The 44,521-nt window shown below is 45.8% G+C and carries 28 protein-coding genes; 22 read left to right on the top strand and 6 right to left on the bottom strand.

What is annotated here, in order from left to right; all coding sequences use genetic code 11:
* Positions 1–87: 87 nt before the first annotated feature.
* The 3 genes from MGMO_RS06810 to nagZ are packed head-to-tail and all read right to left on the bottom strand — an operon-like array spanning position 88 to position 2,388.
* The gene (locus MGMO_RS06810; protein WP_023494303.1) at positions 88–831 is read right to left on the bottom strand and encodes an S-methyl-5'-thioinosine phosphorylase; all 744 of its coding nucleotides are present in this window, start codon (positions 829–831) and stop codon (positions 88–90) included.
* Entirely contained in the window at positions 831–1,376 is a 546-nt protein-coding gene (locus MGMO_RS06805) for a hypoxanthine-guanine phosphoribosyltransferase (RefSeq protein WP_023494302.1), read from the bottom strand. The genes MGMO_RS06810 and MGMO_RS06805 overlap by 1 nt, the downstream gene beginning before the upstream one ends.
* The gene (nagZ, locus tag MGMO_RS06800; protein WP_023494301.1) at positions 1,369–2,388 is read right to left on the bottom strand and encodes a beta-N-acetylhexosaminidase; all 1,020 of its coding nucleotides are present in this window, start codon (positions 2,386–2,388) and stop codon (positions 1,369–1,371) included. Before nagZ ends, MGMO_RS06805 begins: the two co-directional genes overlap by 8 nt.
* Before the next feature lie 109 nt (positions 2,389–2,497).
* Here nagZ and MGMO_RS06795 point away from each other — a divergent pair, with 109 nt between their 5' ends.
* The 7 genes from MGMO_RS06795 to MGMO_RS06765 all read left to right on the top strand — a co-directional run bounded on the left by MGMO_RS06795 (position 2,498) and on the right by MGMO_RS06765 (position 11,166).
* Positions 2,498–3,379, top strand: a complete 882-nt coding sequence (locus MGMO_RS06795; protein WP_023494300.1) for a fructosamine kinase family protein — start codon at positions 2,498–2,500, stop codon at positions 3,377–3,379.
* A gap of 398 nt (positions 3,380–3,777) precedes the next feature.
* Complete coding sequence (locus MGMO_RS06790) at positions 3,778–4,116, top strand: c-type cytochrome (protein WP_023494299.1); 339 nt, start codon at positions 3,778–3,780, stop codon at positions 4,114–4,116.
* A 233-nt stretch (positions 4,117–4,349) separates the two neighbouring features.
* Positions 4,350–5,804, top strand: coding sequence for a pyruvate kinase (pyk, locus tag MGMO_RS06785; protein ID WP_023494297.1), 1,455 nt, complete (start codon positions 4,350–4,352; stop codon positions 5,802–5,804).
* Between the two features lie 440 nt (positions 5,805–6,244).
* Entirely contained in the window at positions 6,245–6,469 is a 225-nt protein-coding gene (locus MGMO_RS06780; RefSeq protein WP_023494296.1) for a hypothetical protein, read from the top strand.
* 11 nt (positions 6,470–6,480) lie between these two features.
* Positions 6,481–7,539: a radical SAM protein gene (locus tag MGMO_RS06775; RefSeq protein ID WP_023494295.1), complete on the top strand. Its 1,059-nt coding sequence runs from the start codon at positions 6,481–6,483 to the stop codon at positions 7,537–7,539.
* An 82-nt stretch (positions 7,540–7,621) separates the two neighbouring features.
* Positions 7,622–9,823 (top strand): peptidase domain-containing ABC transporter, encoded by a 2,202-nt coding sequence (locus MGMO_RS06770; RefSeq protein ID WP_023494294.1) that lies wholly within the window; start codon positions 7,622–7,624, stop codon positions 9,821–9,823.
* Positions 9,824–9,825: 2 nt separating this feature from the next.
* Positions 9,826–11,166, top strand: a complete 1,341-nt coding sequence (locus tag MGMO_RS06765; RefSeq protein ID WP_023494293.1) for an HlyD family secretion protein — start codon at positions 9,826–9,828, stop codon at positions 11,164–11,166.
* A gap of 532 nt (positions 11,167–11,698) precedes the next feature.
* Here MGMO_RS06765 and MGMO_RS06760 read toward each other — a convergent pair.
* The 3 genes from MGMO_RS06760 to MGMO_RS06750 all read right to left on the bottom strand — a co-directional run bounded on the left by MGMO_RS06760 (position 11,699) and on the right by MGMO_RS06750 (position 19,066).
* On the bottom strand, positions 11,699–13,744 hold the full coding sequence (locus MGMO_RS06760) for a metallophosphoesterase family protein (RefSeq protein WP_023494291.1): 2,046 nt from the start codon (positions 13,742–13,744) through the stop codon (positions 11,699–11,701).
* Positions 13,745–14,136: 392 nt separating this feature from the next.
* On the bottom strand, positions 14,137–17,664 hold the full coding sequence (locus MGMO_RS06755) for a WD40 repeat domain-containing protein (RefSeq protein ID WP_023494290.1): 3,528 nt from the start codon (positions 17,662–17,664) through the stop codon (positions 14,137–14,139).
* Positions 17,657–19,066, bottom strand: coding sequence for a toll/interleukin-1 receptor domain-containing protein (locus tag MGMO_RS06750; protein WP_036307182.1), 1,410 nt, complete (start codon positions 19,064–19,066; stop codon positions 17,657–17,659). The genes MGMO_RS06755 and MGMO_RS06750 overlap by 8 nt, the downstream gene beginning before the upstream one ends.
* 441 nt (positions 19,067–19,507) lie before the next feature.
* Between MGMO_RS06750 and MGMO_RS20870 the strand changes: the two genes are divergently transcribed.
* The 15 genes from MGMO_RS20870 to MGMO_RS06665 form a co-directional block, all read left to right on the top strand.
* Entirely contained in the window at positions 19,508–19,639 is a 132-nt protein-coding gene (locus MGMO_RS20870; protein WP_268768296.1) for a hypothetical protein, read from the top strand.
* Between the two features lie 554 nt (positions 19,640–20,193).
* The gene (locus MGMO_RS06740; RefSeq protein WP_023494287.1) at positions 20,194–22,722 is read left to right on the top strand and encodes a hypothetical protein; all 2,529 of its coding nucleotides are present in this window, start codon (positions 20,194–20,196) and stop codon (positions 22,720–22,722) included.
* Positions 22,723–23,496: 774 nt separating this feature from the next.
* The gene (locus MGMO_RS06735; protein ID WP_023494286.1) at positions 23,497–26,103 is read left to right on the top strand and encodes a patatin-like phospholipase family protein; all 2,607 of its coding nucleotides are present in this window, start codon (positions 23,497–23,499) and stop codon (positions 26,101–26,103) included.
* Between the two features lie 155 nt (positions 26,104–26,258).
* Entirely contained in the window at positions 26,259–26,924 is a 666-nt protein-coding gene (locus MGMO_RS06730) for a hypothetical protein (RefSeq protein ID WP_023494285.1), read from the top strand.
* A 114-nt stretch (positions 26,925–27,038) separates the two neighbouring features.
* Positions 27,039–27,641: a hypothetical protein gene (locus tag MGMO_RS06725; RefSeq protein WP_023494284.1), complete on the top strand. Its 603-nt coding sequence runs from the start codon at positions 27,039–27,041 to the stop codon at positions 27,639–27,641.
* Between the two features lie 203 nt (positions 27,642–27,844).
* Positions 27,845–28,411 (top strand): DUF4231 domain-containing protein, encoded by a 567-nt coding sequence (locus MGMO_RS06720; protein ID WP_023494283.1) that lies wholly within the window; start codon positions 27,845–27,847, stop codon positions 28,409–28,411.
* 313 nt (positions 28,412–28,724) lie between these two features.
* The gene (locus MGMO_RS06710; protein ID WP_023494282.1) at positions 28,725–29,339 is read left to right on the top strand and encodes a hypothetical protein; all 615 of its coding nucleotides are present in this window, start codon (positions 28,725–28,727) and stop codon (positions 29,337–29,339) included.
* Positions 29,340–29,749: 410 nt separating this feature from the next.
* Positions 29,750–30,913 carry a patatin-like phospholipase family protein gene (locus MGMO_RS06700; protein ID WP_023494281.1) on the top strand — a complete coding sequence of 388 codons (1,164 nt, stop codon included), beginning with the start codon at positions 29,750–29,752 and terminating at the stop codon, positions 30,911–30,913.
* 18 nt (positions 30,914–30,931) lie between these two features.
* A complete protein-coding gene (locus MGMO_RS06695; protein WP_023494280.1) occupies positions 30,932–32,284 on the top strand; it encodes a TRAFs-binding domain-containing protein in 1,353 nt (450 codons plus the stop codon).
* Between the two features lie 223 nt (positions 32,285–32,507).
* The gene (locus tag MGMO_RS06690) at positions 32,508–33,386 is read left to right on the top strand and encodes an HDOD domain-containing protein (RefSeq protein ID WP_023494279.1); all 879 of its coding nucleotides are present in this window, start codon (positions 32,508–32,510) and stop codon (positions 33,384–33,386) included.
* Positions 33,387–33,389: 3 nt separating this feature from the next.
* The gene (locus MGMO_RS06685) at positions 33,390–35,147 is read left to right on the top strand and encodes an HlyD family efflux transporter periplasmic adaptor subunit (protein ID WP_023494278.1); all 1,758 of its coding nucleotides are present in this window, start codon (positions 33,390–33,392) and stop codon (positions 35,145–35,147) included.
* A gap of 15 nt (positions 35,148–35,162) precedes the next feature.
* Positions 35,163–37,310, top strand: a complete 2,148-nt coding sequence (locus MGMO_RS06680) for an efflux RND transporter periplasmic adaptor subunit (protein ID WP_023494277.1) — start codon at positions 35,163–35,165, stop codon at positions 37,308–37,310.
* On the top strand, positions 37,303–39,300 hold the full coding sequence (locus tag MGMO_RS06675; protein ID WP_023494276.1) for a preprotein translocase subunit SecA: 1,998 nt from the start codon (positions 37,303–37,305) through the stop codon (positions 39,298–39,300). Before MGMO_RS06680 ends, MGMO_RS06675 begins: the two co-directional genes overlap by 8 nt.
* A gap of 81 nt (positions 39,301–39,381) precedes the next feature.
* Positions 39,382–40,425, top strand: a complete 1,044-nt coding sequence (locus tag MGMO_RS06670) for an efflux RND transporter periplasmic adaptor subunit (RefSeq protein WP_152976307.1) — start codon at positions 39,382–39,384, stop codon at positions 40,423–40,425.
* A 279-nt stretch (positions 40,426–40,704) separates the two neighbouring features.
* Positions 40,705–44,521: DUF4347 domain-containing protein (locus MGMO_RS06665; protein ID WP_036307174.1), on the top strand; the 3,817-nt coding region annotated here is incomplete at its 3' end.

Here is a 44,521-nt window from a genome sequence, read left to right as displayed (position 1 = left end):
CATGATTCGTTGTTGAGGGCCCCATTGTGATTTAGGGCTTTAGGTTACATTTTATCGATTAATCAGGCGGCGGCGCTTTTCTCCGCGTTAGCGGCTTCGTCCAACAAAAGCCTTTAACAATTCAGCGGCATTCGCCATGCCTTTATGCAGGTTTTGTTCGATTTCCGACAGGGTAATTTCACCTTCGGTTTTGCCGGCTGCCCAGTTGGCGACTACGCTGACTGTTGCGTAATTGATAGCCAACTCTTTCGCCAACGCCGCTTCAGGCATTCCGGTCATCCCGACCAAGTCGCAGCCGTCCTGTTCCATCCGCTTGATTTCCGCCGCTGTTTCCAGTCTGGGGCCTTGGGTGCAACCGTAAGTGCCGATGGGGCTAATCGAAACACCCGCTTGCTTAGCTGCATGGATCAAGCGAGCGCGCAAAGTCTGGCTATAGGGATAACTAAAATCGATATGCGTTACAGGATCACCTTGACCCTCAAAAAAAGTGTGTTTCCGCCCATAGCTGTAGTCGATAATTTGATCGGGGATGACGATGTGGGCGGGTATCATTTCAGGCGTAATACCGCCGACTGCGGCAACGGCAATGATGTTATCCACACCCAGTTGTTTTAGCCCCCAGATATTGGCGCAGTAATTGATTTTATGCGGGGCAATAGAATGCGGATTGCCGTGTCGGGCAAGAAAAATGACTTCTTTGCCGCTCAGTTCTCCGGTGATAAAGTCTGCCGACGGTGCGCCATAAGGCGTGGAAAGCGAATCGCTTTTGATGATTTTTAAATCCGCAAGCTGCGACAACCCCGTGCCGCCAATGATTGCCAAACGGCTCATTACGCATCCCCCTTACAGGCGTAAATGCCTGCCGCATTACGCAAATAGCCTTTGTAGTCCATGCCATAACCGAACAAATAGCGGTTTTCTACCTGCAAGCCTACAAAATCAGCGCGAATGGGCTTGTCGTGGTCGAGCAATTTATCGACCAGGACAGCGCAATAGACCGCAGTTGCACCTTGTTCCAGGCAATACGCCTTGATTGCTGCCAAGGTAATGCCTTCGTCTAAAACGTCATCGATGATGAGTAATGTCCGGTCCCTAAGCGGCATTCCTGGTTTTAGTACCCATTCAATTGTGCCGCCGGAGGTCTGGTTTTGATAGCGGGAAGCGTTGATGGAATCGATGTTGAGCGGTATTTTTAGGCGAGTCAGCAACTTGCCTGCCACTACAATGCCGCCATTAAGGACACAGAGCACCAATGGATTGCTTCCTGCCAATTCGTTATTAATTGCCAATGCCATTCTGTCAAGTGCGGCTTCCACTTGCGCTTCGCTGTAGATTAAGTCGGCTGTTGCCTGGACTGTTTGAATTTCTTTAAGCATACGTCGCCATAAATTCATTGATTAGTCGTGCCGATTCTTGCCATTTTGGGCTGTCTTGCAATTGTCCCCAATTCATCGCCGGTTTTCCTTTCATTTTTATAAGCCGTTCTTCTCTTTTTGGGTTTCTCAATAGGGGTAATTCGTCCAGGATTTTTTCAGCCGCACTCGGATTATTGCAGATTAACAGCATATCGCAGCCTGCGTCTTGCGCTTGCCTTGCCCGTTCAGGATAATCCCCGGCAAATCCGGCGCCTTCCATATTCAAGTCATCACTAAATACCACGCCTTTAAAGCCCAATTCCTGCCGCAAAATGTGCTGAATCCAAAAGGGGGAAAATCCGGCAGGATTGGGGTCGATATTGTTGTATACGACATGGGCAGGCATCACGGCTTCCAAGCCTTCGTCGATTAATGCCTTAAAAGGTAACAAATCATTCGCGCGTAGGGTTTCCAAATCCCGTGCGTCGAAAGGTGTTTCGTGATGCGAATCCACCGATACGGCGCCGTGTCCAGGGTAGTGCTTACCCGTTGCCGCCATGCCGGCTTTGTTCATGCCTTTTCTGAAGGCACTGGCTAACGCCGTTGCAACCCTGTGGTCGATTGAAAACGAACGGCTTCCGATAGCTGGACTGTTATCGCAATCCAAATCCAACACAGGCGCAAAACTAAAATCAACATCGACAGCCAACAGCTCCGCTGCCATTAACCAACCGGATATTTCGGCCAATTCGGGTGCATCAGCATAGCAGCAGGCAGGCGGCAAGCGGGTAAAGCCATTTTGAAAGCGCTGTACCCGTCCCCCTTCCTGGTCTACGGCAATCAAAATCTGCCCATTGCGTGCTTTCCGGATTTCCTTGATGAGTCGGGTGACTTGGTCGGGATCGCGATAATTACGGGCAAAGAGGATGACTGCTCCCGTGTTAGGATGGTTTATCACTTCCTGTTCATGTGCGGTCAGTGCCAAACCAGCCACATCTAACATGACGGGGCCAATGGGATACTCAGTTATCATAGTTGCCGCGCTTTAATCCTGATATTAATTGCCAAATGCAGTGCGCTTATACTAATGTATCTGTTGTTTGATTGCAGCTAAAAGATAATTGTTGGCATGGTTTTGACGGATGAATTGGCAACCTATAGTAGAACAAATCGAAAATGCGACAGGTTCAGCATTTAAACTGTTGAATGTACGCCCACTGGCGGGCGGCGACATCAATTCAGCGTATTGCTTACAAGGTGCAGGCAAATCGTATTTCGTGAAAATAAACCGAGCGGAGACAATCGCTATGTTTGCCGCCGAAGCGGCGGGGTTGACTGAACTGGCGGCTACGCGCACGGTACGCATACCTGCACTTGTCGCTTACGGTCAGTCAGCGGAACACGCTTTTTTGGTACTGGAATACATCGAATTTGGAACAGCCAACAAAAATTCAGATCGCTTGTTCGGCCAGCAATTGGCCTTACTTCATCGACAACCTCAGTCTTTTTTCGGATGGCATCGGAACAATACCATTGGCAGCACGCCCCAGCCTAACGATAAGAATGATGATTGGATAACATTTTGGCGTACCCAACGAGTCCAACATCAATTGCGTCTTGCGGCAGCAAAAGGGTATCGAGGGCGATTGGAAACCTTAGGCCCGAAGCTTTGTGAAATGCTGGGGCATTTTTTTGAGGGATACCGTCCACACCCCGCTTTATTGCATGGTGATTTATGGGGCGGAAATGTTTCGACAGATGGTCAGGGCAATCCTGTTATTTTTGATCCGGCCTGTTACTACGGTGACCGAGAAGCCGATCTTGCCATGACTGAATTATTTGGTGGTTTTAGTCCAGATTTTTATACGGCCTATCGCGACACTTATTCCCTTGACCCAGGTTATACGACACGAAAAAAACTTTATAACCTATATCACATCCTTAACCATCTCAATTTGTTTGGCAGCGGTTATTTACGACAAGCTGAGATGATGATGGACAGTTTGTTGGCTGAGGTCAGGTAGTTGTTGGCAATTTTTCGGTAAGAAATACTTGGTCATTTTTTGGCTCTATGGCTATGCATTTAGGGAATCCCCCATGAAGCTGATGTCGGCTATACGGGGTAATAAAGTAAAAAATCAACATATTACAATTGGTGCTTAGCTTGTTGAAAGACTTAATACGAGATTCATAAACTACCTGAGCAAGAAAACAACGTAACTTGGCTAAGTTAACGGTGTTCAGTTTGGGTTCACGCTACGTTGTGCATAATGCGCCTAAAGTAAATAAAAAGCGGAATTTGTAATAAAATATTTGAATTATGGGCTTTTATTTCTTATCCTTAGTCGCTTAGATAATAACAAATAATCGAGTCATTGGATTTTACGTCCAGATTCTTTTTTAACCACCTAGAGAGGTCAACATGAAAACAACTATAGTAACATTGGCAGGTGCAGCGTTAATTTCACTGAGCGGTGCGGTATTCGCTGACGAACAGACTGATATTGGCAAAAAGATTTATGACCGTGCATTTGGTCGTGGCTGCGGGACTTGCCATGATATATCTTCAAATCCACAGCTAACGGCTAACATTAAAGCGGGTTCTTTGGACAGGGCCAAATTCGGCGAAGTCATTAAAAATGGCAGAAACGCCATGCCTAAGGCAGTTGATGAAATCATGAAAAATGCGGCTGTGACTAAAGCCGGTTACACCGAAGAAATGGCAATTGATGCGCTGTACAAGTACATCGAAACCAAATAAGAAGAACTTTTTAACTCGAAAAACTGCCTGAGTCTTGGATGATGGCGGTTTTTTTATGTCAACTGTATGCCATTCGATTAAAAAACCTAGTCGTTGATGGCAGTGGCTACTTTTTTCGCATAGCCTTTTCGGGGTTGCTCAGGGTTGTCGTTTCGGTACGGGTTGTCGCCCAATGTGTCATTGGAACGGTCGTTTAAACCGGAATAATTCGGGTCAAGAAGAAGGAAGCGCACATGTCAATTACCGTCAATCTGCCTCCGCTATCGAGTCGTAAAACTAAAATAATCGCTACGTTAGGGCCGTCATCAAATACGGCTGAAGTCATCCATGACCTTATTGATGCCGGTGTCAATGTCTTCAGGTTGAATATGTCGCACGGCGAGCATGAGGGTCACCGCAAAATTTATCACCTGATTAGAGAGTCAGCAAACGCATTAAACCAGCATATCACTATATTGGCTGACCTTTGCGGGCCCAAAATCAGAACCGGAAGATTTAATAACGGCAGTATTACACTTAAACCCGGCAACCGAGTGGTGGTAACCACGCGCGATGTCCTGGGCGAGGACAACCTGATTCCCTGCCAGTATGCCGATCTCGCCAATGACGTAAAATCCGGTGACCGGATACTGCTGGACGATGGCAAATTGGAACTCAAGGTTATCGACAAAAATACCACCGATGTTACTTGCGAAGTCATCTACGGCGGCGAGCTTAAAAACAATAAGGGCATCAATCTTCCCGGTGTCCATGTATCTTGTCCGTCATTGACCGAAAAGGACAGGGCGGATGCCTTGTTTGCCTTGGCATTAGGGGTGGATTATCTGGCGCTTTCCTTCGTAAGAAAGGCCGAAGACATTGCCGATCTTCGCCAATTAATTGCTTCAAATGGCTACGAAACCCACATCATCGCCAAACTTGAAAAACCTGAAGCATTAACCAACGGAGAGGAAATCATCAATGCCGCAGATGCCATTATGATTGCTCGCGGTGATTTAGGGGTCGAACTAAACCCGGAGGATGTGCCGATTGTCCAACATCAGCTAATCAAAAGGGCAAGGGCATTGAATAAACCGGTCATCGTCGCTACGCAGATGCTAGAGTCCATGATTGAAAGTTCAAGGCCTACGCGTGCCGAAGCGACGGATGTTTCCAATGCGGTTTATTGGGCGGCAGATGCGGTGATGCTGTCCGCCGAAACGGCAGCAGGGAAATTTCCCGTTGAAACTGTGGCGATGATGGTAAGGATCATCAATCAAACGGAAGCGTTTATGCGGGGGCAAGCGATTTTTGGCAAAACAGTGTCGCGTGAAAGTGAGTTAAAGATGTTGCCGTTCGGCCATGCCGTCGCCGATGCAACAGCCCAGCTTTGCTTTGACCTGAAGGCAAAAGCTATCGTCAGCATTACCAAAGCCGGAATGACCGTTATTACCTTGTGTTCGGCAAGGCCGGAAGCCCCGCTGATAGCGATCAGTGCCGATAAAAGGGTTTGCCAACGAATGAATCTTTACTGGGGAGTTATACCTGTCTATTGTGAAGATGCAGGCCTGACCCATCCGAATAAATTGGCACGCCACCATGCCCTGAAGACTGGATTGGCTGTCGAAGGGGATAATATTATTTTGGTGCGGGGATTTGACCAGGACATTAAGTTGAATACACCCACTATCACTATTCTAACGGTCTAATTAGTAGGCAGTCGTTAGCCAATAAATCGGTAGCGGATTTATCCCGGCCTCCAGCGATTTTTATACGCCACTTTGCTTATATGTTGTTAAGCGATAAGCCAAAAATCGGGCAACAATAGCGTCCGCCTCCAAAGAGGCCTTTCCCCGAATATGTATCCATAGTCTCTAATTGGGATACTGATCTACATGACGACCTTAGCATCCATCCGGCTTTGGCGTTTTGACCAGAAACGCCAAAATTCATGGCATCATGGCAATACCTCAACAAAACCTGGTGTAGACGGTATTTTTGCACTAGTCGGCTAGATATTTTTTCACAGAGATCATTCAATTCAGGCGGTATTATTTTCCACGAGTGCAAAGGATTTGATTTCTTTCATTCGTGGACGGTAGGCAATCACGCATGCCGTTGTGTATTCAATCTTTATGGAGAAATGACCATGAACCAAAAACAAAGAGGATCTGAAAAACTGCAATTCACCTGTGGCAAAACGGGTGTTCGTTCAATAGAAGACTTCCAACAGGTGGAAGAGCTGCTGGAAGCCAGTGGCGGTGCTGGTGGAGTCCTTCAATCGTGGTGGATACGCGGGATACCGGCAGTCTTAAATTACGGTGCAATAAATCCTGCCACAACCATACCAAGCATAAACGTCAAAACGTTTTAAGGGGTAACGCCATGAAGAAGAAGCAACAGTTAAGGTCGACTGGGAACACCAGGGTCATACAGATACATCCAAGCCGCTTGTGTAACTTGAGTTGCCTTCATTGTTATTCTTCGTCATCACCCAGGGAGCGCAGCGCGTTAAGCGTTGCGCTGCTTTGCGGGACTCTGACTGAAATGGCGGCAGAAGGCTATGATTATGTCAGTGTTTCCGGTGGAGAACCCTTATTGTACAAACCGTTGCCAACGCTGTTGGCACATGCAAAAGGGCTTGGGCTTAGGACGGCCATAGCCAGCAATGGGATGTTGCTGAATGAACAGTGGCTAAGCCAGCTAAAAGACGTGGTGGACACGATTGCGATTAGCCTTGACGGCGTACCCGAAGCGCACGACAGGATGCGTAATTCCGACAAGGCCTTTGCAAAAATGGCGGCCAACCTGGATTTGCTCAGGCAATCCGGGATTAATTTCGGCTTTATCTTTACCCTCACGCAATACAACCTGAATGAACTGGATTGGGTGGTCAATTTTGCGCTGGAGCAAGGTGCCAAATTATTACAAATCCATCCCTTGGAAGAAGGCGGTTTTGCCAACGGCAATTTAGCCGAAGATATGCCCGACCGTGTTGAATCCGCTTATGCTTATTTGATAGCCGGGACGTTGCAGGAGCAACTCAAAGATGAGTTGACCATTCAAGTCGATTTTGCCAACCGGCATAGTTTGGAAGCTAATCCAGATTTGGTTTATGCCAGCAATTCGATGCCGGACAATGATGCTTTATTGGCGGATTGCGTTGGCGGGCTTGTCATCGAACCCGATGGCTTTGTATCGCCATTGCAATACGGCTTTTCACGGTATTACGGATTCGGAAACCTACATTCGGCTTCCTTCAAGCACTTGGCCTATGATTGGCGGCGGGGGCGGATGGCGGAGTTTTATGGTTTGTGCAATAAGGCTTATATGGAAGCAATCGACTCCGGCAATCCCGTTATTTTCAATTGGGACGAAAAGCTGAGGGTAGCTTCCCATCATAAGCCGACGCAAAAGCAAGCGGTTGCCGTGGGTTGGCAATAGGCGGAAAAGCAGGGCTGCTCGTCGCAGGTTAGCCACAACAATTTAAAACACATCCCTTCATCTATATCAAGCATAGCAAACGATGCCTAAATTCGCCTTTCAGAAACAAATGGATGCTATGGATTGCGGCCCAACCTGCCTGCACATGGTGGCGCGCCATTATGGGCGTATTCTGCCCATGGATGAACTTCGGGAAAAATGCAGTATTACCCGATTGGGCGTGACACTGGGTGGGATTTCTGATGCCGCCGAAAATTTCAACCTGAAAACGGTTGCCATCAGGGCATCGATGCAAACACTGCAAGAAGAAGTCTTGTTGCCCTGCATCGCGCACTGGCAACAGAAGCATTTTGTCGTTGTGTATGCCATCAAAAAAAATACGGTGTACGTTGCCGATCCGGCCTTTGGCCTGATCAAATATACGAGACAGGAATTCATGGCGGGTTGGTTGAATAGGGTCAATCCTGATACAACCGACGAAGGCATCTTGCTGTTATTGGATACCACCCCGGAATTCTATGTCGACCAGGATTTTAAGAAAGAAAGGTCAAAAGGGCTTGGTTTTTTATGGCCGTATTTTCGTCCATACGGCTCACTGTTCGTCCAGCTATTTTTAGGTTTGTTGGTGGGTAGCCTGATTCTGCTGGCATTCCCCTTTCTCACGCAGTCGTTGGTGGATTATGGTATCAATTACCAAAATCTCAACTTCGTTTATGTGCTGTTGGCTGCACAGCTCACCTTGTTTTTGTCACAAACCTCGGTCGAACTGTTGCGCAGTTGGATTTTGCTGCATATCGGGGCAAGGATCAATATTGCCATCATATCCGATTTTTTAATCAAGCTGATAAAACTGCCCGTCTCGTTCTTCGATACCAAAATGATTGGTGACCTGCTGCAGCGTATCCAGGATCATCATCGCGTTGAAGAATTTCTTTCGTCATCTACGCTGACGACCTTGTTTTCCCTGGTCAACCTGCTGGTTTTTGGTATGGCCCTGGCATGGTACAACTTGACTATATTGATGATTTTTGTCACTAGCATCAGCCTATATGCTACCTGGGTTTTATTGTTTATGAAAAAACGGGCGGCCTTGGATTATCAACGCTTCGACCAAGCATCAAAGACCCAAAGCAACATGGTCCAGTTGATTAACGGGATGCAAGAAATCAAGCTGAACAATTCTGAACGAAGGAGAAGATGGGAATGGGAGCGTATCCAAGTCCGGTTGTTTAAGGTGTCGGTGAAAAGCCTGGCGCTTTATCAATATCAAATGACGGGTGCAAACTTTATCAATGAGCTGAAAAATATCCTGATTACCTTTTATTGTGCCAAGTCGGTGATAGATGGCGGGATGACATTGGGGATGATGCTGTCTGTCCAATACATTATCGGCCAACTGAACGCACCGATTTCAAATTTTGTCAGCTTTTTGCAATCCATGCAGGATGCCCGAATGAGCTTGGGAAGATTGGCTGAAATTCATGACCAAAATAACGAGTCTGATAATCAGCCCATGACCTATTTGCTGAGCCATGACCAAACCATTGTTATGGAAAATGACTTGTCTTTTCAATACGGCAGGAAAAAATCACCGATGGTCCTTGAGAACCTTAACATGACGATTCCGCAGGGCAAGGTGACCGCTATTGTGGGTGCCAGCGGCAGCGGCAAGACCACGTTATTGAAGCTGTTGCTCCGGTTTTATCCGCCGACCCAAGGCAAAATTCGTGTTGGCAATATCCATCTTGAAGATATAGACATGGCCTTGTGGCGGCAAAAATGCGGCGTGGTCATGCAAAATGGTTTTATTTTTCATGATACGGTGCTGCGGAATATAACCGAATCTGAATCGGAAGGGTTGATTGACAGGATGAGGCTGAACCAGGCCATTGAAATTGCCAATCTGGGGGAACTGATCGATGTCTTGCCGAATGGCATCAATACCGAAATCGGGGCTAATGGCATATCGTTAAGCGGCGGTCAAAATCAACGGATCCTGATCGCAAGGGCGGTATACAAGAATCCTGATTACCTGTTCTTTGATGAAGCGACCAGCGCGTTGGATGCCAGGAACGAGCGCGTCATTATGGAAAATTTACAATCGTTTTATCAGGGCCGAACGGTTGTTGTCATAGCCCATCGTTTGAGTACCGTAAAAAATGCCGACCAAATTATTGTGCTGGATAAAGGTAGGGTGGTTGAAAACGGCAATCATGAAGAACTGACTGCATTGAAAGGCGCTTATTATCATTTGGTCAAAAATCAACTGGAATTGGGGCAATAGCGATGCCTGGGCTAACGACATATTCAAATCATGGCCTAGTTGAACGGTCTAAAGAACGCTCGCTTGAATCCTGCGAATACAGTATCTATACCCAGGAATTGCTGGGTAAACCGCCCGCATGGATATTACGATGGGGCGGTGTTGTCATGCTGTCTATTATGGTCGCCATCATCGCGCTGTCTTGGATGGTGAAATACCCCGATATAGTTTCCGCCAAGGTGACAATCACCACGCCCATTCCGCCAGCCAGTTTGGTGGCTCGCCAAAGCGGGAAACTGCATTGGCTTAAAAATTCGGAAGACCGGCAAGTAACAAAAAACGAGTTGATTGCCGTGCTCGATAGCCCAACATCTTACACGGATGTCAGTGCGTTAAAAGACTGGCTTAGACACTACAATAGCCACCGTGACGATTTACGGTTTTTATCGAGTTTACCCCAGAATTTAAGGCTGGGCGATAGCCAAAATCAATTCGCGCTGTTCCAAAAACAAGTCAATGAACTCCTGTTTTTTTTGGAATTGAATCCACTGCCCAAAAAGATTGCGATCAACCAACAAAAACAGCTTCAGCTTGAGGCCATGCTGGAAAAATTTCAGCGGCAAGGAGTCATCCTACAGAATGAAAATACGTTGCTTGACAAAAACCTGCTTAGGTTTCAGGCCTTGTTGCAAAAAAATCTGGTCTCAGCCAATAGTGTTGATGAGAAACAGTTGACTTCCTTGAATAACCGTCGCCAACAAGAACAAATGAGCCTGGAAGCCACCCGAATACGGGTAGAGTTGACCAACCTGAGTGCCGAACTCAATGACCTGCGGGTAGCGGATACCAATAAACGGGAAGCTTTCAAGCTTAACCTTGAAGAGGCCTACCAAGCCTTGCAAACCAGCTTAAGCCAATGGGAAAAGAATTTTCTATTGGTTTCCCCGATTGACGGAAGGTTGGTCTTTTCAAAATATTGGGGTGAACACCAATTTGTCAATTCGGGCGAGGAAGTCGTCAGTATTGTCCCATTTGAAAAACAAACCATACTGGCGAAAATGAAAATGCCTTTGGAAAATTCCGGCAAGGTCAAAAAAGGCCAAAAAATCCTGATCAAACTGGCGGCTTACCCCTACCAGGAATATGGGCAAATTGTCAGTCAAATCAATTCGATTTCTTTGATCCCCAGGGAAAATCTTTATACAGTCGAAGCCATTCTGCCCAGTCCGCTGGTGACTAGTTATAAAAAGACCCTCGGCTTCCATCAAGAAATGCAGGGGCAAGCGGAAATTGTCACCGAAGATATGAGGTTGTTGGAACGGTTGTTTTATCAAATAAGAAAGGTGATAAAGAAAACGGAATAGACGGCCTCGATACCGTATGGGTGTCCATTTGCACAATTATCGACAAATAATTGACACAAAATCGACATAATTGTGCAAGTGGCGTGCTGAATCCAATGTTAAGAGCCCAAGAAATCAGGCTTTAATAATTGGTATAAAAAATGCTTGTTATTAAATATGGGAACGCCGCCTTCGGTTTATTGGGTTGCACTCATGGAATTTAAGTATTGGATCAACCGTTAACTAAGAGGATGCAATCATGCAGGCATTTGGCTTTTTAACCCTGATAATTCTTATGTTTATGTCACTTGAAATTGAACTGGTTTCATCAAATCCTTGCTCACAGTTCAGTGACCCCAATCGGCAATCGCTATGCACATCAGATAACTACCCATCGGCGGATTCTACGGATGAGGAGTAAAAGAGGGATATTTGTCAGCCAACTCAAATGTCTTTAGATTGTGTGTGGCTTTAGCTGGGATTAAAACTGTAAGCAGAACGAAGGCTATGGTTTCAAGAGGCAACTATATCCGCTTTGCCCTTGTTTTGTCCATTATATGCTGTTCTTGTTTGGGGAAATTTTATACTCAACGAAACTGTCTTTCGAGTGCCACAATTTGTGGTTGATCGGCAAGCCATCTTTGAAAACAACCTCTCCTAGATTGCATTGAGAGTATATCTTTTGGCCTTGATTTTCAAGTTTTAGCAATTCGTAGTCGGATTTCCAAGTCCGATAAAAGAAAAGATTCGTGGTAAACCATTTTCGAATTTTGCTCCAATTAATAAATCCCTCATCTGTTCTCTCTATCGTACTCAGCGCTTTTTTCTGTAAAGTGCCGGGTTCGTTCCTTAGTGAGGAACTGGTCAACTGATAAGAGTCCAAGGTCTTTTTGGCGTTCGAAGACATATTGGTGCTTGTATACGTACCTATCGCAGTAAATGAATAGTGGATGTCGCCGGATAAAAAGACACAATGATTAATATTCATTTTGTGTAGCAAGGTATCTAAAAAATCAGTATAGCCATCTAAATTTGCCGTCCATGTCTCAGCATCTTTTTCATAAACAAACTTTTTTGTTAAGAACCCTTTTTTTCCAAAATAATTTTCATTAATTTTAATCAATAATAAATTTTCAATGTGACTCACAAACCATAATAGTAGCCGCAGTATGTGTTCCAACGGGGCAAAGCCAAAAACTGGTGTGGTAGCAATAAAGATGGGACAGGTCGTTTCGTCAATAAGAGGATTTTCATCTTTATTCGACTTTAATTTTAGCCATTCCAAACGTAATCCGTCCAATCCATACTTATCCAATAAACGTGGTGGATAATATGGGTTATCTGATTGTCTCTGCGTTCGCGAATCTATCGCGATAATGGGCGGATATGTATTAATAGAAAATCCCCACCCCCTATGCTTCCAAGTGAGAAAATCATACAATTCGTCATTAGCAAAATCGGGTTCAGTCTTATTTACATATTTTTTGATAGCATCGATCATGTCAGTATCAATATTATCCGAATTATTGCCCCAGTCTTGGAACGCCCAGTAAGCCGCTAAAGCATTCGAAACAATACGTCTGCCAAACGGGGATGTACGAACCGTGTCGTACCAGTTCCCTGTAATGTTCCAGTCATCGGTTACATCATGATCGTCAAAGATCATATACGTCGGGATATTGGCCAGCAATCGACGAACTTTGCCTAAGTCCTGAGCAAAATCAGAAACAGGATCCGAAGAAACATTTATACTTGCTTGCTGTTTATTATTGACCTTCACACGGTCAGCCTCGTTTTCCGACCGAGTTGGTATTTTCCATCCCTGGGCATTACCAAATACATAAATGTACATGGCAGCAAATTCCCCGAACCCCATGAGATGGTTGCCAGCTTCTTGGGAACTGAATCCAGATTGGCATTCTTTTAGGACATCCATTCGCCCACCTAATTCAATGGTACTAGGGATGACAGGGGGCTTGTCATCTTTCCCGTATTCGGACTGTGGTAAAGATTCTTGATGGCCTAATATTTTTCCAGCTTGATCCGTTATCATCTTTAATAGGGAGGCATCGACGTCGTCCGCATAGATTTGGTCGCCAGTTAATAGTAGCAAGTCTGGACGACCAGCGATATTGCTATAGGTATCTTTAAGTAGGCTATCGCCAACTACCAAACAATCTTGACCTTTAGCGCCATGCGGTTTACGGCAACTACCATGCAATAAGGATTTTAACGAGCCAGGAATGTGAAAAATCGGGTAGGGTTGATTATCATAAGTTACCCCTTCTGCATTCAGGTCCAATGGTTTTCCTTGCTGTTCGTCCAACAACGAATAACAATACAATTTGCCCGTAGAAAAGTTTTTTATATCCTTGTCTTCAATAGGGTAGGCTTTTAGTAAGTAAACAAACAAGCCAGCCCCAAGCTGGACCCTGCTGGATTCTAACTCTATGGGTTTGCTGCAACCAATCACATTGCCTGTCCCCCTATCTATAATTTCTAAGGTCAAATCCCGTTTTTTGTCTGTTGCCAGCCACACGCAAATACATTTCTGGGTGGTGCTTCGTAATATAGGGCCAGCTAGAAGATCGGATGTCATAATTACCCCTTTAAATTTGACTTTCTTTCATAAGCACGGATTAGAGATGTTTTTCCTCGCTCGCTTACCTGTTTTTGCTCGTTTCGTTTCTTGATGAATTATAGCTTCGGCATGATTAAGTTTCCGCTCTTTAACCCAAAGTTTAAGCTTCTCCCTACTTGTTGTCCTGTCATTAATGCTTCAAGCTTTAAGAAACCAATCAATAATGATTGCTGAAATAAACTAACTTGTTGCAACATAATAACTACATTTAACATAACAGCATAATGACCTTAATGGAGTTAAGGTATTCCAATGGCGTTCTGTGTGAGTTTTTTATTTTCTAGATAGTTATCGCGGTTCATCTAATATTGTTATGGTTATTTAAGCGCGCCTTACGGGTTGTAAAATAATTAGTCAGCAATCATTTCAGGTGATTTTAATATTGAATCAACTGCAACGCTTGTATCCTGTTCATCCGGTGGAATTGCCAAGCCCGGACATTGCTTAATGTAATTGGTATCCTTAGATACCAGTTCACGCCATTCCTGGCGGCTCATGTTACGTCCGAGTTTTTTGCAAATTTCTGCAGCCATGCCGTTAGACCCTTTCCACAACCGAAGGGTGTCATCGCCGCTACCCGAGACAATAAGCGTACCATCAGGGCTGTAAGCAACACTCATTACCGCATCTTTATGTCCCCTTAGCGGCAGACCAACAGGCAATCCAGTATTGACATCCCAAAGCCGCAAGTTTTTATCACCGCCCCCAGAAATGATAGAAGAGCCATCAGGACTAAAGGCAACACTAAAAACCGATCCTCTATGGCCTTTTAATGGCTGCCCGATTGGCTGGTTGGTTTTAGTATCCCACAGTCGCAAAGTTCCGTCTTCAAAGGCAGAGACAATTCGAGTGCCATCCGGACTAAAAGCAGCGCTCAATACGGTGCCGCCGTGACCGATAATGGGTTGGCCAATGGATTCCCCAGTACTTGAGTCCCACTGACGCAGGGTATTATCCCCGCTACTGGAAACAATCCGTTTTCCATCAGGGCTGAAGGCAACATGCGTAATAGAACCTTCATGGCCTTTTATCGGTTGGCCAACAGGTTTTCTTGTAGTTGCATCCCAGAGCCGCAATGTCTTGTCGGCACCGCCAGAAACAATTAAAGTGTCATCCGGACTAAACGCAACACTCGAAACCGCGTCTTCATGACCCGTCAGTGGTTCACCGACGGGTTGGCCAGTGCTAGTGTTCCAAAGCCGTAGTGTTTTATCGTCGCTACCCGATACGATAAGGGTACCATTCGGGTTAAAGGCAGCACTTGTAACCGATTTCTCATGTCCCTTGAGAGGTTCACCGATGGGTTGGCGAGTTTTAATGCTCCAAAGCCGTAATGTATTATCGTCACTTCCAGAAACTATCTGGGTGCCATTGGGGCTGAAAGCAACTGTAGTAACCCTGTCCTCGTGGCTTAGGATCGGTTGACCAGTCGAGTGGTCAACGTCGGGGTCCCACATCCGTAAGGTGGTGTCGGAACTGCCCGAAATGATATGTGTGTTATCAAGGCTGAAGGCAACGCCGGTAACTGCATCCTCATTACCCAATAAGGGCTGCCCTATCGCTTGCCTGGTATTAGCGTTCCACAACCGCAACGTGTTATCCTCGCTTCCCGAGACAATTAATTTGCCATCGTGACTGAAAGCCACGCTGGTTACTGAATCCGTATGCCCACTGAGCGGCTGGCCCAGTGTTTTGCCGGAACTGGTATCCCACATCCTGAGAGTATTATCTCTACTCCCGGAGATGATTCGGGCACCATCTGGGCTGAACGCTACACTTATAATTGCCCCGTCATGACCTCTGAGGGGCTGGCCGATAGGCTGGCGGGTGTTAACGTCCCACAGGCGCAGGGTCTTGTCGTCACTTCCTGATACGATACGGGTGCTGTCTGGACTAAAGGCGACACTTCGAACATAGGAAACATGGCCAATGAGAGGAGGGCCTAGAGGCTGCCTATTCTTGGCGTTCCACAACATCAAAGTGTCGTCCCGACTGCCAGAGACGATACGAGTCCCATCCGGACTAAAAGCGACACTGGTAACCGAGTCGTTATGCCCCCGGAGTGGTTGGCCAATGGGCTGGCCAGTTTTCGAATCCCAGATCCTTAACGTGTTATCACGACTTCCGGAGACAATGCGTGTGCCATCTGGGCTGAAAGCAACACTTAGGGCCGAACTGCTATGACCGTAAAAGGGAGGGGCTAAGGAACGGCCAGTTTTTGAGTCCCATAAGCGTAATGTATTGTCCATATTTCCCGTGACAATTCGGGTGCCGTCCGGACTGTAAGCGATACTGGAAATAATGGAATGGGTTTCACGTACAAAAATTATTGATTTATAGATCAGGTATACAGTTTGTAAGGCTTCGTCCGTAATGCTCGAGTGCTCAATTCGATGCCCTGCAAGCACCTTGAGCGGGCCTTGTATCTTTCCTCCCGTCCTCAAGCCTGTTGCAATGGCGCTACCGTCTAGCGCGAGCCGTATGCTTAACTCTTTTTGTTCATTCGTTCTCTTGACATTGAACATATAAGCAGAAAAAAATAAAAGCAGAAGCATGAATATCCCAATTCCAGTCCACAATCGTAGACGCTGTTGCCTTGAAGCTTTCAGGCGTTGTTGGCTATGCAATTGGTGTTGCAAGGCCACCAGGGCAAGGCGGTCATGGACTAACTCGATTTGATCGCCATCTTCAAGATTTTCTCTGCGAATCAACCTTCTGTCGACCAAGGTTTTAATCTGCTCCTCTGTGGCCAGCTTTCTGGACTCGATAGAGCGCACCGGATAAGATAACCGCACGCCATCCGTGGTGATTAAATGCTTTTCGACAAAATCTCGTACCGATCCTGGTAACCCGGCAAAAGCGGAATCATAAAAACGTTCGACAATTAGGCCGCCTTCCATGGCTAGATTTCCGGTTTCCAATGTATTTTGCTTTTTCTTAATTCGTTCATCATTAAGGCCTGAACAAATAAGGCTTAGCAGGGCCGGTTCTACAGTATATGCTGAACGCCTTCGTTGGACGTCAATAGCCATCGAGGTTTGGGTTTGGGACAGATAAGTAACGATATTTTTTGCATCTGCAGAGGTAACCAATGATCCGCCGGTTTTTTCAATGGCTGCTATGGCTTGCGGCTCTGACATAGGTAATAGACGAAAGCGGTTCGGCCCAAGTCGGGGAATCAGGTCAGCCCATTCCTCAAGATCGGGTAAGTAATCCTCACGAAGCGATACCAGGAAACGATAAGGCTGGAGATCCAAGTTTAGTCGGTCAAACAGGTCGTCATCGTTGTATAACGACTCAGCCAAGGTTTTAGGTATCCGGTTTTCCATAAGGTCGCCGAGTTCATAAAATACTTGCTTTTGCAGGGATGAATCTAAAGCGCCGAGCGTGAAAATTTCCTCAAATTGATCGAGCACGAATATGGGATACCAACGGTTTCCCTCCAAATCCCGCAGTTCAATATCCTTTAGATGCAGTTGCAGCCAAAGGGAGCCCTCAAGTTGAAATTTCAAGTTTTCTTCATTGTCTAAAACTGCTTGGGATTTATTGTTCGTAAGCTGCAATCGACCCTGTATTTCTTCCTGTAAACGCTTGGCAATTTGTTCTGAAGCGCTAGCGGAGTTTTTTTCGTGCGAGAGGCGCACATAAACGGGCAAGAATCTTTCTGATCGAAGACGAGGAAACAGGCCTGCTTGAAGAAGTGAGGATTTACCTATCCCCGATTTGCTGAACAATACCGAAACCGGGGCGGCCAGGACGCAACGCAGCAAAGCTTCCGTATCATCGTCTCGACCATTGAAAAAATCCGAGGCTTGTTCAGGAAAAGCTTCTAACCAGGGCCAAGGGTGCTCCTGGTCGATAACCAGCAAGTCAGCCATGTGAATCCTCCAAGAAACGGCGGCAGCGTTCGCTCAATGCATCGCGATCTTCCGGTCGCAGTTCTCCGTTAGGGGCATGAATAAGGTGCTTGTCGAAAAATACGGCGGTATCCCCATCGGAAATACGACGATAGCGGCTTTTTGAGGGAGGCTCCTTGTCGATGCACACGGGCAGCAAATAGGCATCCTTAATGCGTCTTGCGCGCTCTAACGCCGTTTTCCATTCATCCCAAAACACGCCCTCACGACGGGAGTCGGCTTGTTGAGACAGGATGGGTATGAAAAAATCGCTCTTGATGATGGCTTCATCGATACGGTCAGACCAATCATCGCCCCCAATCAACTTCTTTTTATCCAGCCATACATCCCTAAAACCGAGATTAAGCAAAATGTCCGCAATTTGGCGAGCCGGTTCCGCATTTTCACTTGCATAGCTGACGAATGCAGTAGGGGCGAGTTGATTGTTGGACTGCAGTTTTTGCGGTTGGGGCAACGGGGCACGATTAAATCGGTTTGCCAATTTCAAAATTAGCGCTTCAGGCTGCCCTTCGAAGCCAAGGGTATTTGGGCTATATTGGGTCAGGAAGGAGCTCAATCCGGCATCGCTCACGGAAGGGCAAAGAAACTCCTGGGTATCTTTTGCATAAAAGCGGTTATCGTTAACCAGCCTTAGCATGGTGCGACCCAACCAGTCCGGAAAATTACAACCGATAAATAAAAGGTCGCGACGGCGTAGTTCGGACAAAATGTTCCCAAAGCGGCGTGCCGAATCTGAATGAAGTCGATAAAGATATTCTACCGCATCTTCTTCATGCATGGCGAATCCACTACCGACATTGGTACAGGCCCCTAATATCTGAAATATTCCGCGTTCGCCTTGGCGTAGGATTGATAAATCAGCAACTGACTCAGACGCATCGCGGGGTGAAAAGGCACTGATGCAAACTTCCGTAGCGCCTTCCGATGTTGTCATCGCCCGCTGCAGTAAATTGTCAGGAGTCAGGCTGACGAATAAGCTAAACGTAGGGATTCCAGCCAGCAATCGCAGGCTTTCAGCTGGCCTGGACGCTTCGCTGTAGTAGGTGATGAGGCGGGAAACTTCACGCCGGACACGTTGCTCGATGCCTGGGCCGCTTTTGTTCGTTAATATGGCGGTAACGGCCTTATGAAGTGACCAAGTATGGTCGAGAAGTTCAGGTTGGTGGTCGAGTTGAAAAGCCTTAAGCAGATCCAATGTAACCAGTCGATAAAATGATTCCGTGCTAATGTCCCCATTTTTGTCTTTTATTTCGACCATTAATGCATCTGGGCCAACGACTGGAATAACATTTCCTGCTTCAATCGATTGTTCTAAGGAAAACCAATTTGCGTCACTCAAACCGTTCAATTCTGAAATCTCCACACGTTAGCCATATAACCCTATCGCCTTGATCAAGTTAATTTATGTGACATTTGTCCAGTAAGCGTATTTACACGAAAACTGAGCCTAAGAATTTAACATCACCCTTGTTTCGTCGAATCCAGCGAAAGCATGTGCCCGCTATGTTTTTTAACCTCATCGACAATATGCTGTATGCCGCTAGCGCCGTAATCTCTATCGCCATTCCAAAGAAACAAGCTGAATCTCCAGCCCGTTACCAAGTGTAGTATAGAGCAGCCAGAGATTGCAATGCGAAAGGAGCGTAATCCGCAGGGTCGAGATCATCAGGCAAAGAAGATGTTTTGGGGCATTCGTTCGTTGCGTTAGAAATAACGGATTCCCTAGTTGCCCATATCCGGAGCAACCGAACTTTCGCTAAATGATAGGTCCCCTAAAGAGCGTCGATAATCTTAAGTTTGCACCATGAGCTTGGCTGCTTGGGCAAAAATCAAGTCGTCGGAACAGGTTATTACGCAAACTTTGCCGCTTTCAGCCGGACAAACGCCACAATTTCGTCCATCGAGTTCCGAATGGACAACAGGCATCCAGGCCTAATGAAAAATTCCGAATACGAAGTCATATTTTTCACCTACGAGAAAATCGAGCGGACATGGAATGACGGTGGATTTACGGCCATGGGAACCTGATTAGCAGAGGGGTAACACGTCGCACCTTTGGGTTCTAAATACCCAATGCCGAGCTCTGTCGCTAGTCTTTACACGGCTATTGTCCTTCACAGGGGCTGTTTTTTTCAGGGTATGGCGAACCCTAAATTACTCTAATAGCTTATTTACAAAAACGTAAAAAAAATAATGGACTTCTAGGCTTTGATGGCTATAATCGATTTCGAAGTTTTCTATGAAACATTGATTAATAACTAAATCAGTTTCTTCCTTATGCATACAATCATGTGACTCGTTAAAAGTTGGGGGTAAGCAATCATCCAATCAGAAATTTTGCGTTGCGCTAAACAACGCCTGTTAGAGTACTATTTTATAACTGCACCTTTTTAAAAGCGTTAGATGCCACCGGGTTAACTAAGCTTGGTCGGTAGTTTTTTGTAGCAATAAAAACAACCTGTATCATCAATACCAATTAGGAGAAGCAAAATGGCCGAAGCAGATGGAAAAAAAATATCACAAAACTTTATCGACACCATCTATAAAAAAATAAGTGATCTCTTTGGGGGAGATCAATTATTTTGCATGGAATGGCCTGCGAGGCCTTTGAATCAACGTCAATATACCTATAACACCGAAGAAAATACCAGCATGTTGACCCGGCCAATGGTCATTGAGGAGAGCGAGTTCCGGCTTAGCGACGAGCTTTTCAATGTTGCCCCGATTACCGGTGGCCCCAATGGCCAAAAGTTGTCCATTGTCTACAATACACTGATCAATAACTTTGTCCCTGATCTTAGGCATTTGGGACCTTACATTCGGGATCGGGCAGCGTTGATGGGGTTCTTGCTTGCCGAAAGCACTGAAGTGGATGAAAAAGGAAAACCGAAAACACGCATACAAGTCTGCAAGGAGCTATATAACACATACCTGACTGCAAAAAACCTATGGCTGGAGGATAAGGACAAAAAATACAAAGAAATTGACGACCCAAAGAAACTCGACGATTTCGCAAAATGGGTGAGCCGAGAAGGGTTGGTGCGTGACGAAATGCTTAACAACCTGTTCAATGATGCGGTCGTGCGTGGCATGTTGCACGAAGTCCTGACCACTCTGGGTTATCTCAACGTGTCGACCACAGCCGAAGAGCTCGAACGGACCAAGCAGCGGATGCGGGCTTCCCAACGCCAATCGGTCGATGCTTCTATGTTGATTTATCCGGTAAATTTCCAGCCGAGCAACTGGTACAAGGCATTGAAGCCGAACTTGTCGCCCAAGGATCTGTTGATGTCCAGGGAAGTCCTGATGGGAACCTTCAAAACCAAGCAAGATCAGTTGCGTAAACTTCAAGGTGATTTGGCTCAAGTCGATATCGCCAATATATCCCCGGAAGAGCTAGCACAACGGGAAAAACAACTCGATGCCGGCAAAAAACAACTGCAGGAGGCTGAAAACAAGTTAATTGAGGAACATGGAAATGGCGCCCTGATGGCCTTTAAGGTTGCCTTGGATGCTTACACCGGAGGTATAATGTCCAAGATCAACACGATGACCGAGAAAGATTTTGACGCCAAGCAGCTTGATTTGCTAGGCCTGCCGAAAGAAGTCGCCGCCCAAATGTTGTCGACTTACAAGGCCAATAGCCAACATCTTGATGCCGCAGAACAGCTCGCCAGGCTGAGGACGCGCGTCGAAGAGGCCAAGGTCAGGGACTTCCGGGCCGAGAAGCTACGGATCCAGGACCGCATCAATCAGCTCAATGCCGATTTACAGTTCTTGCAGCCCCTGTTAGGCGGTGTCGAGAATATGGTGATGACCGCCCAAAGCAAAATGACGGATGCACAGAAAACAGAGAAGGATTCAAAAGAAAAGGCAGTAAAAGATGCCCAAGCCGACCTTGATACGGCAAATAAGGAATTGGTGAAAGCTAATAGTGATTTAAAAAAAGCTCCTGACGACACCAACCTCAAAACCGTTCAAACCCAAAAGGATGGGAACGCCAAAGCTAAACAAACCGCCCTAAACAACGCACAAAAAGCTCTGGATGACTATGTCGCAACGCTACCAAACTTGTTCGAGGGGGACGGCAAGACCGTCAAGGATTCAGGGCCAGGTGCGCCTTCTCTTTTTTCTCCCAACATTGACGATGTCGAAGGTGAAAACATGTTCATGGATGTCGTGATCACAAGCGAACAAGCAGAAGATACGGCGAGAAAAATTGAAGAGAGTGCATCCCAGAACAGCAGCGTGAAAGTCAGCGGCTGGTTTTTCTCCGCAGGTTCGCAGTCGAGCACCGCTTCAGCGAGTTTTGAAAACGAATCGAACACATTTAAGGGTAAGGTTGAGCTCGGCTTTCGCGTGGCTAAGGTAACCTTTGACCGAGGGGGCTGGTTTAACCCCCAAATCTTTAAGATGTCCCAGGCATTTTTCCGGCTTGCAGATATCAGGGCCGGTGCAGGCGCGACCAAAGACTTGTTAACGAAAGCCCTTAATAGTGCTAATCCTGCCCAGGAAATGGAAAAATTATTGAAGTACCCCAATGACAATAGCGATATGGTGCCTTATCAACTTCCTGCCTTTCCTGTTGCTATGGTGATCGCCAAGGACATCACAATAAAGATTGAAGTCGATGAGACTAAGAAAGAATTTCAGAAAGATTCTCTCGAAAAAGCATCTACATCGGGCGGCGGTTTTCTCGGCTTTTCGGTTTCAAATGCCAGCGCAAGCAGCAATCTGGCAGAAACTTCCTTTTACGGGGCGACATCGAACCATCTTTACATGCGCATTCCAGGGCCGCAAATCTTGGGTTGGTTTCTTGAGCTTGTCGAGAAGGATCGCTCCAAACCGTATGAAGCGTTGTTCGATCTCAAAGGCGAGGGTGAGGCCGCCAAGATCTTGCAATCATACGATAAGGCAGTTCATGCAATGTCGAAACCCGAAACTTTGCCAAAACCTAATATTGTTGAGCCGGCGCTCTCTGTCAAGCCACCGGAAGCTTCTGACACTCCAAAAGTATAGGCGTAGCCAAATCGAAAAGAGAAATAGGTGGTCGTAAGTCAGCAATGAAATGGTCAATACATCGGCCATTTCATTGCTTGATGTCAGACTGGTTAGGCTTGCTTTAATGAGTCCAGGTTTTCTCGCTTGTTTTGCCACGTAAAATTCTAAAAAATCCCAACGAAACCTTTTAAAACATTGCTGATGGCGATGATTGGAAAACCGTACCTATGTTTAAATCACGATAACAGCGCGTCTTTAACAATTATTTTCGCACCGAAACCCACTTTACTAAATCATCTTTGTAAGAAATCCTAGGGTTGTTTGCAAAGAGGTTGGTTAAAATATTGATAGAGCATTTCATATGGGGTTGAGTTATTCAAAGCCTTATGGGGTTTAACAGTATTGTAAAAGTTAATAAAGCGTCCTAATTGAATGTGCCTGTCTTGATTGATCCCATTATTTTAATAAAACTCATCCATACTCCAAGGTCGCACGGCTCTTTTGCGATTGTTAAATGCTGACGAAAAGGAAAAAGATATGGTAATTCCATGACTGAGTAATAAACGTTCCTTTAACTCCTCTTTTTTCCAGGATTTTTTCTATGATTCAATATACACTGCGTAGCTGAAATGAAATTGAAGTAAACATACATTACTTTGATAGTTAGCGCTTTTAATACACCTCAAAAGGTATTTTTACTGACAATTTTAAGAAGCTTGAAAAAACTGAAATTCATAATCCACACTAGAAAAATTGATTTAATTTTATCAAATACGGAGAAATGAGAACATTATGACCAATGAGGCCGAAACGACAGACACGATTTTGTCAGGTAGAAAAATACCGAAATTACAAAAAATAAAAGCCGAGGTTAATGAGCTTAAAGGCGAATTGAATTTTGGAAAAGCCCGTAAATTGCTGGAAAAAGTGCGTGATGATTATTCTCAAGATATTTGGATAGTCCAACAATTGGCGTTGTGTACTTATAAAGATGAAGCGCTTTATCCGAAACATCGTTATGAAACGGCACTCGCGTTGCTTGAATCGATCAATTTGCGAAAGGCGGACAACAAGGATGCCGAAACGCTGGCGTTAGGAGGCGCGATTTATAAAAGGCTGTGGGAATTTAATGGACAATTGAGCAATCTTTTTGAAAGCCTGGCCTTTTACCGGGCAGCTTGGGAACGAAATCAACAGCAGGATATGGGTTATGGAGGCTTAAGTGCAGCCTACTTAATGGACTTATTGGCGGCGCGTGCTGAAAGGTTAGATAGGAAAAGTGGCTTAAAGCCCAAAGAGGCGCCCGAATTACGAAAGGAAGCTAAAGAAATACGTCTAAATATCCACGATTTTTTATTAAGTCAGCAGAATAATCCTGATCTTGCGAAGCAGTACTGGTTTTTGGTCACTATTGGCGAGGCTTGCTATGGGTTGGGAAAGTACTCCGAAGCCGCAACATGGCTCGACAAGGCACGACAAGTTGAAGCTAAAGAATGGGAGCTTCAAACTACTTTCCGACAATGGGTCGGGATAGCACGACAGCAAGGTATTGAAGCGCCCACGGAAAGTCAAAATCCGGACCAGTGGCATGAGGCATGGAAAGCGTTGCAACATTTATTGGGGGATAACACTGCCGAAGCGTTAGGTTGCTATCGCGGTAAAGTGGGGCTCGCTTTATCTGGCGGTGGTTTCCGGGCATCTTTTTTCCACTTGGGCGTAATGGCACGACTCGCAGAAGTGGACGCTTTGCGTAGTGTAGAGGTAATATCGACAGTTTCGGGCGGCAGCATTTTGGGTGCCCAGTATTATTTGGAAGCCCAAAATTTGCTCCAGGATTCAACCAAAAATTTAAGTAAAGACGATTACCTGGACTTAATTCAAAAGCTGCAAAACGATTTTTTGCAAGGTGTGCAAGCTAATATTCGGATGCGTGCGTTCAACAATTTTTTTGACAACATCAGGATGTTATTTTCCAGTAGCTATACACGCAGCCATAAGTTGGGTGAGTTGTACGAAGAGGAATTATACTCAAGGGTTGCCGACAACAAAGGCCACCAACCTCGTCACATGCCTGAGTTGTTAGTGAGGCCGGCGCATGGCAAATTTCAGGGGACAGACTTTAAGCCTAGTTTCCACAATTGGCGTCGTCGTAGCAAAGTTCCAGTGCTGTTATTGAATACCAGCTCGCTGAATTCCGGCCATAACTGGTGCTTTACAGCCAGTTGGATGGGCGAGCCTCCTGGCCTGATTGATATTGATAGCAATCAACGTTATCGACGCCTTTATTATGCCCAGGCACCCGACCATCTTAAAAAATATCGAGTGGGTTATGCGGCGGCGGCTTCTTCTTGTGTACCCGGTTTGTTTGAACCTCTTGTTATAGACCAGCTTTATGAAAGCCGTTCCGTCAAATTGGTCGACGGTGGTGTTCACGATAATCAGGGGGTGCAAGGCCTATTGAATGAAGCTTGTACCCTGGTATTATGCAGCGATGCCAGCGGTCAAATGGGTGATGAGAAAAACCCGGCGGATGATCCGGGCGGCGTGTTGCTGCGGACAGTTTCAGTGTTGCAAGATAGGGTCCGCGAAGCGGAATATTTGGATTTGCGTAATCGCCTCGATAGCTTCGCGCTGGAAGGTGTTTTTTTTATTCATATGCAAAAAGATTTGGTCGGCAGGTCGTTGGATTGGATCGATTGCCAAGACCTAAAACCAGCCATTGCCGACACTGAGCTGACGTCCTACGGCATTGCAAAGGATTTACAAGCAAAAATTGCCTCACTTCGCACTGATCTCGATTCTTTTACAGAGGTGGAGGCTTACGCTCTGATGGCAAGCGGTTATATGATGACCGAGCAGCAATTGAAAGTTTTGGATAGGCAACATAAAAAAGACGGTAAATCCGACAACTGGGGCGGCTTTGAAATCAATGCCCTACAACAGCGAAGCTGGGAGTTTCTAAAATTGAAGGATTTGTTGGCCGAAAAGCCAGGCGATCAAGCGTCAGACAAGCGCAAAGACTTAGCTCTACAATTGCAGGTCGGCAGCAACTTATTCTTCAAGGCCTGGTATTTGGCTCCATGGCTCAAATATACGGGGTATGCGGTAGCTGGATTGATATTGTTGGTGCTGTCCAAACTAATTATGTTGCAATGGCAAAATACTTTTATCTCAATCTCGGTAGGCGGTGCGGTGTTTGTATTGCTGGGCGTAATTGCGGGGCTTTTTTTACCGGCTTTGAAATGGCTAAATCCGAAAAAGGAAACGCGCAGTTTGGCGATTAAATTTTCGATTGCCTTGACTGGTTTCTGCTTGGCCAAACTGCATCTCTATGTTTTCGATCCGTTGTTCTTGGCACGGGGCAAATTGGCTCGTTTGCTTAATTTGGGAAGCCAATAGGACACTTCTGTTGGCATTCTTTAATGCAATGGATTATGAGGTTATGGGTAGGGACTGTGTCTTGGGTTATTTAGGAAGTTTTTAATGAATGGTTGGCTGAATGAGGTTTGTTGGTTGGCTTGTATAAAATTCAGGCGCTAATTTGGATTAGAGAAATGCCCAAACAATTCGTTATATCATTAATTAAATATCGATTGGCAGATTGGGGGAAGTTGAGCCTGTACTTCTTTATGGCGGTATCGAATACCGTATGCCGGGCTGATGCACCGGATATTGTGACAACAAATAACCCAGTTTTTAAGCAACAACTGAAACCTAGCACTCGAGACGAGTGGAAAAAATTACTCGGTTGGAATGACGATTGTGAGCAATCTTTCCAAAGTACCCAAGCTGGCGCTTATTCGGGTATTGAGACCTATCCGATCGGCAATGCTGACGAGTTGGTGATTGTGATGTGTGCTGTAGGCGGCTATCAACCGTCTTTTTTGCTATTTCGCCAGAAAGGGCAAATTCCTAGGGCAATCGCTTTAGTCGCTTATGGAACATCAAACGGCAAAACTCTGCATCGGACGCAAGAGGTTGAGCTTTGGGGCGAGCCTGTTTTCCTTGAGAAAACCAGTGAGTTGGTGATTTTGAATGTTGCACGTCAAACAAAAGATTGCGGCACTTGGGCTAAATATGGCTTTAAAACCGATTCAGTTAAATTACAAGAGTTATTTTTTAAGTTGCCATGTCCCAAAAAAGTGTCAGAAAAAGATGTCCCAGATTCCAGTAGCACCCCCCCTAAAGGTTGGAAGCGGCTGCGACTTTTCAAAAACTGAATACTAATCTAAACTCTAAGTTTTATAGAAAGTTATTGTTTCCGAGCAATATGTCTAGCGAAGGGATAAGGCAATTAAATATAGAAACATATATTCAGCAACAAGGAGAATTCCATGATCATAAACCATACGGCATTTTTTAACGGATATCGCAGCGCCTTCGGGAATATAAAACAAGATATGGTCACCGGGATTGAGTTGCTCGGTAGACAAATGGAAGCAGACCCGGAAATAACCGATTTGCGTTGGGCAGCGTATATGTTAGCAACTGTAAAGCATGAATGCGCCAATACCTGGCAGCCGATTACCGAACGCGGGAATAAAGCTTATTGCAGTAAATATGAGGCTGGAACGGCAATTGGTAAACGGTTAGGGAATACGGTAATGGGTGATGGATGGAAATACCGAGGCCGCGGTTACGTGCAAATTACTGGCCGCGCCAATTATGACAAGTTGAGCAAGGCCCTGCAATTGCCAGCAGACCAAAATTTGGTTGACTATCCCGATAACGCATTGATTCCTGCTGTTGCCTACGGCATCATGTCTTACGGAATGCGCAACGGAACGTTTACGGGTAAAAAACTACATGATTATATTTCAGGCACTACGTGTGATTATAAAAACGCGCGCAGGATCATTAACGGACTTGACCAATGTGACCTTATTAAAGGTTATGCCGAAAAATTTGAAAGCATTTTGAAAGCAAGTATTTCTTAGGGAAGGGTTGCACGTGCAAACATTAAAATCTCTTACAGAATAAAAGTTTCAGAGTAATTCGCTTAGCAACCAATCATTTTATTGTGCCGTTCGTTGCCCGATGTTACGAGACAAATTTATTAATTGACAAGCTCTAACATGCCCGATGCTATACTTCAATAAAAATGCCGCAATTCATAATCATTTGAAAAGAGGGACTAAAAATGTCAAATGAATCCATTTTAACGTACGATAAACCCGATTGGATTGTGCCTATCGAGAGCCGTATGGGGAGGGCTGACTACTTCTTCCAGACTGTCCTGAAGAACCAGAATGAGTGGTATTCGACAAAGGCGGGTAAGCAAAAGAAATGGCATTTGTTCCTTGCTATTTCCATCATTGTTCTTGGTGCTACCATTTCATGCTTGCAAGTGGTCGAGGCAGCTGCTTGGGTCAGGTATATTACCGCTGCTTTAGGCGCTTCTGTTTCGGTGTTGCGCGCGCTTGATACGTTGTTACAGCCCGGTGAAACTTGGCAAGGCTATCGAAAAGCCTCCGAAAACATGCAGCGCGAGTATCGGCTGTTTATCAATAATGCTGATATCTACGCAAACGCACCCGATGAAGATGTTGCCTACCGTCAGTTGGTGGAACGAGTGGAAACCATCCTTGCCGAAGAGCAGCAATTATTTTGGCAGTTTCAAACCAAAACCCAAGAACCGCAATCATTAGCCCAAAACAGCCCAGTGGAAAGCGATGACGTTGCTGAATTGCCAAGCAATCGTAGCTAAAAATTGATCTTGTCCGGATTTCACAAACACCCAGTTGAGCGATTTTTTAGATTCAGAAGCCCCGTTGTCCTATCTGACGGCGTTTTGCCCTGCCCAGGCATACAGAGCTGCCCCTGCTGCCTGTTTAATGAATGAACCGGAAGATATTCGCAGTCCACTCAATAGGCAAATCCAAAGAAGAGGCGGAAGCAGAACCACGCCCTTTCTATTTTTCCATCGATATCACATACGGACTTACGGTGGCATGGATACGTAGCTCCAACGGAACAGTAATTATTAAGCTTGGCAAAAAGCGAAAGGCGATTTTTTTGATATGGTAAAAGGGGCCCAACAATTAAAGACACAAAGGGAGGATGCCTTGGAGCCCTCGCAGCCTCGGCAGGTCTTGCTGTTCTCCGGTCACATGGTGGATGCGCCCGATCGCCCCATACCACGATTCCCCTTGGAAAAAGTTCCCATTGCGGAAGTTGAAATCGCCAAGGTTTTGGATCAACTCAGTACCGGCCATGAAGACTTAGCGCTGACCCAAGGCGCTAGCGGCGGCGACCTCATTTTTGCCGAAGCTTGCCAGATGCGTGGTGTCAAACTGCAGCTGTTGCAACCTTTTCCTGAACCGGAATTTATCGAACGTTCCATAGCGTCTGCTGAAGGCGACTGGTACAGCCGCTACCTTGCGGTCAAAGCCAAATTGACCCAACCCGTCTTATGTATGCCAAATGAACTGAATACTGTCATTACCGATCCATTCGAACGCTGTAACCTTTGGCTACTCCAGACCGCGCTGGCCTATGGATCGGAAAAATTGCGTTTTATCTGCCTATGGAATGGTGGCGGCAGCGACGGCCCAGGCGGTACCGCACACTTGGCGGCTGAAGTTAAGAAAAGCACCGGACAAGTCATTTGGCTGGATACGAGAAGGTTATGGTAAGTGCCGATATAGCTAAATCAAGTCACCATCTACCGATAAAACACATAACCTCAATTGTCCATACATTTTCGGCTACGATTTTTTTTATTTCGTTCAAGGCCGGATCACTTCCCAAAGGGGCACAGGGCTACGTTTCAGATTTGGCTCGCGCTTGTCTGGACAGGATTTCGAGATTTTCTTTAGCGAAGAAGAATGGGCTTCAGGTCGAGGTTAGGGTACATATTTTGCTATCCTTGGCTTTCGGGTTACGGCGACCTCCACGGGCAGTGAGGTGAGGTAGAGGGCAAGGGATCCTAGCCGCCAATCCCTGCCGGAATGACGTAGTTTATGGCTTAACCATTTTTTAAAATCAATTACTTGTTGTTACCATCTCAGTATATGTTTTCAATCCCCCATAACAGGAGCATCGCATGAACCAATACCTTGAAAACCGTATGAAAGCCCCCGGCCCCAAGAAAATCCTCGCTTGCGACGGCGGTGGTATCCTGGGTTTGATGAGCGTGGAAATCCTGGCGAAAATCGAAACCGATTTGCGCGCTAAATTGGGCAAAGACCAGAACTTCGTACTCGCCGATTATTTCGATTTCGTTTGTGGCACCAGCACCGGTGCAATTATTGCCACTTGTATTGCCAGCGGCATGTCGATGGCTAAGGTCCGGCAATTCTATGTCAACAGTGGCAAACAGATGTTTGACAAGGCTTCGTTATTGAATCGGTTGAAATTCAACTATAACGACGAACCCTTGGCCAAGCAACTGCGTGCAGCTTTTAATGAGCAACTTAACGAAACCGATGCTAAGTTAGGTAGTGAGCACTTAAAAACCTTGTTGATGATGGTGATGCGTAACCACAACACCGATTCGCCTTGGCCGGTTTCCAACAACCCTTATGCCAAATACAATGACCGTCAACGTAAAGATTGCAATCTCAACTTGCCGTTATGGCGATTAGTGCGTGCCAGCACTGCCGCACCGACCTATTTCCCACCGGAAATCATCACTTTCGCCGAAGGTACACCCGAAGAGTACAACTTCATTTTCGTCGACGGCGGCGTGACTACCTATAACAATCCCGCCTATCTCGCTTTCCAGATGGCAACGACTAAACCGTATGCCGTTAATTGGCCAACGGGTAGCGATAACTTGTTGATTGTTTCGATAGGTACTGGAAATGCCTCCAAAGCGAGTCCTAACCTCGGATTGGATGATATGAATTTAATCCACTTTGCCCAGAACATTCCTTCCGCCCTCATGAACGCCGCCACCGCCGGTTGGGACATGACTTGCCGAGTATTAGGCGAATGCCGCCATGGCGGCGTTATAGACCATGAGTTTGGCGATATGGTCATGCCATCCCAAAGCGATCATAATTTTACCGGACCTAAACTCTTTACTTATATGCGTTACGATCCCGATGTTACTCTTGAAGGCTTAAAGGCTATCGGCATATCAGATATCGACCCGGCCAAAATGCAGCAAATGGATTCCGTTGAGAATATCTCACAAATTCAACGGGTAGGTATCGAATACGCCAAACACCATATCAATACAACTCATTTTCAAGGGTTTATCTAATCAAACGGAGAAAATACTATGGAAAACAAGAAACCAAGTTGTTTTGTCGTGCAAGGCTTTGGCACGAAAAGGGATTATATCGAAGGTCGAGAGCTCGACCTGAATGCTTCTTATAAAGTTATAAAACGGGCTGTTGAAGCGGCGGGTGTTGAATGTGTGCGGGCCGATGAAATTATCCATTCCGGAATCATCGATGTGCCTATGTATGAGCGTTTGTTGAATGCTGACTTGGTCATTGCCGACTTATCGACATACAACGTGAATGCCGCTTTCGAATTGGGTGTACGCTATGCCTTAAAGCCTTACACAACTATCGTCATAGCAGATGATAAGTTCAAGTCCCCTTTTGATGTAAATCATGTAGTTATCCGCCAATATAAGCACTTAGGCGAAGATATCGGCAGCAGCGAAGCGGAACGCTTTACAGAAGTGTTGAAAACGGCAATTCAGGCTATATTGAATGCTAAAGACAAGGATAATGACAGCCCTGTGTATATCTATTTACCTCAATTACGACCGCCTCAGGTCAATCATGTGGTATCAAACTCTTCTCAGCAGCCAACAATATCCGTCGCCCCTACTTCAGCCGAAGTGACAAAAACTACCGGTGAAAATAATCCAAGCGCAAAGGTCTTGCTGGATGTTGCCATTGATAAAATCAATGCCGGTGATTTTTTGACGGCACGGCCGCTCCTTGAAGAGGTCAGGAAACTTCACCCAAATGATTCTTTTGTCTTACAGAAATTGGCATTGGCAACTTACAAAAGCGAGCAACCTTCAGTGCTTGAAGCTTTGAAAAGCGCCCATGAGATACTGCAAGAACTGGCGCCGAAAACTTCCAATAACCCAGAAACATTAGGACTGTGGGGGGCGGTGCATAAACGCTTGTGGGAAGAAACGGGCAAACCGGAATATCTGGACGAAAGTATCAAAGCTTACGAGCGGGGGTTTTACATAAAACAGGATCACTATAATGGCATTAATTTGTCTTATCTGCTGAATGTACGCGCCGTGGAAAAACTAAAAAACGGCAATAAAGACGAGGCGACTGCAGATGCCATTATCGCAAAAAGAGTGTACCAGGACGTCATTCGTTATACCGCGCCGTTACTCGATGGCATGGAAGCCGAAGAGGAAACAATGCCGCCCGATGAAAAAAAGAAAAAAGACATGGAAAAAAAACGCTACTGGTTAATTGCCACCCTGTGGGAAGCGGCTATCGGGGCGGGCGACGAAGAGGCCGCCTCAAAATGGGAACGGGAGGCCAAAGCGATGCACGTTGCCCATTGGATGCAAGACACCCGAGAGAGCCAAGGGGCAAAACTGCGGGCCTCGCTGGCAATATATGCAGAGCTAGTCAATGGCAAGTAAGCTCGGCGTGACAAAAATATAATAAATTGCAGGCATCGAGAAGCCTGTTAGTAATGAAGTTCACAAATTAAAATAGTTGGGATTGTTTTCTTTGGTTGCATGGAACCAGTGCCCTGAGTATTATCCAATTCGGGTGTTGATGTCGACTTTTCCAACAGCTCCTCAAAATTAAGTTTAGTGATTGCCTGAATTTTTTATTTGCCTTAATCCTCAATAAAATGCCATGAAAGTCGAACATGAATTTATCTGCGATCTTGCTGAGAAAATCTCAATGCCGGACGTTTATCTGGAAATTAGGAGTTTGATGGAAAATCCAGGCGCTAAAATTGGTGATTATGTCGATCTTGTGCAGGCAGACTCCATCTTGGCGATCCGTATAATACGGATCGCGAACAGTAAATTTTTCGGTTTTAATAGAAAAGCCGACGATTTGTATGATGCGATAAGTTTAATCGGAGTAATTCAGCTTCATGACCTGATACTGTGCAGCTTGTGCATGCGAACTTTTTACAATATCCCCGAACAAGTGTTGAATTATAAAAGTTTTTGGCTTCATGGCGTTAAGTGTGGCATTGTCTCACGCAGCATTGCCACAATTTGTCGACTACCTGCGTGCAATCGATATTTCGCATTGGGGCTTTTGCTGGAAATCGGTCATGCAGCCATGTTTGTTAAAACACCTGAATTAGCACTAACAGCCTTGTTGGAGAGTCAGGAGCAGAAGCGCCCGATTGACAAAGTGGAGCGTGAATATTTTGGCTTTGATTACTGTCAACTAGGCTCAGCATTGTTGCATCAATGGCATTTACCTGAAGTTTATACGCATTCAATAGAACACCATTTGTATCCTGAACAAGCCAAAAAGCTTTTTCAAGGCGGTACAATTATTTTAAATCTAGTTCATCAATTTTGTGAAGACCCTGATTATTTCAATAGGCATGCGAGTCATATGCTGGTTAGCCATCAACAACGCGCGGCTATCCCTGACAACTTTGAAAAAGTGATTGTTGCGGAAGTCGCCAATAACGTTGACCACGTTTTTGAAATGCTGTGTCCACCCAACTTTTATAGCATGTCGCCTATGGATAGCATGGAAGCATAGGCCATGGAATGCAATTTTGCCCAATTGTGGCTGAATATTCTTCAAAAAACCTTGCCTGAAACACATTCTGCGATTTTTGTGACGCAGAATAGTAACAATCAAACCATCCAGCCTATTGCAAAATGGCCTGAAAATCTGACTGAGTTTGATGACTTTGCCCAAATCATTAAATATGCGCTGGTTAAAAATGAACCAGTTAGCGTCCTTAACGTACAACAGGTTGATAAAAACCAATACGATTATTTCGCATTGCCTGTGCTTATCGAAGCAGTATTCTCGGGAATTATCATACTTAAAATCAAACATTCCCCGACAGGACTGCAAGAAGAAGCTATTTTCAAAACCTTACAGCAAGGTACGCAATGGCTAGCCCTGGCAAATCCCAGTCAGTATCAACAGAAAGGCTTTTATGCGTCAGTCATTAATTTACTGACAACCTGCTTTGAGCAAAAAAGTTACCGTGAAATGCTGATAGCACTGGTATCGGAAATGACACAGTCACTGCATTGTGAACGGGTGGCACTGGGTGAATATGAAAACAGGCATTGTAAGGTTGTCGCTATATCGAACAGTGCACAGTTCGATGTGCGCTCTAATTTCATGCAGAAAACAGCCGACGTGATGGATGAGGCCATTGAACAAGATAATCTTATTGTATTCCCCAATACGCAGACTGTTGCCATTACAAGAGCCCATCAGGAACTTGCCCGCAAGTTTGGTTCTGGCTCCCTACTAACGATACCCATGATAAATAAAAGTGACATCTTTGGTGCACTGATGTTATCGCGCAATGAAGATCAACCATTTGATTTAGGAGAAATAAACTTACTTAAACAAACAATATTATTGATCACCCCTTTTTTATACCTAAAAAAACAGGATGAACTGGCGCTCACAACAAAAATCTTTAAAACGCTCCATAGACGACTGATAGGATTATTGGGCTTTAAGCACCTAAAAACAAAATTGGCGGCCCTGTGCCTGACAACTTTATTGTTGGCAATGGGGCTGTTAAAAGGTAATTTCCAGGTGACTGCCGACGCTGTTTTGGAAGGTAGAATGCAACGTGTAATCCCAGCACCGATAGATGGCTTCCTGATATCCGCCTCGGTGAGGGCAGGCGACACCGTCCGTAAAGGCGATTTAATGGCAAGCCTTGATGATGCCGAATTGCAGTTGGAACTGGGTAAGCTTAATGGGCAACTTCAAAAGTTCCGTCGTGAATACCGTGAAGCCCTTTCGACAAGCGACCTTGTCAAGGTTCGAGTCATCAGCGCAGAAATTGACCAAGCGGCCGCTGAAATGGAGTTGACTCAACAACAATTACAGAAAATATCGCTGACAGCACCCTTTGACAGTGTCGTTATTGAGGGCGACCTAAGCCAAATGCTGGGCTCTCCGGTTGAACGTGGTGATACGCTGTTCAAAATCGCACCGCTAGAAGGTTATCGCATCATCCTAAAGGTTGACGAACGCTTGATTTCCTTCGTGCAAGTCGGTCAAAAAGGTTTGTTGGCATTATCGAGCATGCCAGAACGTAAATTCATGTTAACGGTACAAAAAATCACGGCGGTAGCTAAAGTCGACAATAAAGAAAATATTTTCAGGGTCGAAGCCAGCCTCGACAACGCCCCTGATTTGCTCAGGCCCGGTATGGAAGGTATCGGTAAAATCAATGTTGGACGCCAGAATTTACTATGGATTTGGACGCACGAGCTGATGGATTGGCTGCGTCTTTGGTTCTGGTCTTGGTCATTTTGACGGGCTGCTAGCGTCATGAGTGAAGATTTATACAGCACCCACTGGTATCGCGTCGCCAATTTAAAACCTAAGCTCCACAGCCATATTGAAATTCACCGCCATGACTATCGGGGACTCATCTGGTATATCATCGAGGATAAAGGCACGGGCCGTAATCACCGATTCAATCCTGCTGCGTATCAGTTCATCGGCCTTCTTGATGGCAAACAAACTGTGCAGGAAATTTCTGACTATCTAAGTAAGCAACTCGGCGATTTTGCGCCTGGGCAAGAGGAGATTATTCAGTTAATGGGGCAGTTGTACAATGCAGACTTAATGCAAACGGATGTCCTAGCTAACATTGAAGAACTTTTTGAACGCCAAGCCGTTACAAAAAATATAAAGCTCAAGCAACAGCTTATTAATCCGATTTCCCAGAAGCTCCCGCTATGGGATCCAGAAGAGTTCCTGGCTAAACATTTGAACAAAGTGAGGTACCTGTTTAGCTACCCTATGGGAATAATCTGGTTACTTGTCGTTATTTTTGCATCGCTTCAGGCTGTGACGAATTGGGGAAAAATAACCAACCATTTAGATGTCAACACAGGATCGCCCTATAATTTTTTGACCTTGTTTTTACTGTACCCGCTGATAAAAATGGTTCATGAGTTAGGTCATGCTTTTGCTACAAAGCTTAATGGCGGAGAAGTCCACGAAATGGGCATTAACTTCATGATGTTTATGCCTGTTCCCTATGTCAATGTATCCAGTTCGAGTAATTTTCGCAATAAATATGACCGTATGCTGGTCAGCGCCGCTGGAATATTGGTCGAGACGTTTTTGGCTGCGCTGGGCTTATTGCTATTTATAAGTGCAGAACCGGGTTTTATTCAAGACATCGGCTTCAATGCGCTGCTCATAGGGGGCGTTTCATCATTTTTTTTTAATGCTAACCCACTTTTAAAATACGACGGGTATTACATCTTGGCTGATGCTTTAGGGATACCCAACCTGTTCCAACGGTCTGCGCAATATTGGCGTTATTTTTTCCAGCGTTACTTATTGGGTTTGGCCAATGCCATCTCCCCTGCTACCGCGTCCGGTGAAACTTTCTGGTTCATAACCTACAGCATTTCCTCGATGCTTTACCGTATGAGTATGCTCTGGTTCGTCTGTGTTTATGTGACAGAAAAATATTTCACAGTGGGGGTATTGTTGGCCGTTTGGTTAGTCGCTATCCAACTCCTTTTGCCGCTTTATAAAGCCTTATTATTTGTTGTCACAAACCCCGTTTTGGACAAAAAAAGGACTAAAGCCGCTTTGACAACAGCCGTGCTGGGTTTAATGGCCGTAGGTTTAGTGGGTTTCATGCCGATGACTTCCTACATAGTGACTGAGGGCGTCGTCTGGTTGCCAGATGAAGCACTGATCAAGGCTGAACATGACGGATTTATAGGATCGTTACAAACGCATTCAACTCAACCAGTCAACAAAGGTGACGTAGTCCTGTTGATGAATGATGACATGCTGGAATCAAAAGCACGGATTGCACGGGCTAAATTGGCGGAATTACGGAGTCAATTCCGAGCGGAAAGAGAGACCGACCTTGTCAAAGCCAATATTCTCAAAGAAGAGCTGCACATTGCCGAATCTCAACTCGACCATATCAATACGAAAATCAAGTCGATGACGATTAAAGCGTCCCAAAGCGGACGTATTCTGATACCTGAAGAGAATGATTTACCTGGGCGCTACATCCATCATGGCGAACTGATTGGCTATATTTTGGACGACAATCCACCGACTATACGTGCCGTAGTCACACAAGATGATATAGGTTTAGTGAGGGAAGGTATCGTCGATATTAAGGTTAGGCTTAGCAACGATCCTAACCATCAATACGACGCCATTGTAATCAGGCAGACTCCGGAAGCGACAAACAGGCTGCCAAACCCTGCACTGGCTACGATTGGAGGTGGAAAAATCCAAATAGACCCAAACAATAACAAAGAATTAGCAACCTTACAGAAAATATTCTGGATCGACCTGAAATTTAATCCAAAAGATAATAACGTCCCGATTGGGACGCGTGCCTATGTAAGGATCAATCATGGTGGAGAAACCTTATCAACGCAATGGTATCGTCGCATCAGGCAGGCGTTCCTGAGGCATTTTAATGTCTGAAAATCTACTTAAGCCAGGGTTCCGGTTAGGGTGTTATCCACAAAAAAAAGAAACCGATTTATCCGAATTTGAGCAGGCCGTCTCTATCCTTTTTGAAAAGCTTTATCAGCCATTCACCCGGCATCGGTTTAATCAAAATCAAATAGTTAGCAGAATCGCAAAATATGAAAAACCATTAACCGAATATTCCGAAGCAGATTTGACGGTACATATATTCGGACTCAAAGAAAAGCTGGTACGCTTTGGATTGACAACCGAACTGATGGCACAGGCTTTTGCGACCATTCGGGAAACTGCAGCCAGGACTTTAGGAAAACGGCATTATGACGTCCAGCTATACGGCGGCTGGATCATGATTAATGGGATGCTGGCAGAAATGGCAACAGGGGAGGGGAAAACCCTGACAACGGCCTTGCCTGCCTGTACTGCGGCGATGGCGGGCATTCCCGTCCATGTGATAACCGCCAATGATTATCTGGCCGCTAGGGATGCGGAAATTATGCAGCCATTGTATCAACGTCTCGGTTTGACAGCGGCTCCTGTCATTGATGGCATGGAGAAGAAACAACGCAGGGTTAACTACCAATGCCACATTGTACATACCACCAACAAGCAAATCGCCTTCGATTATCTTCGGGATAGGATAGAAATGGGCAAAGACATTGGCTTTCTCAAGCTCCAATTCCGACAAATTCAGCATGAATTGGAAAAGGATAGTGGCGACCCACTCCTATTGAAAGGCCTATGTTTCGCATTAATTGATGAAGCCGATAGCGTACTTATTGATGAAGCTAAAACACCGCTGATTATCACGCAATCAAAACCTAACGAATACGGCCCAGAAACGTACAGTGATGCTTTGTATTTGGCAACCACATTAACAATCAACGATGACTATACCGTAGACAGCAAAACTCGAAAAATCGAATTGACTCAGCAAGGCGAGGACAAACTGGCCAACAAGATTTCAGGATTGCCCAAACATTGGCAACACAAACATAAGCGGGAAATGCTGGTTATTCAAGCGTTAACCGCCAATTACTCCTACAAAAAAGACAAACATTATGTAGTTCAAGGGGATAAGATACAGATTGTAGATGAGTTTACGGGACGTATAATGTCCGACCGTTCTTGGGAGCAAGGCTTGCATCAAATGATCGAAGCAAAGGAAGGATGCCGTATTACGGAACAACGGGAAACGATAGCACGGATTAGTTACCAAAATTTCTTCATTCGCTACCTACGCCTCGCGGGTACGTCCGGTACGCTCAAGGAAGTTTCATCAGAAATGCACAGTGTTTATGGGTTGCAAACAATCAAAGTCCAATCGCACACGCCTTCAAAACGGATAATGATGCAGGAACGCATTTACAATACGTTGGAAAATAAAAAGGCGGCATTACTTGCGCGAATTTCAGGGCTTTACCAACAGAACCGGCCTATACTTATTGGCACGACTACCGTTGAAGAATCGAAAGAAGTGGGTGCTTGGCTTAAACAAGCAGGATTCCCGCATCGGGTTTTAAATGCAACTCAGGACAGGTACGAAGCGGAAATTATTGCTAAAGCAGGCCAGCAAAGTGCCATCACTGTTGCAACCAATATGGCTGGACGAGGTACCGATATAGAGTTGGGGCTAGGGGTTGCCAAGTTGGGTGGGTTGCATGTCATCGCCTTAAATAGCAATGAATCCAGACGTATTGACCGCCAACTTTATGGCCGTTGTGCGAGGCAAAGCGACCCCGGTAGCGCAGAAGCTATTCTGTCGCTACAAGATCCGGCACTTCAGCATTTTTATTCTTCCGCTATGCTTAAGGTATTTAGCCTTCTTTGTCGTGGGTCAGACCCTATTCCGGCTTTTTTAGCAAGCGTGATTTTACGGTTGCCACAGCAAACGAAAGAGGGGCGACAACGCAGGATTAGGAAACAGGTTATGAAACTTGATCGTCAGTTGTCGCGTATTTTGGCATTTTCAGGTAAATCTGAATAATCGTTGTGCCAAAGCATGGGCTTCCCCTGTTCGTTATTAACTTATTGAACATTATTGTAAATATTGACCTGATTTATTAATGTGAAGAAATTAAAAGCTTACTATAGACATGCCAGCCCAAGAATTAAAATAATAGATAGGGCGAGGTCCAGTCAGTTAGGGTCTTTTAGAGGGTTTCCTATTTCTCAGTGCGAGCTAAAACACATTTTACCGATCAAAAGTAGCCAGATGCTAAATAAAAAAATTTTTTTTCTAAAACGAGTAGGTTTATTTTTGGCGCTTTTTCTTATGCCGTTAAAGCTATCTTTAGCTGCCCAGTTGGACTGCTTGGTTAAGCCGGAAATGTATGTAGAACTGAGCAGTCCAACAGCCGGTGTTTTAGAAAAATTATTAATCGACAAAGGCGATCACATAACAAAAGGGCAGGCTTTAGCCCAACTTGAATCATCTGTCGAAATGGCTAAGTTTAATCAGGCAAAATTCGAAGCGGCCAATAACAGCGATATCGACAATCGAAAGGCCCAGTTAGCATTTAACTTACGCAATCGCGTCCGTTTTCAGGATCTTTATCAAAAAGGGTCACTTTCCAAAACAGAAAAAGATAAGGCTGAAACCGATGTGACTCTAGCTCAAACAGAGTTGGGAAAAGCAGAAGAGAATAAAAAAGCGGCGGCGTTGGCTTTGGAGTTGGCAAAAGCCCAGCTTGAGCTTAAAACCATTAAAAGCCCAATTGACGGGATTGTCATCGACCGTTATGCCATGGTGGGTGAGTCGGTTTCCGATAGGGCGATAATGAAATTGGCGCAAGTTAACCCGCTTCGGGTAGAACTCGTTGCCCCAACAGAGTATTTCGGTCTAATTCAAGAAGGTATGCAAGTGGAAGTCCGCACAGAACGCCCTGCCAACAGAGTCGTTACAGCAACGGTCACCAAGGTAGACCAACTTATCGACCCAGCTAGCGGGAGCTTTAGTGTGCGTATGTCGTTGCCGAATCCTGATGATAAACTTATTGCCGGTGTCAATTGTCTTGCTGTATTTGATTTTGAAACGCCCCCTTTGTCCAGCACGCCTTCTCCTTCCACAACTGTTGTTGTGAAACAGCCCCTTAAGCAACCGGACAAATAGCCTCCCAAACTCACATTAGCAGCGGCAAAAGTATTATGCTCAGCTTTAGTTGCTATTTTATGTGTGAACCGTTCGTCCGCAGAGATAGGAATTACATTAAGCCGTCCACATGGCGAAAGCAAATTAACATTTCATCTATCGGCCAATAATTAAATATTTTTGCCCAAGCCTTAATATTTGCACAAGTATTGTGCAGTCAATCACAAAATCAAGTCATTATTAATATTACACTTACCTGTGCCTATAGAAACTATGGGGCAGTTGTCAGGTGAGGGTTGTATGAATAAAATGTTGAGAAATAGCCGGTACAGATCAAAACTGATTCTGGAGGAATTGGAAACCCGGCAATTATTTTCTGATGGTGCTGCTGCGGTAGCGCCTCCCCCTCCGGCTAACGATGCAGCAGCCACCGTCATTAATGTTGATGCCAACATTGAGCCGGTAGTTGAAAGCCAAAATACATCCGATGCCCCAGCTGTCGCTAATGCTAATAACGCATCGGATCAGACCAATCCTGATGAAAACCCTTCTCCAGTTACTGCTGTGATTTCTGGTGCTGCAATAAATGAGTCTAATGAAATTTCTGTAGCACAATCGGATGCTAATTTACCGCAATCATTAACAATACCCAACGAAACAACTTCGCCAGAAATCGAAGTTTGCCCTTCGGTGGACTCGTCACTGACCGAAACCAGAAATGAGTTAATTATTGTTGATAGCAGGGTTAATGATTACCAACAGCTTATTGACGATATAGTCTCCCAAGCAGGGGACGGTCGAAATTTTCAAGTGGTATTGCTGGATGGCAACAAAGACGGGATCGCTCAAATTACAGAGACCTTATCCCACTACCAAAACCTAGATGCCGTCCATTTAATATCGCATGGCAGCGACGGCAACATTGACTTAGGTACTGACCAATTAAATTTTCAAACGCTAGTCCAAAATCAAGCGCAGATAAAATCTTGGGGAGATGCCTTTGCCGCAAATGGCGACTTCCTGATTTATGGTTGTAATGTAGCCGAAACCCAATTCGGACAAAGTTTCGTCGATTACCTGTCAGGTTTAACAGGGGCCGATGTGGCCGCGTCTACCGATGCGACCGGTTCTGCATCATTAGGCGCTGATTGGCAATTAGAATACCAATCAGGCATCGTCGAAACACAAAATGCTATTAGCGTAAATACCCAAAACCTGTGGACGGAAGTGCTCGCCGTAACATCCAACGGCACCGTGACTTCCGCTGCAAACAGTAATACAACAAGCTTAACCTGGTCACACACCGTAAATGTCGGCAGTGACCGCGCCTTATTTGTAGAGATAGCCATAGACAATTTAGGCTCTAACGTTAATGGGGTAACCTATGGCGGCGTGGCCTTGACCCAAGTCGGACGTACCGAAGGGAATCATGCTGTTGAAATCTGGGCGTTAGTTAACCCTACGGTTGGTACAGCGAATGTTGTTGTTTCATTATCAGGTAATACTGCAGTAGCAGCGGGCGCATCAACCTTCAATGGTGTTAATCAATCCACGCCCTACGGTACTTATGCCGGTAATAGCGGCACGACGATCCCTCTCATTAATACAACAGGTTCAGTTACCGTAGCCAGTGCAACAGGCGACGTGGTCATCGATGCGCAGTTTTGGACAGATACCTTAGCGGACACAACGGGTTCGGGGCAAACCTCCCAGTGGTCTAGCAGTTCTTTGCTAACATCGGCATTGGGTAGCTCATCAACTGAAGCAGGCGCGGCTTCCGTAACCATGAGTGGCTCTGCCTCAATTTTATCAGTTCTAGGTGCGCAATGGTCAATTGGTGCAGTGTCGATCAAGGCCGCAGCCGTCGTAGCCAACACGGCGCCATTTGCCTATGCAGACAATGTAACGGGTAACGAAGATACAACCATTACTGGCAATGTTCTGAGCAATGACACTGATGCAGAGAATAACACACTGACGGCGATGTTAGTTTCTAGCCCATCAAATTCCTCATCGTTCACGCTGAACTCAGACGGATCTTTTAGCTATACCCCAAGTGCCAATTGGTCTGGAATCGACAGTTTCCAGTATCTTGTTGATGACGGCTCTATTGGACGGACACACTACTGGGGCTTGGAAGGCAATGCCACAGATAGTGTGGGGGCCAGCAATGGAGCGTTGGTCAATGGTCCGACAACAGTCGCTGGACTTTATGGTGATGCTTTACAGTTTGATGGTGTCAATGACTACGTAGCCTTACCGGATGTGACGTACACTAACGAATTTTCTTTGTCATTTAACTTCAAGGTCGATGACAATAGCGGTACAGGACTGCAATACTTTTACAGTCACGGTGCCGCTCCTTCTTTGGGTTTATCCAATACCGTCCAAGTTGCCTTATCAGAGGCGAGTTACTCAGGAGGGGGCGCTTCACCCAATCAATTGGTTACAACGGTATGGGATTCGAATGACACGAGTGGGCAATCTTACATTGATGTCAGCAGCTTGATTGGTGACGGACAATGGCATCAATATGCGTTGACCGTGACCGCTGGTCTCGGCACTCAAGTTTATGTTGACGGTGTGTTGAAAGGGTCGGTAGCCACTGGGGGGGGGACTATTGACCCAACGGGTAGTGCGTATCTTGGCGCACGGTCTGATTTAGACCCAACCCGCTTTCTCAATGCCAATGGTAAAATAGATACTATGGCGCTCTACAATCGGGCGCTTAGTTCTGGGGAAGTTGCAAGCCTTGCTGCAAATGCACCACAGGCAACTGCGACGTTTACCGTGGCTGCCGTAAACGATGCCCCGACCGCAACTAACCTCAGCGCCCCAGGAACCTATACCGAAGATACCGCACTCAACCTGACCGACATGGTCATCAGCGATGTCGACAGCGCCAACGTCACCGTCACTTTGACCTTGTCGAATGTCGCCGCCGGAAGTTTGAACACCGCCACCTCCGGTACTGTGACCTCGACTTACAACGCAGGTACCGGCGTATGGACTGCCAGTGGTGCAATTGCGGATGTCAATACCTTATTGGTCGGCCTGACCTTCACGCCGACAGCAAATTTCAACGGCAACTTTACCATCGCCACCAGTGTCAGCGATGGTGTCGCCGCTGCGGTCACCGGTACGAAAAGCATGACCGGCATCGCCGTCAATGATGCCCCGACAATCACCAGCAATGGCGGCGGATCCACAGCAACTGCAAGTATTGCAGAGAACTCTACTGCGGTGACTACAGTAACCGCTACAGATATTGATGGTGCGACAACATTCACTTACTCAATCTCCGGTGGTGTCGACGCATCAAAATTTGCTATCAACAGCGCTACCGGTGCATTGTCGTTCCTTACTGCTCCAAATTTTGAACTCCCCACTGACACAGGCAGTAATAACGTCTATGACGTGACTGTACAAGTCAGTGACGGATCATTGACAGATACCCAAGATATTTCAGTAACCATCAACAACCTGGACGAAGTCGCCCCGACCGTCACCTCCGGCGCGTTCGCCGCCGCCGTCAACGAGAACAGCGGCGCCGGCCAGGTGGTCTACACCGCCAGCTCCACGGACACCGGCGACATCGCCACCGGCAGCACCAGCTACAGCCTGGGCGGCGCCGACGCCGCGCTGTTCGGCATCGACGCCAACACCGGCGCGGTCACCCTGACCGGCAACCCCAACTTTGAGGCCAAGGCCAGCTACAGCGTCACCGTCACCGCCACCGACGCGGCCGGCAACGCCTCCGCCGCGCAGGCCGTCACCCTGGCCGTCAACAACCTGGACGAAGTATCTACTGGGCAAATTACTATTTCGGGTGTTGTGTCTTTAGGCCAAACTCTTACCGTTAATGATACGCTCCAAGATCCCGATGGTATTAATAATACGACTTATATATGGCTTGCTGATGGTATAGCGGTTGGAGTTGGTAAGACTTACACCCTGGCTGGAAGCGATGCAGGTAAAGAGATTACTGTTATTGCCAACTATACGGATGGAAATGGTGTTATTGAGTTTGTCGCCAGCACAAGCAAGCTTGTAATGAGGGACGTTAATCCATCAATTCTTCCGAATAATGGAACAGATATACCTTCATTAGCAAGCA

Source organism: Methyloglobulus morosus KoM1 (assembly GCF_000496735.2).
Taxonomy (GTDB): domain Bacteria; phylum Pseudomonadota; class Gammaproteobacteria; order Methylococcales; family Methylomonadaceae; genus Methyloglobulus; species Methyloglobulus morosus.
The sequence above is the reverse complement of the archived record's forward strand: the minus strand, read 5'-3'. Positions and strand labels throughout refer to the sequence as shown.

Coding starts and splice junctions, on each gene's coding strand:
- MGMO_RS06810 (WP_023494303.1), bottom strand. CDS start 831: ATGAGCCGTTTGGCAATCATTGGCGGCACGGGGTTGTCGCAGCTTGCG.
- MGMO_RS06805 (WP_023494302.1), bottom strand. CDS start 1,376: ATGCTTAAAGAAATTCAAACAGTCCAGGCAACAGCCGACTTAATCTAC.
- nagZ (WP_023494301.1), bottom strand. CDS start 2,388: ATGATAACTGAGTATCCCATTGGCCCCGTCATGTTAGATGTGGCTGGT.
- MGMO_RS06795 (WP_023494300.1), top strand. CDS start 2,498: ATGAATTGGCAACCTATAGTAGAACAAATCGAAAATGCGACAGGTTCA.
- MGMO_RS06790 (WP_023494299.1), top strand. CDS start 3,778: ATGAAAACAACTATAGTAACATTGGCAGGTGCAGCGTTAATTTCACTG.
- pyk (WP_023494297.1), top strand. CDS start 4,350: ATGTCAATTACCGTCAATCTGCCTCCGCTATCGAGTCGTAAAACTAAA.
- MGMO_RS06780 (WP_023494296.1), top strand. CDS start 6,245: ATGAACCAAAAACAAAGAGGATCTGAAAAACTGCAATTCACCTGTGGC.
- MGMO_RS06775 (WP_023494295.1), top strand. CDS start 6,481: ATGAAGAAGAAGCAACAGTTAAGGTCGACTGGGAACACCAGGGTCATA.
- MGMO_RS06770 (WP_023494294.1), top strand. CDS start 7,622: ATGCCTAAATTCGCCTTTCAGAAACAAATGGATGCTATGGATTGCGGC.
- MGMO_RS06765 (WP_023494293.1), top strand. CDS start 9,826: ATGCCTGGGCTAACGACATATTCAAATCATGGCCTAGTTGAACGGTCT.
- MGMO_RS06760 (WP_023494291.1), bottom strand. CDS start 13,744: ATGACATCCGATCTTCTAGCTGGCCCTATATTACGAAGCACCACCCAG.
- MGMO_RS06755 (WP_023494290.1), bottom strand. CDS start 17,664: ATGGCTGACTTGCTGGTTATCGACCAGGAGCACCCTTGGCCCTGGTTA.
- MGMO_RS20870 (WP_268768296.1), top strand. CDS start 19,508: ATGAGCTTGGCTGCTTGGGCAAAAATCAAGTCGTCGGAACAGGTTATT.
- MGMO_RS06740 (WP_023494287.1), top strand. CDS start 20,194: ATGGCCGAAGCAGATGGAAAAAAAATATCACAAAACTTTATCGACACC.
- MGMO_RS06735 (WP_023494286.1), top strand. CDS start 23,497: ATGACCAATGAGGCCGAAACGACAGACACGATTTTGTCAGGTAGAAAA.
- MGMO_RS06730 (WP_023494285.1), top strand. CDS start 26,259: ATGCCCAAACAATTCGTTATATCATTAATTAAATATCGATTGGCAGAT.
- MGMO_RS06725 (WP_023494284.1), top strand. CDS start 27,039: ATGATCATAAACCATACGGCATTTTTTAACGGATATCGCAGCGCCTTC.
- MGMO_RS06720 (WP_023494283.1), top strand. CDS start 27,845: ATGTCAAATGAATCCATTTTAACGTACGATAAACCCGATTGGATTGTG.
- MGMO_RS06710 (WP_023494282.1), top strand. CDS start 28,725: ATGGTAAAAGGGGCCCAACAATTAAAGACACAAAGGGAGGATGCCTTG.
- MGMO_RS06700 (WP_023494281.1), top strand. CDS start 29,750: ATGAACCAATACCTTGAAAACCGTATGAAAGCCCCCGGCCCCAAGAAA.
- MGMO_RS06695 (WP_023494280.1), top strand. CDS start 30,932: ATGGAAAACAAGAAACCAAGTTGTTTTGTCGTGCAAGGCTTTGGCACG.
- MGMO_RS06690 (WP_023494279.1), top strand. CDS start 32,508: ATGAAAGTCGAACATGAATTTATCTGCGATCTTGCTGAGAAAATCTCA.
- MGMO_RS06685 (WP_023494278.1), top strand. CDS start 33,390: ATGGAATGCAATTTTGCCCAATTGTGGCTGAATATTCTTCAAAAAACC.
- MGMO_RS06680 (WP_023494277.1), top strand. CDS start 35,163: ATGAGTGAAGATTTATACAGCACCCACTGGTATCGCGTCGCCAATTTA.
- MGMO_RS06675 (WP_023494276.1), top strand. CDS start 37,303: ATGTCTGAAAATCTACTTAAGCCAGGGTTCCGGTTAGGGTGTTATCCA.